Below are 57,161 nucleotides of genomic sequence, written 5' to 3' on the forward strand. Positions count from 1 at the left end.
TGTTGTTTTATGCCCTGCACCTACTCAATCTCAACGATCATCTCTATTTCCACCGGGGTATTAAACGGCAGTTCATTGGAGGAAATGGCCGACCTGGCGTGCTTTCCTTTTTCTCCAAAGACTTTTTCAAGCAGCTCTGACGCCCCGTTTATGACATAAGGCTGCTCCACGAACCCGTCGGCCGAATTCACAAAGGCCAGCAATTTCACAACTTGTTTGATCCGGTCAAGATCTCCGATGTGCTCCTTTAAAACAGCCAGAAGGTTAATCATCGTCTGCCTTGCTGCTTTATATCCTTGTTCCACGGTCAGATCGCTTCCCACTTTGCCTTTATACATCAGTTCCCCATTAATCCTGCAGTCGGCACCGGACGTATAGACCAGGTTTCCAACCGTTTTAGCCGGTACATATACCGCTCCCGGCGGAGGAGCTTTTTGCAGTTCGATTCCAAGTTCCTTGAGTTTCTGTTCAATGTTAGCCATGAGCTGCCTCCTGTTTTGTATGATTTCCGCACAGACACCTTGCTGCTGCGGCTTTAATTGCCATGCCGCCTGTCTGTCTGAGATTTTCTTTGTCTTTAATCGTCAGTATCCCGTTAACAATCACGTGGGAAATCCCTTCAGGTTGCTGGATGGGATTCTGATATGTCGCTGTGTCATTGATCCTGTTCTCATCAAATATCGTTAAATCGGCATGGTAGCCGGGAACGATTAACCCTCTTTTACCGAGGGAAAACCGCTGTGCCGGAAAAGAGGTTACTTTGCGGATCGCCTGTTCCAGCGAAAGCGACTTGTCTTCGCGTACATATTTGGAAAAAAGGCGTGGAAAGGTTCCGAAAGAACGGGGATGCGGTTTCCCTGTTTCACATCCTAGGCTGTCTGAAATAATGAGCGAACGATCCCATTTCACTACCTGCTCTACATCTTCATTGGACATGTGATAGTAGATAATTGAAACCATCCCATTCTCTTCTTCCAGTAAATCCAATGCCGTGTCAGCAGGACTTTTTGCGCTTTCTCTGCTGATCGCTTCGATGCTTTTTCCTTCCCATTTTTTATGGCGGGAAAGGGAAGAAACGACCACGTTATCCCAGCCGGTAGAAACAACGAGATTGTCCCACTCCTCCTGCTCTTCTCCGAGCTCCTGTATCATTTTCCGCCGTGCAGCGGGCTCTCTGATCCGGTCAAGGCAATCGGGAATTCCTCCTTCCAGGCTCCAGGGAGGCAGCAGCGTGGTAAGCGATGTAGATCCGGCATCATACGGATACACATCACAGGTCACATCGAGTCCTCTGGCGCTGGCCTCATCGAGCAAATGCATCGCTTCCATCACATCGCCCCAATTTCGCCTTCCTGCGGCTTTTAAATGGCTTACCTGAAGAGGAACCCCTGCTTTTTCCGCAATCCAGATAACTTCTTTTATAGAGGAAATCAGGTTATTTCCTTCTCCCCGGATATGGGTGGCCAGTATTCCGTTATACTTGGGCAGTACTTTGCATAGTTCTGCCAGTTCTTTCTTGGACGCATACCTTCCAGGGGAATACAGCAGGCCGATCGACAAGCCGATCGCGCCTGCCTTCATCCCTTCTTCAAGCATTTCCTTCATCAAGCTGATCTCCTGCGTGCCAGCAGGACGGCCGGCAAAGCCCATCGCAGCAATCCGGATAGCGCCGTGAGCTACATAGGTTGATACATTTTCAGAAATTCCTGTATTGTCCAATTCCCTGATATACTCCGCTACAGATTGCCATGGCCATTCCCACTGCGTTTCACCGACAACCGGCTGTATGTATTCCTTCAGCAGTGTCCCGTATTTGGGAACAATAGGAGCTGGAGCAAGCCCGCAGTTTCCGACTACTTCGGTTGTCACACCCTGCTGCAGCTTCATATCCATCATCGGGTGATTTAGAACAAGCAGGTCCGAATGAGAGTGCCCGTCAATAAAACCCGGGGAAACGATATTCCGTTTGGCATCAATGGTTTTCCGGCTCTCACTCGTTACTGCACCGACCTCCACGATGATTCCGTCTTTTATGCCAACGCTTCCAAAAAACCAGGGATTACCCGACCCATCCGCAATCCGGCCATTGTTAATGACTAAATCCAGCATGTCACACAACTCCCTTACTGAAGTTTTCCTCTGCCAAGGACTGGCTGCCTTTCAAGGGTTCCATCCTCATTTTGCAAAAAGACATCATTATGAAGATTCACTGTGCTGCATATGTGATTGGGTATGATCTGAAGCACGTCACCGATTTGTACATCCGTTTCTCCATGCACCGTAACCATACCGTGTTCTTCGGTCAGCCGTTCAAGCAGCATTTCCGGGTGTCCTATGATCTCTCCAAATCCCTTCAAATAAATCGGGGGCTGGCCGGGCTGCACATCCGTAGCAAACGTTTTGCTTCCGCCATCGACGATCAGAAGAGAATTTGATGGTTTGCTGACAACGGTGACATGAATGGCAGCTGCACATTCCTCCTGCGAACAGCAATGATACTTTTCCTGCATTCGGTCATAAAAAACATAGGTGCCAGGCCGGATTTCAGTTATTCCTTTTACTTCTGCAGCAGATGCGTAAGTGGAAGTGGATCCTACGCTGACATCGGTGATTGGTATATCTGCTGCCCTCAGCTTTTCAGCCAGGTCTGCCATAAGCTGTCCTTCCTGCCTTCCAGCTTCCTCAATCTCCAATGTCGGTTTTCCGTCGAGAATCGGCCCACGGAACGTATAGATCCCGGTAAGCTTTATTCCAGCAAGCTCCTTTCCTTTCTTGGCTAGTTCAACCGCCTCGTTATAAAGGACTCCTGTTCTTCGCAGGCCGGAATCTATCTCCATCCGAACTTCCAGGATAACTCCTGCTTGATTTGCAGCCTCTGCCAGTCGTCTTGCTCCTTCAAGACTGTCAAATGCCAAAATCAACCGGATCCTTTTGCTCAACTCAATAGCTTTTAGAATTTTGGTTTCTGATACCAGGGGATAAGCGATAAAAATATCACTTATTCCACCCTCTGCCATTACCTCTGCTTCGGATAGCTTAGCCACCGTTATGCCAGATGCCCCGGCGTCCAGCTGAAGCTTGGCAATTTGCGGATTTTTATGGGTTTTCGTATGGGGTCGTAATTCAACGTTTTGATTCCGTGCAATGTCCGCCATTTTTTGAACGTTTGCTTCAAGTCTCTTTCTTTCGATAACAAGTGCCGGTGTATCCATAGTTCCCCTCCTGAAATAATAGTAGTTAAATAGACCTAAACATTTAACTTTCATTTTCGACAAAGCTTATCTTACCCTTTTGTGCTTGTCAATTAATTTACAGTCAATTCAGACAATAGTCATTGCCATATTCAGTGATCCAAGTCGATTTTTTTCTATTACTTAGCCTTTTTAGCTACTTACACGTTACCTTTTGTAGTAATATAGGGTATAGAATAATATGGGATTTTTTGTAACATAAGTAAATGATGAGGAGGATTATATGAAAGAGAAGATAACCATATTTTGTTTGCTCAATTCACTGGATTTGCAGCGTGGCGGATTGACAAAAGCCTCTTTGATGCAGGCAAATACGTTTGCTTCACTTGGGTATAAGACATTTATCCTGACTTTTAATTTTAATCAGCGATACAACACAATCATTGAACAAATGGTCACCATGGGAAAAATAGATTCAAGGATTCAAATTTTAAATATGTATCAATCTCTTGGAGAATTCGACTACTCTTCTATCGTCCCGCAGCCCATGATGGAAATTGAGAAAAGCAAAGCAAATGGAGCCATCCTTGACCCGCACATTGGACAGCCGCATTCCTACCGCGTTTACGAAAATGGTATGTATACCAAGTATTTCAGATTAGACGAAAATAAGAGATTGTTTTTTATGGACCACTTTAATGAACAGCGGTACCGTGTTAAACGTGAGGACTATGATGAATATGGCTATGCAAGAAAAGTGTCTTACATGGATTATGAACGCAATAAGCCGCGGCAAATGGTTTTTTATAATGATACTGGTGAAGCATTTCTTTCTAAATGGGTGAACCCGCAAAACGGACTCGCATTTCGCGTGAATTTATTCAAGGATGGTAAGCTCAAGCGCATATTTTCCAATGATAATGAACTAAAAGGCTATTGGCTCGAGCAGGTTACATCCAGCTATGAAAATCCTGTTATTATTAGCGATGCCCGAATATGCGACAGCCTTGTCATCAATCTCAAGTCGGAACAAGCGGTGAAAATTTGGCGTCTCCACAGCAATCATCTCGACATGAAAGGAGAAATAGCAAGCACCGTTGCTACAGCTTTTGACAATCTACAGGAATTTGATGTAGCGCTGGCATTAACCAACCAGCAGAAAAAGGATATTGAGGACCGGTTCGGCACAAAAGATAATTTAAAAGCCATCCCTCATGCTGCAGATCAATTTACTGAGTATAACTGGTTTGCCCCCGTAAAAAAGGAAAACCTCGCTGTCGTTGTTACCCGCTTTGCTGCAATCAAGCGAATTGACCATATCATTTTGGCGTTTAAACATGTCGTTGACCGTGTGCCGGCTGCCAGACTGGAGCTATGGGGCTATGGAGATGAAGAAAAGAACCTGAAAAGTTTAATCCGTTCAGAAAATCTGACAGCAAACGTAAAAGTAATGGGATTCACCCAAAACCCGGCTGAACCGTATCAGCGGTCCCTCTTTTCGGTAATGGCGAGCAAAACCGAGGGATTTCCTTTAAGTATCTTTGAAAGTATGTCCAATGGCTCTCCAATCGTCACGTATGACTTTAAATATGGACCCGGTGATTTAATCGATAACGGAGAGGATGGCTGGATTGTTCCTAATGAAGATATCCAGGCGTTGGCAGAAAAAATGATCTGGATGTTTGAAAATAAAAAAGAAGCCATCAAAATGGGGAAAAAAGCGGTTAAAAAGGTAAAAGAAAACTTCAATCTGGATTTGTATGCCAAGCAGTGGGATGAAGTAATTGAAGAAGCTGTAAAAAAGAAAATGGCTCACTACATACAACAATAAAGGATAACAAAACAGCAGTGATTCCGAATCAGAATCACTGCTGTTTTATGATGCCCTGTGTTAATCTATGGCAGCATCCAGGATAGTACCGTAGCCTGGAGATAGGTGATGCAGCAAATGATGAAAAGCAGGATAATGCTGTGTTTTAGGGTGAACCGAAACAAATCGGATTCTTTTCCGGCAAGTCCCACCGCAGCACAAGCGACCGCTATGGATTGTGGTGAAATCATTTTCCCTGTTACACCACCGCTGCTGTTTGCAGCGATCGCTAAAATTGGATCCATCCCCACCTGGTTGGCCGTAATCTTTTGCAGGCTCGAAAATAAAAGGTTGGCAGAGGTATCGGAACCGGTCAGAAAAACCCCCAGCCATCCGAGGATCGGAGAAACAAACGGAAACAGTGCACCGGTGGCGGCGAGCGTCATACCAAGTGTTATGCTCATACCGGATGCATTTGCGACATAAGCAAACCCTACAACTGAGGCGATCGTCAACAAAGCGAACTTCAATTCACTCAATGTTTCAATAAAGGTGGAAAACCAACTTTTCCAGTTGATTTTCAGAACAAACTTCGAAATTATGGCCGAGATCAAAATGGCGGTCCCTGCCGCCGCTAACAGCTCTAGCTTAAACAAAGCTTCTATCGGCTGGCCGTTTCCGCCAATGATGAGATTGTTCAACCCCGGAACGCCCGGGTGAAAACTGAGAGAACCTCCAACGGAATTCAATCCCTGCAGCAGACCGTTTGTGCCTTCATACTGGCCAATCAGCGCTTTTTTAACAGTCGGTATTCCCCAAACTGAGATAACGATGGTTAAAATGATGAACGGCGACCAGGCTTTTAGAATTTGCCGGAAGGTGTAGGTTTTTTTACCTTCTGATTTCAATGCAGGAATGGATTCCGCATTGCCTGCCGCCATTTCGGCCTGTCCCATTTCAGACTTGAACCGGAATGACGTTTTCGGCTGCCATACTTTCAGAAACAGTGTTAAGGCAATGATAGATACCAAAGCTGAAATGATATCCGGCAGCTCCGGACCTAAAAAATTGGAAACAAGGAACTGAGTGACCGCAAATGAGACCCCAGATACGAGAATGGCAGGAATCACTTCAAATGCCTTTTTGAAGCCTGCCATCATGACGACAAGGTAAAATGGAACAAAAACAGATAAAAAAGGAAGCTGACGGCCTACCACCTTGGAAACCTCGATAGCCGACATTCCAGTGGGTCCTTCAATGGCGATCACTGGCGATCCAATAGCCCCAAATGCCACAGGAGCGGTGTTGGCAAGTAAACAAAGGCCCGCAGCATAAAGGGGATTAAAACCCAGTCCCACCAACAACGCGGCAGAAATGGCAACCGGTGCGCCAAATCCGGCGGCACCTTCCAAAAAAGCGCCAAATGAAAAGGCAATTAAAAGCGCCTGCAATCGCCGGTCTTCAGTGATGGAGACAATTGAATCTCGAATAATATCAAACTGACCGGTTTTAACTGATAGTTTATACAAAAAAACAGAGGCAACGATAATCCAGCCAATGGGCAAAAGTCCATAGACGGCCCCCTGTAAAATGGACATGGCTGCCATTCCTGCTGGCATGCCATAGACGAAAACAGCCAAAAGCAGGGCCACAACCAATGTTGTTAATCCCGCTATGTACCCTTTCATGCGTTTAATCGCCAGTGCCCACAATAAATATAAAATAGGGATTAATGCAACCAGTGCGGAGAGGCCAATACTGTCGCCAATTGGATCATAGATCTGTTTCCATGACATTAAATAATACCTCCTCTTTTTGTTTGCTATTACAAAACAATGTTTCTCTAAATTCTTAAATAAAAAAACCTGTTTCTCCCTTGTTGCTGTCATCGGCTGAAGTACAACGTTAATTGTAATCGCTTTCATTATATTGAGTCAATAAGTTTTCTGTATATTCTAAATATTAGGTGCATAACAAGAGGAACGGATGCCTCAAAACCCGTTCCTCTACTTTTCCTTATACACTATAAAAATACTAACTTCCTTTTTCTAAGTGAACGAGATCTTCGTTCGTATAACCAAGCCGCGCAGAGATTTGCTTGCCGATCTGCTGCATGCGGGGCTTGAGCTGTTCCAGGCGTTCATCGGTCATACGGAGGGTTGGTCCTGAGATGCTCACCGCTCCTGCCACCGTTCCCAAATGATCATAGATAGGTACGGCAATGCATGTAATACCGGTTTCATTTTCTTCCAGATCAAGCGCGTAGCCTTTCTGTCTCACGTGATTGAGTTCTTCAAGAAATTGATCTTTGTTAGTTATGGTTTTGTCAGTATGTCTCGGCATTCCCTTACGGTCTAGAATGTCAATCACCTCGCTCGCAGGCAGTGAAGCGAGTATGGCTTTACCAACCGACGTACAATGCATGGGGGCCCGTTTCCCTACCTTGGAGTGCATCCGGAGAGTTTCACTGCCGTCCAACTTTTCAATATAGACAACCTCTCCCTGATCGAAGACAACAAGATGTACGACTTCATTGGTTTCATCTTCAAGCTCCTGAAGAAACGGCTTTGCCTCTGATCTCAGATCAATCGATTCCAGCAGCTTCGAGCTTACTTCCAAAAATTTATATCCGAGCTTGTAACGTCCTGTTTCTTTATCCTGCTCAATATAGCCATACAGCACCAATGTGGACAGGATTCGATAGACAGAGCTTTTGTTTATATCGATATGCTTCGCGATTTCAGTAACACCCAATCCGCCTTTTTTTAAACTGACAAGAGTAATGATATCCAGTGCCCGGCTAACGGACTTCACCATATTCTCTCTTTCCAAAACCCCTCACCTCATCTGTAAGTATAAGAAAATTATAGCATACCTGACACTGGCCATCGGCTGATCACTTACGCTTGGATATGTTCTCTCGCTGCAGCAAACGTGTTGCGAAGCTTGCCAATTTCTTTGATCTCGCATTCGATCACATCGCCTGCTCCCACAAATTCTGCACCGACAGGGCTGCCTGTTAAGATGACATCGCCCGGTTTAAGCGTCATCACTCCAGTAAGATAAGAAATCATCTTACGAATCGGAATGATCATTAATTGAGTAGCACTGTTTTGTTTTACCTCATGATTCAGTCTTGCCTCTACCGTCACGTTGAAAGGATCCAGTTCCGTTTCAATAACCGGTCCCAAGGGAGTAAAGGTATCAAACGATTTGCCAATGGTCCAATGACCCGCTTCGTGGAAAAATTGCGGGGCGGTCACATCGTTGCCGACCGTGTATCCGAAAACATAATCAAGTACCTCTTCCTCCGGGACATTCTTCGCTTCTTTTCCAATAATGATCGCAAGCTCTGATTCGAATTTAACCTGCTCAATATTGCCTGGTATGATGATGTCTTCATCCGGCCCGATCACTGAGGAAGTCGGCTTAAAGAAAAACACCGGAATTTCCGGAAGCTCGTTTGGCAGCTCATCTGTCTTGGACACATAGTTTGCCCCAATCCCAATGATTTGGTTCGGTGATAGTGGAGCAAGTAATTTAATGTCCGTACCAGAAAATGTTTGTCCCGTATAATCCCAGTCCCCGAAAATATCCCCCTTGATTTCCCGGATGGTATTTTCCTCCGTTAAAACCCCTTTGGAAACAGAAGACTGAACCATAAATCTAGTAAATTTCATTCTGATACTCCTCTCAGTAATTGGCAGGCTGCGTCATATTGATGTTTCGGGCCACCCCTGTGGATATGGCTGCATCTGCCACCGCTTTGGCCACTGCTTCAACAACTCTCTTATCGAAGGCATGGGGAATGACGTAATCATATGTAAGTTCTTCGGATGTAATTAAATCGGCTATGGCATAAACGGCTGCTATTTTCATTTCTTCATTAATTTCCGAGGCGGAAACTTGCAGGGCACCTTTAAAAATACCGGGAAACGCCAGGACATTATTCACCTGGTTTGGAAGATCGGAACGGCCTGTTCCCACTACCGCCGCACCGGCACTCTTGGCCAGCTCAGGCATAATTTCGGGCACAGGATTAGCCATGGCAAAAATAATCGGGTCTTTCCCCATGGATTCTATCATTTGCGGGGTTACCGCCTCAGCTACTGAAACTCCGATAAAGACATCGGCCTCTTTGATCACGTCCGTTAAGCTTCCTTCCACGTTTTCTTTGTTGGTAAGAACAGAAATCCAATCTTTCATGGCGTTCATTCCATGAGTGCGTCCTTCATATATCGCTCCCTTGGAGTCACAAAGAATGAGGTCTTTAACATTCATATTGATCAGCAGCTTTGTCACGGCAATTCCTGCGGCACCGGCTCCGTTTATTACGATTTTTGTATCTTCTATCCGTTTGTTGACGACCTTCAGCGCGTTAATTAACCCTGCTGCCGTGACAATGGCGGTGCCATGCTGGTCATCATGAAAAACAGGGATATCCATTTCTTTTTTCAGACGTTCTTCAATAATAAAGCAGTTAGGGGCGGAGATATCTTCTAAATTAATACCGCCAAAGGTCGGCTCCAATGCTTTTACAATTTGGATAATCTCCTCGGCATCCTGCGTGTTTAAACAGATAGGAAATGCATCAATTCCTGCAAACGCCTTGAATAATGCCGCTTTACCTTCCATTACCGGCATTGACGCGCCTGCGCCAATATTACCCAGTCCCAATACGGCTGAACCATCAGAAACAACGGCAACCACATTTCCTTTAATCGTATAATCATAAATTTTTTGCGGATCCTGGTAAATGGCTTTACACGGTTCAGCGACACCCGGAGAATAAGCTAAACTCAGGTCATCCGCATTTTCAATTGAAACTTTAACCTCCACACTGAGCTTTCCTTTGGATTGCTTATGAAGTTGCAGCGACTTCTCTTTAAGGTTTTGCATATTCTCTCAACTCCTTACAAGTTATTGAACAGTAATCTCACAGCTTTGGTGAGATTACTGTTTTACCAGGTAATTTATGATCTGAAATCCTTTGGCTACTGTTTGATCACATATTTTGCTTTTGCTTCAATACGGCGGCGGTGCAGGATCGGTTCAGTATACCCGTTTGGCTGCTCAAATCCTTTAAAGACAAGATCGCATGCCGCCTGAAATGCAACGGATTGACCATAGTCATCGGACATTCTGAGATAAGAAGGATCGCCCGCATTTTGTTCATCTACTACTTTGGCCATCCGCTGCATAGTTTCCAGCACTTGTTCTTTAGTGCATATTCCGTGGTGCAGCCAGTTTGCCATGTGCTGGCTGGAGATCCTGAGTGTCGCTCTGTCTTCCATCAAACCAACGTCATAGTAATCCGGCACTTTGGAACAGCCGACCCCTTGTTCCACCCAGCGGACAACATAGCCTAGTATCCCTTGTGCGTTGTTGTCCAGTTCCTGCTGAATGTCATCCGCGCTCCAATCTGCTCGTTTTACGACCGGAATTTCCAAAATGTCATCCCGTAAATCCTTGGATTCTTTTTTCAGCTCATCCTGTACCTTTGAAACATCCACCTGATGGTAATGCAAAGCATGAAGCGTAGCTGCGGTAGGCGACGGAACCCAGGCGGTATTTGCCCCCGCTTTTGGATGGCCGATCTTTTGCTCCAGCATATCAGCCATCAAATCAGGCATCGCCCACATACCTTTGCCGATTTGGGCCTTGCCCTGAAAGCCGGTCTCCAGACCTGTGAATACGTTGGATTTTTCATATCCCTGCAGCCAGGCAGATGATTTCATATCACTTTTGCGGATCATCGGACCTGCCTCCATGGAGGTATGAATTTCGTCACCGGTCCGGTCAAGAAAGCCTGTATTGATAAAGGCAATTCTGTCTCTGACTTCACGGATGCAGGCTTTTAAGTTAAGGGTGGTTCGGCGTTCTTCATCCATTACACCGATTTTAATGGTATTGCGTTCAAGTTTAAGCATATCTTCCACACGATCGAGGAGCTCATTGGCAAATCTGACTTCTTCTGAGCCGTGCATTTTCGGCTTAACAATGTAAACCGATCCTTTGGAAGAGTTTTGATAGGATCCATTGCTTAGAAGCGTATGTTTCGCCAAAAGACTGGTGATCACCCCATCAAGAATACCTTCCTGGATCTCCTCTCCATCAACCAAAATTGCGTTATTCGTCATCAGGTGACCGACATTGCGGACAAACATTAACGATCGTCCTGACAACGAAAACTCTTCTCCCGCAGGAGATGTGTATTGGCGGTCAGGGTTAAGGGTTCGAGTCATAGATTTACTTCCCTTTTGGAAGGTGGCCGCTAAGTCTCCCTTCATAAGCCCGAGCCAGTTTCGGTAGACAAGCACTTTATCCTCCGCATCGACCGCGGTTACTGAATCTTCACAATCCATAATCGTTGTGATGGCGGCTTCCATCAGAATATCTTTTACTCCTGCGTCATCGGTTTTACCGATCGGGTCATTGCTGTCAATTTGGACTTCAAAGTGAAGGTCGTTGTTTTTAAACAAAAGGGCGGCAGGGTTTTCTAATGACCCCTGGACTCCTGCCAATTTTGACGAATCCTTCAGGCCAGTGGTTTCTCCGTTATGCAGCGTAACTGCGAGCTTCCCGTCAACCACACGATAACGCACAGCATCTTCATGAGAAGCATTCTCTAAAGGAATGGATTGGTTAAGAAATTGCCTTCCAAATGCAATAACCTTCTCACCTCTCACCTGATTGTAACTGGTCCCCCGCTCGGCACCATTTTCTTCACTGATGGCATCTGTTCCATAAAGGGAATCATACAGGCTTCCCCAGCGGGCGTTCGCTGCGTTAATGGCATACCTGGCATTATTCACGGGAACAACCAGCTGCGGTCCCGCCTGGATGGCAATTTCATCATCCACTCCCTGCGTGGTGATTTCAAAGTCCTCTGCTTCCGGTTCAAGATACCCAATCTCCTGCAAAAACGACTTATATGACTCAAAATCAAACGTGTCGTTATGCTCCAGATGCCATCCGTTAATCCGATCCTGGATTTCATCACGGCGTGCTAATAATTCTTTGTTTTTTGGAGTGAGTTCCTGAATCAATGTTTCAAACTCCGGCCAAAACGATTCAGGGTCCACCCCGGTTCCAGGCAACGCCTCGGATTGAATAAACTCATATAGCTCCTGTGCCACTTGTAAACTGCCTTTTTGAACATAATCTTCCATCGCTTGTTCCTCCTCATTAAATATTGTTTGTTATTACGAAACACTGTTTCCTATTATGTTGAAAAAATAATAGCATGAAGTCTGAACCGCTTTCAATTGTTTTTTGAAAATTTACTAAGTTTTAAAGTGCGGCTTCCTTCATCTCTTTTTTAACTTCAGCACACCGCCCCGGACTTGGAAATAATTTTCCGGCATTTAACAGGTTTTCTGGATTAAATACTTCCCGGATGGCGGTTTGTGCCTGTATCTCTTCATCTGTAAATACGAAGCGCATTTCTTCTTTTTTCTCAATTCCTACTCCGTGCTCTCCTGTAATCGTTCCTCCCACATCTGCACAGGCTTGCAAACAGGCACTTCCTGCTTCGATTGCCAAATCAGTCTGCCCTGGAATTCTTGCGTCAAAAAGAACGAGCGGGTGAAGGTTTCCGTCACCTGCATGAAAAATATTGGCGATGCGAAGACCGGATTCTTCGCTGATTTGTTTGATTCTGTTTAATACTTCAGGAAGCCGGCTGCGCGGGATGACCCCGTCCTGCACCAAATAATCGGGTGAGATGGCACCCATGGCACCGAATCCTGTCTTCCGGTTTGCCCACCATCTTGCCCGTTCTGCCTCATCCTCCGCAACCTTTACTTCCCGGACATTCCGGTTTTTGCAAACATCAAGAATTTGGCTGATTTGCTCGTCAATTCCGGCAGAGATGCCATCCACTTCAATAAGCAGCAGAGCTTCAATATCCCTTGGGTGCCCCACGGGAAAGGCTGCGGCTTCCACTCCCTCAATGGCTGTTTTATCCATCATTTCGAGGGCCGCTGGAACAATACCGGCAGAGATGATATCCGATACGGCATGGCTGCCGTCTGACACGTCATCAAAATAAGCGAGCACGGTTTGTTTGGCTTCCGGGTTTTTCAAAATCCTGACGGTGATTTTCGTTACAATTCCCAGTGTTCCTTCTGATCCTGTAATCAATCCGAGCAGATCATATCCCGGTACATCAGGCACTCCGTTATTGCCGATTTCAATAATCTCCCCATTTGGCAAAACCACTTCCAGTCCAAGAATGTGATTCGTGGTTACTCCATACTTTAGACAATGCGCACCTCCCGCATTTTCGGCCACATTCCCGCCAATCGTACAGCAATACTGGCTGGATGGATCTGGAGCATAGTAATAGCCTTTTTCTGAGATCGAGTTGGTGAGCTTCAGATTAACAAAGCCGGGTTCTACCACCGCTCTTCTATTCTCGTAATCTACGCTCAGCAGCTTTTTCATTTTAACCAGACTGATCACAACTTCGCCGTTGATCGGAATGGCTCCGCCGCTTAACCCTGTCCCCGCTCCACGCGCAAGAAAAGGCAGGCCATTGTCTGAGCAATACTTGACGAGATGAGAAACCTCCAGCGTATCTTTTGGAAAAACCACGGCTTTTGGCAAATGCTTGTGGATCGTAAATCCGTCACAGTCGTACGCCAGCAAATCTTCTTTATGGTAAAGAATGGAGCGGTCGCCCACAATTTTCGCAAGATTTTTAATGTGCTTATCCTTTGTTTTTAATCCTTTTAGTCCCATTACTCCTGCCCCCTCAAGCCATCTTCTTTCTGGTAGGCCCAGTCGAGAAGCTGAACGGTATGAACGATTTTTTGGTTGCGTCCATATTTTTGGACGCCCATCGCCATCTGAAGCATGCAGCCGGGATTTCCCATTGAAATCATTTCCACGTCATCCGGTACATTTTCCATCTTGCTTTCCAGTACCGCCCCCGCCATTTCCGGATTGGTAATGTTGTAGATTCCGGCACTCCCGCAGCAGCGGTCAGCGTTTGGCATTGAGACCATCTCAACGCCCGGAATATCAAGCAAAATATTCCGGGGCTCCTGCCGTACGCCCTGCCCATGGGCTAAATGGCAGGCATCGTGATAGGTGATGCGGGTGTTTATTTCGGCCTGTGGACGTTCATATCCCGTGTCATGAAGATATTTTGATACATCCTCCACCTTGTCGGAAAACTCCAGCGCCTTATCATGCCATTCGGGCTCTTCACGGAATAATTCTGCATACTCCTTCATCATGCAGCCGCAGCCTGCCGCGTTTACAATGATTTTTTCCGCATCATTAAAGGCTTCAATGTTCTGTTTGGCAAGCTTTCTTCCCATTTCACGATCACCGGCGTGAACATGAAGAGCGCCGCAGCATGTCTGGTTTTTCGGAATCACCACATCACTCCCGTTTCGGGTAAGAACGTTAATGGTGGCATCATTTATGTCGCTGAACATCACATCCATGACACATCCCGTTAAAAAGGCAACTTCATGCCTGGTTTCGCCTTTTGCTTTAATAACATTTTGATTCTTGTATTTTTGCCGCACGGGCTTGGTCAGTACCGGCATGATTTCTTCCATATCTGCCAGATGATCCGGCATGACCTTTAACAGGCCACTTTTGCGGACAACCTTTTGCATCCCGCTCTTTTGATAAAACTTTAATAATCCGCCGACGGTATTTAATCTTCCCTGATGGGGAAACAAATTGTGCAGGAAGAACTGGCTGACCGTTTTTTTAAAGCCGGTGAGCGGCATGGCCTGGCGAATTTGCCCCCGGGCCTCTTCGATCAGTCCCCCTACATCCACATCCGCCGGACAGGCGGTTGTGCACGCACGGCAATCCAGACAGGCAAATACCGGATCCATGAATTGTTCATTCACCTCAATTTTTCCTTCCGCGACGGATTTGATGAGATGAACACGCCCCCGGGGAGAATGCTGTTCCTGGCCAGTGAGTTCATACGTGGGACATGATTCAAGACACATCCCGCAATGTACACAATCCGCCCATTTGTTTTCATCAGGAGGATCGCTCCAATGATAATTACTGAGGCTTGTGGTTGTACACGCCGGGCGTTCCGTTACATCGCTTTCCCTTGTGCTCACGCTTAAATCCCTCCCACAAATCGTTTGTGATTCAGAATTCTTTTTGGATCGACTTTGGCTTTAATTCCTTCCAGCAGATAAAAATAGGATGGCTGGTTTCCCCACACACTGATTTGCTGGCGGAGAGCAAATGGTAAATGCGTCACGATGAGATACCCGTTTAACGATTCTGCGAATTGGCGCAGATAGGTTATGGCCCTCAGGATATCATCGCCCGTTCCCTCCAATATCACCTGGCACAATCCGTGGCCTAATCCGCCATGTCCGTGAATCACAAGATTGTGGCTGTCCTGCAAGAGGTCACTTTCTTTTAGAACTTGTAGCACGTCAAGGTTGGTCACACTTATTTTGACTGTTACTGTAGTTTCAGGTTCAGCGGAAGATTGTATACCATTGGGTTTGAGGATACAAAATCGCTCCCAAAAGGCGTGTGCTTTTTCTTGCTGCAAAATTTCCATGTGAGTTTGCGAAGGGGAGATTCTTTTGACGAATTCCTCCTGGTAATGCACCGCGTTTTCCACATCCTCAAAGCTGATTGCCAGTGTGTATACCTTATTGCCGGTCAGTTTTTCCGACAGAGCGGGGTTTAACAATTCAAGAGCCACGGGTTCCAGCACGGATTCCAACAGGCTATTGGCAAACAGGCGGACCGTCTCCAGGTTTCCATCGGGAAAAGTCAGGAGCACCAGGCTTTCATATTTCGCAAGCGGACGCAGTTTGAGTACCACTTCAGAGACAACGCCCAGCGTACCCATGGACCCGATAAACAGTTTATTCATATCATATCCGGCTACATTTTTTACGACCTTTCCACCGGATCGTATGATGGAGCCATCAGGATAAACCAGGCGCAACCCGATGACCACATCCCGTGAGGAACCATAACCCAGCCGTTTGGGACCGCTTTCATTTGATGCGACGATACCTCCTATTGTGGCATGTTCAGGCCAGGCGGGATCAAGGGAGACGCGCTGCTGGTGCTGTGCCAGATAGGTTTGCAGCTCGTGAAACGTGGTGCCTGCTTTTACGGTGATGGTCATATTGCCCACCGTGTGTTCAACTATTCCTTTGTATTTCGATAACGATAGTAAAATGTCGGCTTTGTCGGTTTGTCCTCCAAAACCTCTTTTTGATCCGCTTCCCTGAATCGCAATCTTTTTGTCGTGCTCACCGGCATACTCTAAAATGCCCTGAATTTCCTCTTCGGTCTGAGGGAAAACGGTGATATAACCGCTATTGCCTAAAGGATGGTCATTCTCTTCTTCAATCATGATTTGCTCTTGGGGCAGGATAGAAGTTAAATCCGACAGGGATACTGTCTCGAGCAAGCCTCTCCACCTCCGATTGTTTCGTAATAAGAAACACCGTTTCAAATAAAACTTAAAAAAATATGCCTCTTCCTTTTCGGTACTAAAATATATAGCTTAATTAAACCATTCCGTATCTTTCTTTTCAACAAATTTATCTAAAAATTTCAAATACTTTAACAAATCATATTTGCTTGGCCAATTGTCCCTAACAAACAAGGAACGGAGAATTCCCTCTCTGTTCCTCGAACCACTTATAAAAGTCCAATATATCCGCTTCATCTGGTTCCTTTCTCAATTACTTAAGCACGTTTAAATGATCCAACCACGCTTCGTTCCATTGGAAAGACAAGCTATCAGTTGATTTTTCGAAAAGGGATGGAGGATAAGGCAAGGCAAGCTCAGGCCTCTCATTCGCTTTGAAGTAGCGCAATTCAAAGGTTTCCGGATCAATTGGATTTAAGCTTCCTCCCCTGACTTCACATTCGAATACAAACACATTATATTCTACTTTATTTCCATCGGGATACTGATACCGGAATTCTTTGCCGCCAAAGAACCCCAATAGTTTTTTTGGTGAGACATGTAATCCGGTTTCTTCCCAAACTTCACGCACCAATGCTTCTGCCGGCGCTTCACCAGGTTCGATCGCTCCTGCAGGAAGGCTCCAATTGTCTCCTGTTCCTTTGTTTTGAAACAGAATCTCTCCTGCTTCATTTCTAACAATGCCTGCCACACTCGGAACAAAAAGCAGTTCGTTACCGACTTGCTCTCTTAGTTTTTGATAATAATCTGACATTCCCATTTTGAAATTCTCCTCATCTCAACTCTTTATGTATGAATGACTTCTATATATAACCCACTTCCTTACTCCTTTCTTGGTTTGGCCCAAATAAGATGAAAGACATCCATCCAATGATGTTCTGCTTTTTGAATGTCCAGAGGCGAACGGCTGATCAGCTCCATTATGTTACGATCTTGATGGCAGCCGACGGTTTTAACAGCGAAGGGATCCATGGCTTTTTGGATTTTCGAGACGATGAAATTGGAGCTGATTCCATGTTCCAGCAGCAATACCTGTCCGTTTGGTTTACACCATGTACTCACGTTCTCCAGAATTTGCAGCGGATTGCGATAACCGCAAAATGAAAGGGTGGAAATCACTGTATCAAACTTGTGCTTTTCAAAAACCAGCTTCTCGATGTCGCTTTCAATAAATCTTACCGGAAGATGATAAAGATGTGCTCCCTTCCTTGCTTTATGGAGCATTTCAGGACTGAAATCGACCGCGGTAATAGAATCGATTTCTTCAAGCCTGTAAAACGGAAAGTTCCCTCCAGCCCCTACGGCGAGCTCCAGTACATGCCCTTTAGCCTCACCAATTAATTTCTTTCTCCATTTTTGTTGGAAATGTTTTTCTCTCATCCGGTCGTATGTTTTCGCCTGGCTGTTAAACTTTTCAATCAGCTTTTTATTCAAACTATCAATTCCTTCCTCTATAAATGATCAACAAGGAATGAATTCTTCGAGGAGATCTGTATCCGGCGGAGTATGGCCCAGCAGTCTGCCTAACTTTACAATCTGTCCTTTATGATGAAACTCGTGAGTAGCTGTATGTGTAAACAGCCATAATGCCGTGATTTTCCACTCACCGCTCCTCATGGTAACTTGAACGATGTTATCCCAGTTTCCTTGAAACTCTCGTAGAAATTCAAGAACCAAATCATCCGTTTTTGCGAAAACCTTACGCATTTCCTGTACATTATGAATAGAATAGGGGTCTATTTCGGGAAGATTCTTTTCAAGTGCCCGGATCCCCAGCCATGTCCGGTAACAATCCGCTACATGAGCATGCAAGTTTCGAATGGAATCACCGCCAAATGCTTCTAATTCCTTTACGTAATCTTCATGCGGTAACGTTTCGCAATAACGAAATAAAGTTTCCCGGGTCCGTTTGATCCAATCATACTGGCTTACGAATACATCCATTTTTCGGTCTCCTTCTTAAACCAAATTTAATAGGTTTACCCCAACCTACTATTTCCCTGTGAAACGCTGAAAACCTCTTTGAAATTCAATAGGCAGAAGTCCCCCGTGCTTTTTATCCAGAAACGTCGTTATCCATACAACTAATCTACCATAATCATCCAGACTGACAATGTATAATTATGTAAAATGATTCATTTTTTCTATTTTATGTAAATGTTAATTGACCCCACTTATTACGGGTGCTACCCTTTCTTTGAAAACGATTACATTTTTATACACACAGGAGGGAACGTGTAATGAAGAAGATGAGTGCTTTTATTGGTTCTGTGCTTATTGGCTCCACTCTCTTATTACCTCTCAGTGCAAGCGCCGGTCAATCAAACGGAAGTCCTGAACCAGCGAAGTCGCCTAAAGACAAGGTTATCGAGCAAATTATGGCTAAAATGTCCGATAAGGAAAAGATTGGACAGCTTGTGATGCCTTCCACGCATGATAATAACAGTAAAATGCCGAATGAGGACACCCGGAAACTTATCCAAAACTACAAAGCAGGTTCAGTTATCGTCTATGGGGCACGTGATGCCCGTACCACAGCCCAATATAATAATCAGCTGCAGCATTGGGCCGCCGACTCCTCACCTAAACTTCCTTTATTGATTTCAGCAGATCTTGAATTTGGGACAAAACAACACGTGACCGATGCCACGCCTTTTCCACGGCAAATGGGAATCGGTGCCACACAACAAGAAAAAGCGGCTGAGGATGTGGCCAAGGTAACGGCGATTGAAGCAAAAGCAACAGGATTTAACTGGAACTACTCCCCGGTTGCTGATGTGAATACGAACCCTGCCAATCCTGTCATCGGGGTACGGTCCTTCGGCGAAAAAACAAGCCTTGTCTCCAGCATGACTGCCGCACAAATCAAAGGCTATCAGGAAAATGGAGTCGTCGCAACCGCCAAGCACTTCCCTGGCCACGGAGATACGAGCGTGGATTCTCACCTTGGATTAGCTGCTGTTACATATGACCGTGAAACACTCGAAACCGTGCATCTTCCTCCTTTTAAGGCGGCCATTGACGCGGGAGTCGACTCTATTATGACAGCCCATGTGATCATTAACGCGATTGACAAGGAACTTCCTGCGACACTTTCCAAAAAGGTTCTCACCGGATTACTGAGAAACGAGATGGGCTTTAAAGGACTGATTGTAACGGATGCCATGAGCATGCACGCGATTGCCAAGGAATGGGGTGCTGGCCAAGCGGCTGTAATGGCGGTAAACGCCGGAGCGGATATTGTGATGGCTACCGGAAATCTGGATGAACAACTCGAAACCTTTGATGCTTTAAGTGACGCGCTGAAATCCGGCCAATTATCCGAGAAGAGAGTCAACGAATCGGTAAAAAGAGTTTTGGCGCTAAAGATCAAGTATAAGCTTTTTGGCGACCGGTATGTTAATCCTGAAAAAGCTGTCAATGTCGTCAACCAGCCGGCACATAAAGAAACGGCTGCTGAAGTAGCCAGGAAGTCTATCACGCTTGTGAAAAATGAGAATGTCCTTCCTTTTAACCCGGCTGCGAAAAAATTGACACTTGTAGCAGGGCCGGAAATTTACGGTTCCACCAACTTTCTTAACAATATCGCCAGCATGGTCGATGAAAAATCGGCGGGAAATGTAAAAAGCTTTATCACTTCAGAGGATGCGACAATTGCAGAAATTCAACAGGCGGTGAAGCTGGCCGAGCAAGCGGACCAAATCATCGTTCCTACATTTTCTCCAAGTGAGCTCCCTGCCGGACAGGCAAAACTGGTGAAGGAACTGCAGAACACCGGAAAACCTGTGGTAGCGGTTTCCCTTGGCCTTCCTTATGACATTAAGCAATATCCGGATGTCGGCGCGTACATTGCGACCTATTCGGTTGAACGATGGGGCTCCCCTGTTCCTACTTCGTGGAAAGCGGCGGTTGATGTGATTTTTGGAACACAGCCAGGAGGAAAGCTTCCTGTTTCAATTGAAGGACTCTATCCCTATGGCACGGGCTTGAATTATTAATAGTAGTGCAAAACCCTGTTATTTTGCCTCTTGGACAAACGGCAGGGTTTTGTCATACCTCTTTTTTAACGAGATAACCTAAAAGAAAGTAGACGCCGCATACACACAGAATCAGGAATTCAATTGCTTTTCCTAAAGCACCTAGGGAACTAAAAAAGACGATCAGAAGAAAGAGTCCCACGCTCCAGCAGAATACAATAAATCCATTTCTCCATCCTTTTCTTTTTAACCCGAGGGAACCTGATCCTGTTATGAAACCTATTAATGATATACACAATAAAATTACAGCCATGAGCGATAGATCTACTGAAGGACCTGTCTGCGAGCCAAGCGCTTTTCCCAAAGAGGCACCAAGCATATACAGCCCTCCAAATCCCAAGGCTGACAGGATGATGATAATGCCAGCAAAAAGACCAATAGTTCTGGAAACGGTGTATTTCTCCATTGCTCCCCTTCTGCCTTTTGACGTTAAAACCTTTACGGATACTATTCCACAAATCCTGTCCTGTCCCTTCTATTGAAAAAAGCCATGACCCCGTTGGATCAATGGCAATAATTTGTGAAACGATTAATGGGTATTATTTTTTTGCCGCATACCACAATGCACCGGATTCTCCAACGAGTGCCCCTAATAAAAATGCGGAGGAAGACCAAGACCGCTTGTCCCCCGGTTCTGTCATCTCAACAATTTCATATTTAAATGTGCGGGTTCCGTGTTCATTATGCAGATTCCTGGCCACCTGTTTGATTTCGGATAAATGCTTTACAAATTCGTGGTTGTTGCAATGGGTGCAAACAGTAAAAGGCACATTATGAATGTAAAGACTCATTCCCTTATGATATACAGAGACAATATCCAGCATAGGCAAAGCTAATCCATTTTCACAGGTTTTACAGCTTTTCAGCATATTCAGTCTTCCTTTCAATAATAAGTAGGAATACTAGGAGTATATTCATCCCAACAATTAATAGAACTAAACAATAGAGCTTGAAGTAGTAATAGGAAAAAGCGTGCCTCCTACTGCGAACGAGACTCTCCCTGTTTCTTCAGAAACTACCAGGACAAGCGCATCGCACGCTTCTGTTAATCCGATAGCGGCTCTGTGACGGGTACCCAGTTTTTTGTTTCCTGCTTCTATGCCGGATACCGGCAGCACGTTGGAGGCAGAAACAATCGTCTCTCCCCTTACCAATACGGCTCCATCATGAAGGGGATTGCCGGGGTAAAAAATAGATTCGAGCAGGGGAAATGTGAGATCTGCTCCAATCCTGTTTCCCGCACTGATCAATGTTTCAAGGGGTTCTTCCCGTTCAATTACAATCAGAGCTCCGTGCCTTTGACTGGAAAGATGCTGAATACAGGTTGAGATCTCCAGATATTTTTCTGTGTACGGCGAAAGATAGCAGTTTAAATAAAAGGAAGCAGCAACGGTTTGGGTTTGTTCAATTTTTGCTTTTAGTTCTTCAAGGTTTCCCAATAAGCAATAACTCTCTGTTTCCAACGAGCTTAAAAAATGCTGAATCCCCTGGTTGACTTGTTGAAGGTGATCAACAATCTGCTCTTTCATCGAGGAGGTATCGCAATCTTCTCTCATCTCTGCACCCATTTCCGTCCACTCTCTCTCCGAGTGTCTTAATTAGTTCCTTTTTCTATTCTTTACGCCTCTTCTGCCTTTTATAAGAAAATTTGTCATAAAAAAAAGCATGGAATGATTATCCATGCTTTAAATATCGATAGTTTTGGCTTTTCGCTTTTTTTCGTTTGATTAACGCAAATGATATAAGAAAGCTTAAGGCTGCGGCCAGCAGCATGCCGCCGTGGATAGCATGCACCCCAGAAGCGAGGATGCCGTGCATCTCTGACAGCTTGTCCGCCTGAACATGTCCTTCACTGAACGAAGCATTGAAGTTCAGGTCTCTCTCACCTTTTTTCGCTGCTTCAGAAAGCAAAGTCAGGTTAAAAATGGTTCCAAAAATGGCAGAACCCAATGTCTGGCTGAAAGTGTTTGTAAAGGTGTTCAGCGCCACTGCCACCCCTCGTTCTTTTTGTTGAACGGAAGCTTGAATCGTAAGCATGAATATCGGGGTAATGAGCCCCATGCCGAGCCCTACCATTCCCGTTGCCATGTAAATAAAGGCGGAAGGTGAATCGGCAGTTAGCGAGAACATGAACAATGAAGAAGCCGTTACTATCCCAGTTCCCAGCGTAATGATCCAGTTGGGCTTCATCCGTTCCACGAGCTGGCCGGAAAGAATGGCTCCCAGGGTCCAGCAGACCGGCATCGGCATCAAGACAAAGCCTGCTTCTGTCGCGCTTTTTCCCATGACTCCCTGGCTCCAGATAGGAAGATAAACGGTTATGCTGATGACAACTCCGCCCACGAGCAAGGTTAAAAGGTTGATAAGTGAAATGTTGCGGTTGGAAAATAGATGAAGCGGAATCAAAGGCTCAGGCGATCTCCGTTCGACGCCATAAAAACCGATATAGGCCAAAAGTGTAAAGATAAGCAAGCCGATAATAACCGGGCTGCTCCAATCTTGTGACTGGCTTCCTTCCAAAAGAGCATACAAAAAAGCAATCGTCCCAACAGAAAAAATCGCCGCTCCTTTGTAGTCGATGTACGGCTTTACTTTTTCGATATCTTCCTTGTAGTTTGCTGCAAGCATAATAAAGGCAACCAGCCCAAACGGAATGTTCAAGAAAAAGATGTAGCGCCAGGACAGAGTATCCACCAAAAAACCGCCCATAAGCGGCCCGAGTACTCCGGCCACACCCCATACTGCGCTAATCCAGCCCTGCGCTTTTGCCCGGTCTTTGGTTTCTGTATACAAATCACCGATAATCGTCATGGTGACTGGCATAACTGCCCCGGCTCCGAGACCCTGTATGGCACGAAAAAGAATGAGCTGACCCATCGACTGGGCGAGCCCGCACAGAGCGGATCCTGCCAGAAATACAATAATCCCCATCAGCATCACTTTCTTGCGTCCGAACAAATCTGCGAGCTTTCCATAAATCGGTGCGGAAACTGCTGTTGCCAGCATATAGATGGCATACACCCAGCTCACCAGTTCAATGCCTGACAAATCACTGGTGATCCTTGGCACGGCCGTACTGACAATCGTTCCTTCCATCGCGGCAAGAACCGTCACCAGCAGCAATGCTCCCATTATTTTTTTTCTCATGTCTCTCCCCCTGATTCACCAGGCTTTTGTACATTGTCCTGATGATGAAATCTGTCATACCCCCAATGGGATAGAAACGTTCAACATTTTAGGTAAACCCAACAAGCTATTTTATCACTTCAGATTTCAATAAGCCATATTTTTGAAAACACTTTTTTTAAAACAAGGACTCGTCTTGTAAAGGGATTAGCGTTTCAAATCTCCATTTTTCTGACGATACCCTGTAAAAGATAGTATTTCATGGATACGTGAAGTGTTCTCTTCTTTAACCCTCTGTTGCGTTAAAAGGAGGTCTCCTTTTTCTCTAATTCGTTGAAGGACTACAGCTGGAGTAAAATCACCAGGGTGAAAACCTGTACTTATTTCTTCCCAGGTGACCGGGGTTGAAACCGAACACTTCTCTGTTGCCCGAAGACTATAGGGAGCAACGATTTTTCTTCCCTTCCATAACTGCAGGTAATCAAAATAAAGTTTGTTTCCCCTTCTTTCTTTTACCCTCTCCAAGGTGACTTTTCGACCGTGCTTTTCATAAATATACTGTGCAATAAAGTGATTGACTTTTCTGGCCTCGTCATAGGAAAATAACGGCTCTATTGGTACATAAACATGCATTCCGGTTTTTCCCGAGGTTTCACATGACTGGTTAAGCCAAGCCCGTCCAGTACCTCTTTCAGCACCAAGGATATTTCAAGGACGAGTCCAAAGTCTTCACTTGAATGATCCAAATCAAACACCAGATCGGTCGGGAAATCCGGTTTACTGTATTGATCAAACAGGACGTGAAACTCCAGCGCTCCCCAATTGGCAAGCCCGAGCAAAGTCGCTTTATCATGAAGAAAAATCCGTTCTTTTTCTTTGAAAAAGGTACCCGCCAGCCATTCCGGCGCGTTTTCAGGTCTTGAACGCATGCGGATACAGCCAATACATCAACATCCTGTCTTTCGTATAAGGAAGCAGGAATTCGGAGACTTCTAATAAATAGCGGATATAATCAGCCTTCGTAAAATTGAACTCATCCCAGAGTATCTTTTCCGGATGTGAAATCGAAATGACTTTACCATCTACTTGTACTTCCATGAAGATTCCTCCGCACTATACATTACTGATGCAGCTAGTGTAAACGATTGTCGTCAATCTATACCCGAGGTGAACATAATGGATCCCCTTTTTCCCATGGAACCTAAAAGCGCGGCAACCATTCCTGTTTCTTCAAAGTGGATAGCCCAAATTAAATGGGACGGCGTACACATACTTACCTATTTCGATGGCGAAAACACGCGCCTTTATAATAGGAAGAAAAAAGAGCGTACACAAAATTATCCGGAATTAACATCCATTCAAACCTATTGTTCTGCCGAACCTGTTATCTTGGATGGTGAAGTTATAGCGCTTGGGGATAACGGAAGGCCAAGCTTTCATAAAGTAATGAGAAGAGATGGTGTAAGGAACCTTGATCGAGTACAGCTTCTTCAGCATCAAGTCCCCATTACCTACATGATTTTCGATGTTCTCTTTTCCAATGGCGAATGGATGACAAACCGGCCGCTATCGGAACGAATATCATTGCTTTCTGAAATCATTACGCCGAATGACCATATACAGCTGGTTCGCTCCCATGAGAATGGCGAAGCATTATTTAAAGGAATAAAAAGCTCCGAAATGGAAGGCATTGTCATGAAACAGCTGGAAAGCTCCTATTATATTGGAGAGAAAAATGAGGTTTGGCTGAAGATAAAAAATACCCTGGATGTCAATGCTGTGATTGGCGGATATACCTTGAGCGGCGGTGTGGTGAATGCGGTTCTTCTTGGCTTATTTGATGGCCAGGGCCAATTTGTTTATATCGGCCATACAGGTACAGGAAAGTTTAGCGTTCAAGATTGGCACTATTTAACTGCACGGCTTCGTTTAATTGAAGTCCCTGATCGGCCTTTTGCGAATCCGGTTGAACGGCATCGGGACGCAAACTGGGTAAAACCGGAGGTCACTGCCAAGATCCATTTTGCAGAATGGACAGAAGCGGGAAAACTGAGACAGCCCAGCATACAAGCGATGCTTGATGTACCTCCTGAAGAATGCAACTTTCGAAACACATAGAAAGGAAAAAATGATTCATACTAAACGTGAGGTGAAAAACAATGACAGAACGAACTGGGCATAATGATATGGAAGAATATAAGCCGGACGTCAACCGGCCAGCAGAAACACCGGCTGAAGCACACCGTATGGTAACGGTGAACAAAGCAGAAGAAGTGTTAAAGAACAAAAAAGGCCAGCTGCCTAGACTGACCTAGTCATATGAGACAGTAATAAAACACCTTCTTAGGCTGCCATGTCACCAAACTCTATTGGTGTGTGGTAGCCTAATTTTTCTTGGATACGCTCTTCGTTATAATACCTCATAAATTGATCTACACGTTCTATTACTTCTTCTAAAGACAAAGAATGGAATTTAACATACTGAAATTCCTCTGATTTTAGGTTCGAATGAAAAGACTCAATGACTGCGTTGTCCCAACAGTTTCCCCTCCGATTTCTTTTTCAGCTCCTTTTGGATCTCCAAATACTTTTTTAAGATGTCATTCTCCTGCTTTAATTGACTCATTTGGCGTTCTTTTTTCTCTTCATCCGTTGAACTCTCGGGTCCATGTCCATAGGAATATTGTTTTCCTATTGGCTGGTCGAACCGATAGACCTGATTTTCACGATACCATTTCATCCACGTTTTGATTTGAGACACATTTTTAATCCCATACTTCTCCATGATTTCTTGATTCGTAAACTGACCACTCATCTTATCTTTAACTACAGCCCATTTAATCTCATTTAAATATACGTTTTTGCCCATGCAAAAACACCTCCGAATTAGTACTTGTTTTAAGTGTACCATTTCGAAGGTGTTTTATAGTGTCTCAATAATTTAGGTTAGTCTAGCCTGAAAAATAAGGTAGCCGGCTTTTTTGCTTACATAGGAAAAGGTTTATGGAAAGATCAATAGTACATTATCATGAAGAAAGAGATCATGATGACTAAAATGGCGTTTAAAAGATCTTTAATGCAAAAACAAGTATCTTTATAAAAATCTTACTTTTATCCTCCTACTGTACTGTTACATGGACCAATAAATGTTTGAGGACTTACTCGTGAAGTAAACGTTGTAGAAAAAGTTTGCCCCATATTGTTGTCAGCAAGAATGGACCATGTGGCTTGGTTTGCCGTTAAGCTGATGCCGATAATAATGTCAAAAACTCCCCTAAACGTATTCCCCGCTGCTTCTGCAGTTCCTTCAATGATGGCTGATGTTCTATCAATGCAAGTGATACGAATTCGTCGCCCTTGAACAAAATTAATGGTAGTCCCGCCAGAACCAAAGGTAATGTTAAAATTATCAACATTCGGATTGCAATTCGGACCTCCAGTAAAACATTCTACTGCTGTTACATTAATAGTACCCACCAATGTTGCCGCTGCTCCCTGATTTGTAATATCAACTGCAGCGGTAGCACCATTACCAGCCACTCCCAACCTGAGTTTACAAGGGCAATTGGTTATTACTCCAGGACAACTTACTTGTGTTCCTTGGGAAACCGTATAAAGTGTTGGAGGAACACCCGCCACCGCAGAAGCGATCACATCCACTGAAGTTAACTCTGTTCCAGGGGGAATGGTAATGGTTGTGGTAAAATTCCCATTTGCATCAGTTGTTGCGGATGGGATTGCAGCACCTACGTCAGGAAAGGTTTCAAATGTGACTGTTACTCCAGCCTGCGGTGTACCATCACAGCTTAAGTTGCCTGAAATCGTACCTTCACAAATTACAGGAGGAACCGTTAAAACGATGGAGCAAGGATCTGGGCAATCTACTGTAATCGTAGACGTTGTGGAAAGTACCTGTCCGTTCACGATCGTTGTAGCAGTAATAGTAACAATTGTACCGGCCGGAGTTCCGGGTGCCACCCTTACCCCTGCTGTGAAATCTCCTGCTGAGTCGGTTGTTGTAGTGTTTTGATTAAAACTTACCCGAGGATCACTGCTAGTTAGTGTTACTACTGCCCCCTCAATTGTTTGACTCCCGCAAATCACTCTTCCCATTAAAAAGCCTTCACAGACTATGGTACTTTCGGACATAAACATGTCAATCCTGCATGGTCCTGGCGGGCACTCAGCGACAGTAGTTGCTGTTGTGAAGACGGTACCTATACCCGTTGTAGCGGTTGCATGAATGGCTACAGCTGTTTCAGGAAGGTTCGCTGGAACAGTGACGGCAACCGAAAAATTTCCCGATGCGTCAGTTAAAACCGGATTTGGTGTGAAAGTTAAAAGGGGTGGATCCGCAGTTATTGTGACAGGGATTCCAGCAACTGGTGTTCCATCACATCTAACCTGACCAGTTATAATATCATCACAAACGATTTCGGCTTGCACAAAGATATTGATTGTGCAAGGGTCGGGAGGTAAAACCTCTATTACTTCTACATTTTTACAGTCTACCAAAACCATTGCCCCGTTTAACGTAGAGCCCCGAACACAATCCACTTCTGTTCTTAAAAATTGAAAAGATACTGGCTGCCCACCGGATGTTAAAATAATATTATCTCCTGCCATAAGGTTTCGCAGTATTTTGCAAATACAACTCATGTTCGTACATTTCCACATACAGTTGCACATACTATCCATATCTATTTCCTTTCTGCAGATATAAATAGTACAGTTTATTCAGTCAAATTTCCGTTGTATAGGTGCAAGCCTTTTACATCCATCATTTCCACGGAATTTCCTTTAACATGATGTTGGCTTTTATTTCAGTGACCTTCATTGGTAAGCCTTTTGCCTGTCTACTTATTTGGTTTTTTTAAAATATTTTTGTTATCATAAATCCGTTGTACATGAGAATAAATTTGAAGAGGATTCACGGAATAATATGCTATGCTGTGTATTCCTTCTTGAAAGTAGGCACTTTGATGAATGTTATAGTAAATAAGTACAAAGGATTAACTAGTAAATCAATTTTATTGTATACCGTTATCGTCATATGTTTTGTTTCTTCCATATTGTTTGTTAACCATAATAGTACTTTTTACAAACAAACGGTTGCCAAAGTAACCAATATTCATTTGCAAGAGAAGAAGCAAGTAAAAGATATGCATAATAATGAAGATCAAATATTTACACAGAGTATTACAGCTGAGATCAAGAACGGAAAATACAAAGGTAAACTCGTTCGTTTAACGAATGATTATTCTTCTTCGGGAGCTTATGATCAACAATACAAAATCGGGAATGAATTATTTATTTCGATAGATAAGAATTCCAAGAAACAGAAATTAACCGGATCCATAAATGATGCAAAACGTGACAAGTATCTTGTACTTGTCGGATGGATTTTTATCTTAACTTTACTTCTTGTCGGAAAAAAGCGGGGACTTTTCTCATTAATCAGCTTGTTGGTTAATGCTTTGTTACTATCCTTTGCCTTGGATTTCTATGTTAATCATTCTTATAAAAGCCTGGTATGGATCTGCAGTATACTGGTTATTTTGTTTACGGTTATTTCCCTGTTACTCCTTAACGGTTTAAATGAAATGACATATGCGGCGATCGTAGCCACACTGCTGGGAATCTTTCTGACTTTGCTTGTTACATATGTCTCTATTAAGTTTACGGCTGGCAATGGTCTGAGATATGAAGAAATGCAATTTCTTACACGTCCTTATGAATTGGTTTTCATGGCAGGTCTTTTGGTCGGCTCGTTGGGAGCTGTCATGGATGTTGCTATTACAATTTCTTCTTCTGTCTTTGGGCTCTATGAAAAGAATGGTGACATAAGCTTAAAAGCACTTAAACAATCCGGAATGGAAATTGGAAAGGATGTAATGGGAGCTTTAACAAATATTTTGTTTTTTGTTTATGCTGCCGGATCCATTCCCTCAATGATCTTGTATTTAAAAAATGCTTCTTCATTAGGCTTTACCCTTTCTATGAACCTTTCTTTGGAAATTGCTCGTTCCCTGGCTGGAGGAATTGGAATTATGCTGACCATTCCAATAGCAGTCTATACGTCTGTCTATTTCGTGAATCAAAAGAGGAAAAGAATATGAATGCATTGGTGGTCTTATCCGTTATTTTATTTATATTAATGTTGCTTATTGGTGGAAAAAGAGGAGTACGGTCTTTTATTTCTTTGTTTTTTAATTTTGGTATGCTAATGCTAACCATATTCCTAATGCTCGATCCTCACATGAACCCAATGATTGTTACCCTGATTTCATCAGCCGTTATTAGTTGCATTAATCTCTTTTTTATTAATGATGTAAATAGAAAAACAGCAACAGCGTTTCTTTCTACTCTTATCACGATTGTTATTTTACTTTTATTTATTAACATCGTTTCAACCGTGTCAATGACTCAAGGATTTGGGAAAGAACAATCAGAGGAACTTGCAACATTTTCTCTTTTGGTTGGTGTGGATTTTGCCAAAATCGGAGCCTCAGTGGTTATTATCAGCACAATCGGCGCTATTACGGAGGTTGCCATATCCATTACTTCATCAATGGGGGAAACATTGAATCATCACCCTAACATTAGCAGGAAAGATTTATTTTTATCTGGAATGAGGATTGGGAAGGATATTCTTGGTACAGATACCAATACGTTATTTTTTGCCTTTTTTGGCGGCTATCTGGCCTTGCTGATCTGGTTTAAGGATTTACACTATTCTCTGGGAGACATCGTGAACTCAAGAATCTTTTCTGCAGAAATGATCACGATTTTTTGCGCGGGAATTGGAGTAGCTCTGATTATTCCAATTACTTCTTGGATAAATGCCTATTTTTCGGTGAAAGCCAGAGAAAAGCAAGAAGATGTGAAAACAAGGGAAAAGTAATGGAAAAGTATAAATTAAAAATAACCACCAAAAACGCGGCAGTTTCTCTGCACTGTTTTGGTGGTTATTTTGTGTTTTCAAGTAAATACCGCATTCCTCTGGAATGGTTTTCCGCTTTGATCAAATTCGGTAATCGATAAATTACATAAAAGCAACCAGATGAAATTAATAAAAAACATTGTCTTATTAATTATTTCATTACATTCGATTTTAATAGTATCCCAAGCATCTACTAGCCTGTATGTATTTGTTATCCACTATTATACAAAACCATCGTTTCTTGAAAAGATACTAGGATAACTCGTTAGTTGAACCAGTTTTAAGACTTTAATAGGACCCATTCGGGGAAATTGTTCTTAATGTGTCCCTTCATTGCTTACCTTGCTTTTACAGAACGCTTCCAGTTCTTGTTCTTCTTCTTCTTCCAGTTCAAAATCAAGAACATTATTCGTATAGTTTTCCAAAAGTGAATATTGTACAATTCGTGAATTTTCAGGCGTAACTACATAAATCAATTTGACATAAATTCCGTCTTTCATATAAAGTTCATCATCCTCATCTACATCAATGTGAATGATAAATTCATATCGTTCCCCTTCCAAAATTCCTGTAGGGTCTTGCAGTTTGTCCATGGAGTGCCTTGTAATTTCCATTTCATTCATTCCTTTCGACTATGTTCTCTTTATTATACCCTTAAGTACCGCTAAACAACGAACTGGAGCAGCACATGTCAGTCTGCTCCTTTAAATGTTAGGTTTATGGACGGATTTGCCCGTTGCCCCGGATTACATATTTGCTTGATGTTAAAGCAGGCAATCCCATTGGCCCCCGGGCATGCAGTTTTTGGGTACTTATGCCTATTTCCGCCCCAAAACCAAATTCAAAACCGTCGGTAAACCGGGTTGAAGCATTATGATAGAGTGCGGCGCTATCTACGAGCTGGAAAAAGAGATTCACGTTTTCTTCATTTTTTGTGATGATAGCTTCTGAGTGTTTTGAACCGTAATGATTAATATGTTCAATTGCTTCTTTTGTACTGGATACTCTCTTTAGCGCCAACACGTAATCCAGGTACTCGGTATGCCAATCTTCTTCTGTTGCCACGGTAACTGAAGGAAATGATTTTCCCAGAGCAGCATCCACTCGTATTTCCACGCCATGTTGCTGAAGGGTCTCTACTAATTCCTTTACATTTTCTTTTGGCCAACTTTCATGTACAATCACCTTTTCAATGGCGTTACAAACGGATGGCCGTTGGGTTTTGGCATTAACAACGATATCAATGGCCATCTTCTGATCCGCTGTTTCATCAATATAGATATGGCAGTTGCCTGCGCCTGTTTCGAGAACGGGGACGGAGGCATTCTCAATTACCGTCTGTATCAATGCTTTTCCTCCCCTGGGAATTAAAACATCGAGGTATTGGTTAAGCTTGAACAGCTGGGAAGCGGTCTCACGGCTCGTATCTTCTATCAACTGTACAGCATCGGCAGGAAGATCACTTTGTTCTAGCGCCTGGTGAATCACATGCACCAGTGCTTTATTGGAATGGATAGCAGACGAGCTTCCCCTCAGAAGCACAACGTTTCCCGTTTTCAAACAAAGACTGGAAGCATCGACCGTTACATTGGGCCGAGCTTCATAAATCATTCCAATTACTCCTAGCGGAACAGCGACTTTTTCTATCGAAAGACCATTTGGGCGTTCAATTCGTTCAAGAACTTCACCGGCCGGGTCCGGCAATTGGGTGAGCTGCTGTAGTGCTCCAGCCATGTCTTGAATTCTAGTCTCGTTAAGCATGAGGCGGTCGATCAGCGATTCGTGAACCCCCTTATCCCGTGCTGTTTCAATGTCCTTTAAATTCTCCTGGAGAATAAAAGGCGTTTCCTGAATTAACTGATTGGCAATAAACCGGAGTGCTTCATCTTTTTGCTCGGTCGATTTCGTCAGCATGTCACTTACGGCTTCTTTTGCCTTTTTCGCTTTCATCAGCAATTCACTCATATTGTTTTCTCCTTTGCCATGGATAGCCACTTGTTTCGATGAATGACTTCCGAATGTGGATTGTTGGTGTGCATTTTCGCATCCTGGCTTGCCATTCCTTTAATCTGGTTCAGCTCTTCAGAGGAATATTGAACCTGCCCTTTTCCGATTACTTCCTGATTTGAATTGATGATTTCGACCACATCACCTGCTGCAAACAGTCCGCTGATGTTTTTGACACCGGCCGGGAGCAGGCTTTTTCCTTCATGTAAAATCGCCCGGGCTGCTCCGTCATCAACTTCAACTGCACCACTAAGCGGAGAGTGAAAAGCGATCCATTGTTTTTGCGTTTTTAACGCAGGAGCAAGCTGACTGCCAATATAGGTACCGTCTCCTTTGCCTTCCAATATGTCCAATAGCTTAACATTCCCGCTGCCAGTCCCCACGAACACCTGAACCCCAAGGGATAAAGCAGTTTTGGCTGCTAATAGCTTGGATTTCATTCCACCTGTGCCGAATTTTGAGGACGAAGGATTATTGGTCATTCCAAGGTGTTCATCCGTAACTTCCTCAAGAAAGTCATAACGCCGGGCCGTTGGAATCGTCCGCGGATTCTGGTCATACAAACCGTTGATATCGGTCAATATGATGAGATGATCCGCGTGAACGAGCCCGCTGACAAGAGCGGAAAGCATATCGTTGTCTCCAAAGGTTAATTCGTCGATGGATACTGAATCATTTTCATTAATGATTGGCAAGACTGACCGCTTTAAAAGTTCGGTTAATGTTGCATATGCGTTCGTGTACTGTTCATTTTTAAAAAAGTCATTTCGTGTTAAGAGCAGCTGTGCGGCTATAATGCCATGCTGTTTAAAAACCTCTGTGTATGCCTGTATCAGCAGTCCTTGTCCAACTGCTGCTGCCGCTTGTTTGCCTGCTGTTGTCACCGGTCGGGACGGATACCCTAAATCCGCAAACCCGGCTGAGACAGCTCCCGATGAAATCAAGACGACTTCATGTCCCTGCTTGCGAAGTTCCGCGATGGCGCCGGCATGCTCCTTGATTTTTTCCTGGCTCAACCCGCCGTTTTTGTTCGTAAGTGAGCTGCTTCCGATTTTGACGACAATACGTTTTTTTCCCATAAACCCAACCCCTTTCATTAAATCAAAAAAGACCCTTCCCATCCTGTAATAAGGACGGAAAGAGTCTGTTATCCGCGGTACCACCTTCATTAGCATCATCTGTTGATGAGGCTCTCTTTAACCCCGTAACGTGGGCAGACGGTCAGGTTATTAACCAGACGGCTCGAGGAGTAGGTTCAATTGGGGCATGACGATGGAATCTTTCAGCCGGTGGATTCCAATCTCTTACGTATGCCTTTCAATTTACTGGTTCCTGTTAACGCGCTTTGCAATTTTAAAATATATTATGCTACACGTTGTCTATAATTGTCAAGAAAATTCTTATAATTCATTTTGTTGATTGATTTGGCTGATCTCTTCTTCCAATGCTTTTCTTTTCCGCATGTGACGGTAGTGCGGCTCGCAATAGCCCTTGCAAAAATGGCGGCGGGGACAGCCTTCGACCTGACAGTTCTTTTTAACTAAAGTGACTTCCGGGTCCCCATGTCTTGCCCACCGTTTATAATGCATGTGGCAAAGCCCTCTTCCTGCCACGGGTTTTTCGCATCCTTCAATTTTACATGTTTTCATTTTCTTGCACCCGCCTGTTGTATAGTACTGCCATTATACCATTTTCGTTCTTTATAAAGAAATAATCGTGCTTCAAAAAGAATAAAGAAAAACGCCCTTTCTATGAGAAAAGGCGCTTTTTAATCTGGCACAAGTATTAATCTTCTTTGTAATGAAAGTAATTGCTCTCATATTTAATGAACTCTTGTTCCTGAAAGGCGGCGACCATACCATGATAGCTGATATCCAGTCCCACTTCTTCTTCCTCTTCTGTAGAACGGACAGGTATCCACAGCTGAATCAATTTCAAACCCAGCCACGTCAGGACAAATCCCCATGTGCATAGCACCAAAAGGCCGAGCAGCTGAACGCCGAGCAAATGCCAGCTTCCTGTCGTAAACAAGCCATTATCGGTTGCAAACAGGCCAACGGCAATCGTTCCCCAAATACCGGATGCGGCATGAACAGGAAATGCTCCGACCGGATCATCAATCTGCTTGATTTCCAGCCAGTGTGTCGCCAACAGCATAACGAGTCCCGAAACAACGCCAATCAATATTGCGGATGAATCACTGACAAACGCACATCCGGCAGTAATTCCAACCAATCCTGCCAGAGACCCGTTAATGACGGAAGGTGCGTCAGACCGTTTGTAGCGGAAAAGGGTAAAGAGCATGGCTGTAGCTCCGCCTGATGCTGCGGACAGCATGGTCACGACGGCAATGTGGCCAATCCTGACATCCGTTGCGCTTAATGTACTTCCTGCATTGAATCCAAACCAGCCGAACCAAAGTAAAAAGGCTCCGACTGAAGCTAATGGAAGGTTACTAGGCAATGAGACGGTACTTATACCCTTAGACGTGAATTTCCCTTTCCGCGGCCCGATAAACATGGACGCAGCCAGTGCTGAGAAACCTCCCAGGGCATGAATGACGCCCGATCCCGCAAAATCCTGCATTCCTAGTTTGCCGAGCCAGCCTCCGCCCCAGACCCAATGACCGGCGACTGGATAAATGAAAATAGTCATGAGCACCGCATAAAGAATATAAGCGCGAAAATTGATTCGTTCCGCCACAGCTCCGGATACGATGGAAATGACCGCAATGACAAAAGCAGCCTGGAAGAGCCAAAATGTATCTGTGGAAATTAAAAAGTCCAAATGGGACAAATCCCCTTTAATCATAAATCCATTGGTACCGAATAATCCTAACGCGTCTTTTCCGTACATCAGCCCAAAACCTAGCAAATAAAAACATAACGTGCCGATAGTAATATCAGCAAAAACCTTCATAATGATATTCACATTGTTTTTATGGCGAACAAATCCTGCTTCAAGCAGTGCGAAACCACCCTCCATTAATATAATCATAGCCGCGGTCAAAACCACCCAAATGGTATCAATGCCAGTGTTTAACGTATGTATCGTCATGATGGGAAATTCTCCATTCTATAAGTGCTCCTTACCTCTCTGAATATGGTAGTTGATAGTGTAATTTCTTCCTTGTGATCTTCCTGCAGATAGCGAATTGAATGATTCAGCTCAAAAAGTCCTTGCTTCAGGCGCTCTATCTGCTTTAATGGTTCTTTTACATGGGCGATATATTCAACCGCCTGGTGATGGCTTGGCGAACGGCCGGCAAATAATTTTCTCATGGGAGACAGTGATTGATAGAAAGCTTCCTCGGCATTTTTCTTTTTCACATACTTATTAATCTTGTTTTTGATCTTATCTATCTCTTGTTCCTTCTTCGATCGAATGGCGTACATCACCTCTACTAATTCGGTTTCCGTCATATGCATATTCACATTTTGATTAAGATCATCTTGTACTATCATGTAAATACCCCTTACAATTCAATGTTATATTTTCTAACATTATATCGAAAGAGTTTCTGTTTCGTCAATAACGGAATGTTGAGAATATTGCTGTTTTTTGCAATGACATATAAAAAAACCCCCCTTTTATCCAGGAGGGTTAAATAAATAATAATTATTTTGTTGGAACTGCCGATTCATTCAGCAGCTGCTCCATGAAGTTTTTGATTTGTGCTTTCTTTTCCTCGTTTAAAGGTCTGGCAGGCGCCAATACATCCGTCGAAATCTCAAGGCCTCGCAAAGCGATCGCCTCTTTGGCCACATTTACAAATGGCGAATCCAGTTTGTATAAGGAAAGGGTCGGCGCCAGTTTTCTGTGCAATTCAATGGCTCTTTTGTAATCTCCGTTTTTAAATGCCTGATAGATACCAACAGAAATTTCAGGTACGAATGACGCGGTAAGAGGAATGGAACCGTCTCCTCCCAGTGATAAGGTATTTACAAAATGATCATCATAACCAGAGAACACCGCAAAATCCTCCTTATAGGCTTTAACGGTATAAATCATTTCCCTCGTATGTCCTACCGAATCTACTGTTTCTTTAATACCCACAATATTTGGATACGCTTTCACCATGCTCAGCACAAACTCAGGCGAAAGATCTTGTCCGGTAAGACCCGGAAAGTTATACAGCAAGATTGGCAAATCAATGGCTTCTGCAATGTCTGCATAATGCTGGAAGAGATTTTCCTCTGTAAGCGTCCAATAATATGGATTGATCACAACAATGCCATCTGCCCCTGCATCCTTGGCATGGCAGCTTAATTCAAGAGTGTCCAGTGTGCTTGGGGTCCCTGTTCCGATTAAGACCGGAACACGTCCATTGACATAACGGATTGCAAAGGCGGCGACTTCTTTTCTAAGATCGATTGGCATCTGGCTGAATTCTCCGCCAGACCCAAGAAAAAACAACCCATCCACCTTTGATTCAATCAAAAAGTCGATAAGTGCCCCCATTCCCTTTTCATCTAATTTTCCTTCTTTATGAAGGATGGTTGGAATTGGCGGAATTACTCCATGAAATTTTACAGGCATTTTCATCTCTCCTCTTTCGTGTGCTAGGATCTACTTAGTTAAACTATTAACTGAGCTTAATATGTAATGGTTATATATTGTTCTATAATATAAAACTCAGTTTTTGATATTCTTAATTTAGTGTACCATTTTTTCTGAAATATTTGAATTCCGAGAAACAAAATGATGAAATATTCTTTATTGATTTATTATTTTTAATAATAAAAATACGGTACGTGAAATTATTTAATTATTAATCAACACCCAAAACATCTGTATTAGGCGGCTCAATGCCCTGTGGCCTCATCATTGCCATGACTTGTCCTTTATGATGAAACTCATGAGTCACCGTATGAAACAGCAATTGCCTGGGCGTAATGGAGAGAGATTCTCCTGTATCTCGCCACGGGATGATTCTATTAACCGGCTCCCCCATCCTTCCTTCATACTCATTAAAGACTTTATTCGCGTAACGATCTGCTTGCAAAAATCTTTCCCTTATGTCGTCCTGGCCCATCTCTTCCACCCTGTTTTTTGGAGTAATTGGCGTTTTGGTCTGCAATAAGAGAAAAGAGCCCAGCCAGGCATGGTAGCAATCGGCTGTATGAACCAGCAAATTGCGAATCGACGGATAACCGAATCCCTCCACGTTCGCAGTCAGCATTTCGGTTGTCAGAGTGCCGCAAGCGTCCAGCATGATCTTCCTTGTCTGTTTCACCCATTCATATTCAGTCCTGTCCATGTTTTCCTCTCCTTTACACAAAAAAAGAGCTGATTATTCAGCTCTTTACTGTTTCTTTGTTTCACTGCCGTTCACCTTCTCCGCCTGCCAGTAAAAATCTCCAAAAACATCGGCAAACGCGTCAGTGGTTCGATACAATTCACGGAAGTCGTTATCAATGCCTCCTACCTCAATCAGCATGGCATTGTTGGAAAGGTCCTGATTATAGATGCCGTTTCCTTCATACTTGTTTTTAATGATGACACCCCTGCTTAGATGCGGGTATTTTTGATTGACCTGTCGGTTGAGCTCTTCAGCCAGCTGCAAATTCTTTTCAAACGACGGGTGCTCCCGGCCAACGATAAAACAAATTCTCGCGTAATCCTGGTTTTTGATCGAAATTGTCGTCAGCTTTCTTGGCTGTGAGTCGCGGTGAATATCAATGAAATAGGATAGCTTCCGGTTTTGGGCAACAGCCTGCTGGACGGTTTCACGGGAAAGTGCATAAGCCTTGCCTGTTCCCCATTTCCTGGCATTCAGCTTTTCCCCGACATTAGACACATCATGGGATGCTCCGATTCCCCGTGTCTCTAAATCCTGCTTCAGCCGGTCCCCGACCGATATGATGTTGGTCTTCGGATCGGTGCTCGTGAATTTTCCGCCTTTCAGCACAGGGCGGAACGATTCGTAGCTATGGGAGTGATAGATATAAACAACTTGTCCTGCTGTGTTCTGCTTTGGCGGTGGAAGGTTCTTTTCAGGCTGTTCCACGTCAACGTTCTTATCATTCGGCTCGTTGGGCTGCAATACTTCCTGCAAAGGCAGGGTTGGTTCAATCGGCAGTGTGGAATAATTGGTTCCTTTGCCTGCAATGTAAATTTCTGAATCAAAAATGGCAAAGCCCGGCAGCTCTGAGCCGAGCAGGCTGCGGGGGTCACCCGGACGCAGGCTCGTCATGAGCTGCAGCATCACGGAAGAAAGAGCAGGCGGCTTGCTTTCTTTTGGAAGTACCTGCGTATAGTACGGATTTTCTGAACCGATTGCGTACACCATCGCTTCAGCAGTGAAGTTGTTGAACCATTTCTTTACAATAGAAGATGAAACATCAAACTTGAATTCAGCAGATGAGACAAACCCGGCAATAAAAAAAAGAAGAATGCTCAAAAGAGATATCTTTAACCCTGTTGAGAAAACCCGGTTATTGCTGTTTCTCATCCCATTCCTCCTCCTTGATCTCAACGGCCATATACACCAGACTGGCCATGATAAGCCCGGTTATTAAAAAGCTGACAGTAAACAAGGGCGAGAGGTACAAATAACTGTAAACGGTGGTGACAATCATTAGCAGCAGCCAGAAGTAAACTTCCTGAAGTTTCATGTCATTTCCCTTCTTCCATTTCGTTTCTAGTAAACTATATTCAAATTGAGAGAGTTTATTCTGCATTTGGAAAAAGTTTTTTTAAAATGAAGCAGGAGTTGCTAGTTTCACTGCCTGGTCCTTCAGTGTTTAATTTTCACAGAAAAAGGTGACATAATTAAGGAGAGAAAAAATGTGAGGATTTGATGTTCATGGCTAAAAAAGTGATCGGAACATGTGAATTGTGCGGAAGGGAGAACACAGAAACAACCATACACCATCTGACCCCAAAGGAAATGGGCGGCACCTTTAAACCAACTGCCTCCCTTTGCCTGCCGTGTCATAAGCAAATTCATGCCCTTTACACCAACGAGGAGCTGGCAGCAAGGCTGAATACGATTCAAAGCTTGAGGGCAGACGAAAAAATAAGCAAATTCATTAAATGGATCAGAAAGCAGCCGGCTACAAGGCTGATCAGGACACGGAAATCAAGAGAGCGGAAAAAGAGAACATAAAAAAAGACCCTGATCGTCAAGGTCTTTCATCACTTTATTCTCCCAAGTCTACATTATGGTATACCTGGCGGACATCTTCCAAATCTTCAAGCGTATCAACCAGCTTTTCAAACTGTGTCAGTGAATCTTCCGGCAGGCTTACGTCGTTTTGTGCGAGCATGGTTAATTCAGCCGTTGTAAATTCTGTAACCCCTGCCTGCTTGAACGCTTCCTGAACCGCATGGAATTGATCCGGTTCCGCATAGACAATCACAGCGTCATCCTCTTGAACAATGTCGCGCGCATCAACATCGGCTTCGAGAAGAATTTCCATCACTTCTTCTTCCGTTTTGTCTTCAACTCCCAAAACAGCCGTCGCATCAAACATATAAGCAACAGAGCCGGACACACCCATGTTTCCGCCGTTTTTCGTAAAGGCTGCACGAACCTCCGCAGCGGTGCGGTTCACGTTATTGGTCAGCGCATCAACGATTACCATCGATCCGTTAGGTCCGAATCCCTCATAGCGCAGTTCATCATATGTCTCGTCGGAACCGCCCTTTGCTTTTTCTATCGCACGGTCAATGATGGCTTTGGGTACACTGTATGTTTTTGCCCGCTCCAGCACGACTTTTAATGCCTGGTTGGACTCGGGATCCGGTTCGCCCTGCTTGGCTGCCACATAAATCTCACGGCCAAACTTAGCATAGACCCGGCTTGTATTCGCGTCCTTTGACGCTTTTTTTTCTTTAATATTATTCCATTTACGTCCCATTAAGTTCCACTCTCTTTCAACTTCGTTTTCATTCTGTCAATGTGTTCAACAACTCTTATTATACATAAAATGGACTTTTTTCTCCATGAAAGGATTCGGGTATAATAAAAGAGGAATTTTCTAAACAAAGGATGCTGATTCATGCAAAACGTTATTATCATCGGCGGCGGAATTCTTGGTACTTCTGCTGCTTATCTGTTAAGCAAACAAAATGTAAAGGTTGTCCTCATTGACCGGAAAGACAGTGGACAGGCAACCGATGCGGCTGCAGGCATCATTTGTCCGTGGATTTCCCAGCGCCGAAACAAAGCATGGTATGCGCTAGCGAAAAACGGAGCGGCGTTTTATCCCGGACTTATCACCCAGCTTGAAGAAGATGGTGAAGCTGACACCGGCTACGCCCGGGTAGGAGCTGTCAGTTTGCATCAGGATGAAGAAAAACTGCGCAAAATGAAAGAACGCGCTTTGAAACGTAAAGAAGACGCACCGGAAATGGGAGAGATTACCCTATTGTCACCGGAAGAAACACAGAAAAGGTTTCCGCTCCTGCCTGGTGATACGGGTTCAGTTTATGTAAGCGGCGCCGCCCGTGTCGATGGCCGGGCGCTTCGGGATGCGCTTGTTCGCGGAGCGGTCAGGCACGGGTCAGTGCATGTTCAGGACAGCGCTTCTCTTCTTTTTACTGAAAAAAAGATAACCGGCGTCAGGGCCGGTGAGAAAACGTATGAAGCAGAAACGGTGATCATTTGTGCGGGAGCCTGGGCCAATTCGCTGCTTGAGCCACTGGGCTTACATATGAAAATCACCTTCCAAAAGGCGCAAATCGCCCACTTGAAGATTACACACGAAACAGAGTCCTGGCCGGTTGTTATGCCACCAAGTGATCAGTATGTTCTTGCGTTTGACCGTGGGAAAATTGTGATCGGTGCTACTCACGAAAACGATCCGGCGGGTCATGATACCAGAATTACAGCCGGCGGGATGCACGAAGTTTTTGCCAAAGGGATCACCACCGCTCCCGGCCTGGCCGATGCAGAATTTACTGAGGCCCGTACCGGCTTTCGCCCGTTTACCCCTGGTTTCCTGCCAGTCGTTGGCCCGGTTCCCGGCTGGGATGGTTTGCTGTTTGCCAATGGGCTTGGCGCGTCTGGTCTTACCATGGGACCATTCATCGGAAAACAGCTGGCACTGCTGGCTCTTGGACATGAGCCTGATCTCGACCTTTCTCCTTATGATGTTCAAGGAGCAATGGAACTATAAAAAGACAGCGGTTCATGGCCACTGTCTTTTCTTTTTGTTGCAAAAAGGATAAAAATTACTTGGAAGCGTATGCTTCCTCTTCCTGCAGCTTTCTCCAGAGAATTTTTCCGCTGGCTGTAGTTGGAAGCGTTTCTCTGAACTCAAGTATTCGCGGGTATTTATAGGCAGCCATTTGCTCTTTGGACCAGTCAATGATGTCCTGTTCGGTTATCTTGTTCTTATGCTCTTCATTTAAAATGATAAACGCTTTTACGGTTTCGCCCCGTTTCGGATCCGGAATACCGACCACACAGGCTTGATGTACTGCAGGGTGGTTATAAAGGAGGGATTCCACCTCGGTCGGCCACACCTTGAATCCCGAGGCGTTGATCATCCGTTTTACCCGGTCCACCATAAAATAATAGCCTTCCTCATCATAGCGTCCGATATCACCTGTTCTGAAAAAGCGTTTTCCGTCTTTTTCAAAAAATGCCTGCTTCGATTCTTCCGGCCGGTTGTAATATTCCAAAAACACTTGCGGGCCAGCCACAACGATCTCCCCGATTTCCCCGGCTTTAAGCTCTCTTAATGTCGCAGGGTCCACAATCCGAGCATCCACATCAAAGGACGGAATGCCGAGACACTGAAGCTTTGGCCGGTCCGGCGGATTAAAATGCGTATGGGAGATGGTTTCTGACAGACCATAACCTTCCACAAAGTTCACTCCGAGAAGCTTATAAAGCTTTTCTCCTACTGCTTTTGGAAGCGCGGCTCCACCTCCTGCCACGCTGGCCAGGGAGGAAAAATCATAATCCTTAATGTCCGGGTTGGAAAGAAAATCAATCACCATAGTGCTGATATTAATCCAATGGGTTACCTTCTGCGATTGAATCGTTTCAGCGGCAGCATTCCGGTCCCACCGGGTGAGCACCGCAATTTGGGAACCCGCAAAAATCGGGGCATGCATGCTGTGCAGCATCCCCGTTACATGAAAAAGAGGAAGAGTGGCTAGGTGAACGCTGTCCGACATGGTGTTCATCCAGTTGACCGCACCGATGACATTGGCCTGTATCGTCCGGTTTGTATGTACACAGCCTTTCGGCAATCCAGTCGTTCCCGATGTGTAAGGAAGGCAAACAATGTCATCCGCACGGCCTTTATAAACAGAAGGAGCAATCTCGCGCTCAAGCGCTTCCTGCCAGCCATGATGATCATCGCGGTTTACAGGCTTCCGGCTTTCCCTGACAGAAGCCGGAACATAGTGAGCGGTTCTTTCGCTGCTAAGATACTCAGAGTACGCCCCGATCAAAATATGCTGCAAGGAAGTCCCTTCTAACAGCGGTGAAATCTGAGGATACAGCTCCTGGCTCACAATTCCGGCGCTGATCTCACAGTCTTTGATGTAAAACTCGAGTTCATGTGCGGTATTCATCGGATTTAACGGCACCACGGTACCACCTGCCCTCATGATGGCATAACAAGCAATGATATACTGAGGAGAATTTTGCATAAACAGCATCACCCGGTCACCCTGCCGAACGTTCATTTCCTCCTGCAGCCAGCCGGCAATCCAATCCACCTGCTGCAACAGTTCTTCATAGGACAAGCGTGCACCATAAAAAGACAAAGCGGTTTTCTTTGGATACCGGCGGGCGGAAACCTGCAGGTTATCATACAGTGTCGTCTCGGGGACAGTCAGTGTTTTGCTGACCCGTTTTGGCCAATAGGGATAGTGGCTTGTGTTCATCATTAGCCTCCTGTCATTTGTTCATCCTGCCCTTATCTACTTGCCCGTAAAAACAGGCTGCCTTTTTTCTTTAAATGCCGAAATACCCTCCTGATGGTCTTCTGTAGTGATCATCAGCGTCTGGTTCAGCCGCTCCTGCTCCAGCATTTCCTCAAGGGTAGACTGATAGGAAGCGTCAATCAGCTTTTTCATTTTTCCATATGCTCCCACCGGTCCGTTGGCAAGCTTTGCTGCCAGTTGGCCTACTTCTTCCTCCATTTTCTCAAGCGGCGACAAATAGTTGATCACACCAAGCTGATACAGCCGTTCTGCAGGAATAGGCTCTGCGCTGAAAAAGAATTGTTTGGCAAGGTGAGGGCCAATCAATTTTGGCAAAAAGTAAGATCCTCCTCCGTCCGAAATCAGGCCCACCTGGGAGAAGCTGAGTGCGAACTTGCTGTCTTCGGCGGCAACAATCAAGTCGCATGCCATAGCCAGATTGAATCCGGCTCCTGCCGCAAAGCCATGTACAACCGCAATAATAGGAATCTCTGTTTCTTTCATTGTCAGGATACACCGGTTCAGCTTGCCGATATGTTCATAAACATCCTTTGGTGTTGCCTGTCCCATTGTTTTCACATCTCCGCCGGCAGAGAATGAACGGCCTGCTCCTTTCAGGATAATCACCTTAACTTCACCAGAATTTTGAGCAGTCTTCAGAGCTTCAGTCAAATCGCTGATCATTTCCTCACTGAATGAGTTCAATCGCTCCGGCCGGTTTAGCGTCAGTGTTAAAATCGGTCCCTCTGCTTCAATTAAAAGATGGTCTTGTTCCATGCTAATTCCTCCTTTTTAAGTTTGGATTCAGTTTGCAAGCACTATTTAATAAGCCAGCCGCCATCAGCGAGAACGTCGGATCCGGTCATATAGGAAGCTTCAGTGCTTGCAAGGAAAGAGATAATGCTTGCAATCTCTTCAGGCTTGCCGATCCTCTTCAGCGCCGTGTTTTTTTCGATCGCTTTAACGAACTGTTCGTTCTCCAGCCCTTCTTCGGTCAGCGGCGTCTCGATAAATCCAGGTGAAACCGAATTTACGCGGATACTATAGGGAGAGAGCTCCAATGCGAGCGCTCTTGTAAAATTGATGACTCCTGCTTTGGCTGCACTGTAATGAGGAATATGGGCACCGGCCTGATGTCCTGACAGACTCGCAACATTCACAATGGCACGGTTGGCGTTTGGCCCACTTTCCTTTTTTATTCCCTCAATCATCACATTGCCGAGAATGCGTGAAACAAGGAAGACGCTTTTTAAATTGGCGCTTTGTACATAATCCCATTCACTGACTGGTGTTTTCAGAATGGACGTCTGGCTGCTGCCGCCTGCATTGTTCACGAGAATGTGCAGATCACCGAAACGAGTTTGCACATGATCTGCCAGTTTTTGCACGTCTTTTTCATTGGTAACGTCCGCAGAAAAAATTTCAGGCTTTTGCAGGACTTCCTTTTTGCTGATTTCCGAAGCAGCATCTTCCAGTTTGGAAACCGTTCTGCCAACGAGGAGAACCTGAGCTCCGCCTTCTGCCAGTTTCATCGCCACCGCTTTTCCGATACCGCTTCCTGCTCCAGTCACAAGTGCAATTGAACCTTTAAATTTCATCGTTTATCTCCTTTAGCTGATATAGCGATTGGCTTCATATAATTTTTCGGCAATCAGGCGGTTCCGTTTTATTTCCTGGCCAAAAGGGTGACAGCAGCTGCATGATTGAATAATAAGTTTTTGCAGCTGGTCCGCTCGTTCTCCCTCCGCCAGCTCCAGAACCAATTTTCTTGAAAGCCGCTCTGCCTCCCATAAGCTTTCTTCCAGCAGAGTCTGTGACAGAGCTATTTTTAAAGCCGCTTGTTCTTCTCCTTTCTGCTCTTTTTCTTTTAGTGTGCGAAGTACAGCTGATTCTGCACCATAGAGGAGAATGGCAAGATCGGCGAGCATCATCAAGGTTTCCTGCTCGTGCATAAGCTCTTTGCCAAAACGCTTGAAAGCCTGTCCGGCTGAAAGAAGAAACAAATGCCGCAGCGTTTCCACGCTGTGAAGCATATCGTCTTTCTCACCTGAGTTCTCCTCTCCCATGCACTTGGCAGCATCCCTGGCAGCTGATTCTAAATCCAGTTCCCCTTTCATTGCTTTTCTAAAAAAATGGGTGGGGATAAGCAGGCGGTTAATCTCATTGGTTCCTTCAAAAATACGGTTGATCCTGGAGTCCCTGTACATCTGTTCCATCCCATATTCCTGAATGAAACCAGCTCCCCCGTGCAGCTGCAACGCTTCGTCCACCGTCACATGAAGTGTTTCTGAGCCGTATACTTTGCAGATGGCGCACTCTGTGGCATACTCGCTCATGGCATTTCCCACTGTTTTTAAATCGGCACGCCCGTCAAGCGTCCTGAGCGCCTCTTCGAGCAGATGGGCGGTGCGGTATTGCAGTGATTCTGCAGCATAAAGGCGGACTGCGAGTCTTGCAATCTTTTCTTTGGTTGCGGCAAAATCGGCGATTCGCTGTTTAAACTGTTTGCGTTCCTGAATAAATTGGATCGCTTTTTTCAGTCCGTGTTTGGAAGCACCCATGCACGCGGACCCGAGATTAAACCGGCCCAGATTTAATACGTTCAGCGCGATGACATGACCTTTTCCCACTTCACCAAGAAGGTTTTCCGCAGGAACCAAACAATCTTCAAATATGACAGAACGGGTCGATGAACCTTTGATCCCCATTTTGTTTTCTTCAGGACCGAGCGACAATCCCGGAAAATCCTTTTCCACAATAAAAGCGGTAAACTTCTCTCCGTCCACCTTCGCGTAAACAATAAACGTATCGGAAAAGACTGCGTTGGTTATATATATTTTTGTTCCGTTCAGGATGTATTGAGTGCCTTCCTCATTGAGAACAGCCGTCGTCTGGGCGGCCAGCGCATCAGATCCGGCGTTCGGTTCGGTAAGGCAATAGGCTCCTATGTATTCACCCGATGCCATTTTCGGTAGATATTTCTCCTTTTGTTCTTCCGTTCCAAAATACGTAATCGGCAGTGTCGCAATGCAGGTGTGATTGGAATGGGCGACACCATATCCACTGGAGTGCCCGATCGCTTCTCCAACTATTCCTTTACTGATCTTATCCAGTCCAAGACCGCCATAGCTTTCGGGAATACTGTGAGCCAAAAGGCCAAGCTCTCCAGCCTTTTTCAGAAGAGTAGTGATTTTTTCAAAATCCTGCTTTTCAATATCTTCCCGGAAGGGCTCCGCTTCTTTTTCAATAAATTGCCGGGCAGTCTTCTCAATCATCCGGTGCTCATCGGTAAAGTCCTCAGGAGTAAATATGTGCTCCGGCTCCGCCCCCTTTAACAAAAATTGCGAACCTTTAATTCTAGTACGGGTATCTTCCATCATCTATCCCTCACTTTTTTGATTTCGGATGGAGAAGCCTGCCCTGCCTCCAGTATCGCAGCCCCGTTTTTCATCACAGCCAATACGGGCGCTGTATTCGCAGTGGCAGCAAGCGTCAAATCCTGAAGAAGTCCATGATTTTCAAAAAGCTGCCCCACATGAGAGGAAGACAGCAGTTCACTAGCATTGTGCCGGTTTCCCAAAAACAAATAATACGCCATTTTGGCGGCATCGCTCATTGAGAAGTTTTGTTCTGACATGGTCAATAAGGATTGGATAAGGTGGCCGGCACCATACACATCTTCGAGGCTGACTTCCCCTGCATTGCCTGAACAAATAATGACAATTGTGCTTTCACGGTGACATTTCAAAAGCTGACGGGCCGTTCTTTCATTGTTGAGAAGAGAGGAAATATAAACATGTTCCGCTGCTTCTGCTTTTTTGAGCGCAATCGTTCCGTTGGTGGTCGAGAGAATGAGAGATTTGCCCTCAACAAGCGGAGAAAGCAGGGTTGGGCTTGGATAGTGAAAGTGTTCAATCGGCCGGGCGTCCCGCTCTCCTGCCAGTATGAAGTCACCTTTTTTCAAAGATTGGGAGAGTTTAAAAGCTTCATTCGCATCCATAACCGGGATCACTTCTTTTGCTCCTTCATTCAAAGCCGAAATGATGGTTGTCGTTGCCAGAAGCACATCAAGAACAACGGCCACCTTTCCCTTCTCTCTTAATCTTTCCTCATTGATTTCTTCCTTGGTTAACAGCACATGTACCTTCATCCTTTTCACCTCTTGTATCTCACGCTTTTTTGCCTACTCCCGAAATGCTGTATTCGATGCGTGCAATATTAAGCTTTTTACAAAATGGTGAAAACCAGAGAAGCGGTGATCATGGGTCTGTCCTTTACGATATCGGTAATAAATCTGCTGGCAGATAACGGCCAGCTTGAAATAGGCGAATGTGAGGTAGAACGGTATCAAGCTGACATCTCTGCCGCTGAGATTCGCATATTCCTCAATAAACTGGTTCCTGGAATAAAAGCCCTTCATGACAGTAACAGATGGTTTTCCGAGACCTGTTTTCAAAAGTTCCGGATCGGATGCTTCCATCCAGTAGCTCATCGCCACGCCAAGATCGGCAAGAGGATCTCCCACCGTGCTCATCTCCCAGTCAAATAAGCCTGTCATTTCTTTGAGTTCCAAATCAAACATGCTGTTGTTGAGTTTATAATCATAGTGAATCATACAGGCTTCCGAACGGCTCGGAATGTGGGAAACAAGCCACCGTGTAAGGTGCTCCACCTCTGGGATGTCCTCCGTTTTTGAGCGTTCATACCGGGAAATCCACCCATGTACCTGCCGTTCCATAAAACCATCCGGCTTGCTGATGCTTGTCAGTTCTGTTTTTGTATAATCAATGCTGTGCAGCTGCACGAGCTGCCTCACCATTTCTTGGGAAATATGTGTACATAAGCTTTCTTCCGCCCGCACACCTTCAGGAAAAGCCGTATCCAACACGAGGCCACGCTTTCTTTCCATTAGAAAGAATGGTACTCCGATCACTTCCTCTCCTTTTGAAAAAAGAAGGGGCTTTGGTGCAGGAGAAAAAAGTTCATGAATTTCAGACAAAATTTTGTGTTCCCGTTCCATGTCATGCGCTTTTGGCGCAACAGGCCCAAGCGGTGGACGCCGCAGAACCGCTTCCCAGCTTCCCATTTTCAGCTGATAAGTTAAATTGGAATGGCCTCCGGAAAATTGCAGAACACCTAATGGTTCGTCCGGCAGATGTGGCAGCGACCGGCGAAGGAAAAGTTCAAGTGCTGCTTTATCAAGCTCTTCCCCGCTTCTCACCGAGATGGTATCCTGGTTCATTGGCATCTCCTCCTTAATTAAGATTCTGATTCCACCGGCTTCCTTTCACCATGCTGGGCCAGCACAGTGCGCACATCATCGGGAATGGATTCTGTGGTTTGCTTTTTAAAGTCAAAATACACAAGAGTGGCACTCCCCTTGGCGATCAGTTCACCGGTCTCTGTTCTTTTGATTTCATGCGTAAGGACAAAGCTTTTGTTCCCGACAGTGGAAACACTTGTATGAACACTGAGCCTGTCGTTGAAATAGCCTTGTGCCTTAAAATCGCATGTGGTGGAGGCAAGAATAAAATTCCAGTCTTCCGTGCTGATCCCCAAACCCAGGGATTCAAAGAATTTTACTCTGCCTTCTTCAAGATAAATAAAATAGCTTGTGTTATTAATGTGGCCTAAAGCGTCCGTTTCACAAAAGCGGACGGTCAGAGCAATGGTATGCATCCGGTACTCTCCTTTTTTGTCTGCTTATTAACGATGCGAAAATGCCGGTTTTCGCTTCTCCAAAAAGGCCTGTACTCCCTCTTTGATGTCTTCTGTCTGAAACACCTCCTGAAAAAGAGAAGCTTCCAGCTCAATGCCTTCTGTCAGCGGCTTTTCCAGTCCTTCATCAACGGACCTTTTGATTCTCGACAAGGCCTGCAGCGAATGGCGTGTCATCTTGGCAGCAAGCTTTTTCGATTCTTTGAGCCCTTCACCGGACGGTACGACATGGTTGACAAGACCGATCTTCAAGGCCGTTTCCGCTGAAATCGGTTCACCTGTAAACATCATTTCCTTAGCTTTCGCTTCTCCTACGAGACGCGGAAGGCGCTGTGTTCCTCCTCCCCCGGGAAACAACCCTAGGGTTACTTCCGGCAGACCGATCTGTGCATGATCTTCAGCGATCCTCATATCGCAAACTAGGGCCAGTTCACATCCACCGCCAAACGTCAGTCCGTTTAATGCAGCAATCGTTGGCTTTGGAAAGAAATCTATCCGGTTTAAGATCATATGAACATCCATCACATAGTCTTTCATATCCGGGTTGCCCATCATCTGTGGAAATTCTTTAATGTCCGCACCGGCGACAAATGCCTTTTGTCCTTCTCCCGTCAGTATAACGGCAACCGTTTTCTGATCCTGCTCAAGTTCCATGAACACATCATCCAGTTCCTGAAAAACCGCTTTGCTTAAAACATTCAGCGGCGGATTTACAATGGTAACAACGGCTACCGCATCTTCTTTCACAACATTTAGGAATTTCCCCATTATAATTTCACTCCTTCTTGTTTGTAGGTGTACCAGCCTTGTCCTGTTTTTCTGCCCAGATGCCCTTGTTTTACCTTTTCTTCGATGCAGGCTGCCGGCTTGTCCTCCGGGTTGCCCGTTTCCTGGTACTGCTGCTCGGAGACGTAATATCCGACATCAATTCCCGACAGGTCCATTAATTCAAATGGCCCGATCGGATGGTTTAGCGCTTTTCGGCAGATGATGTCAATGTCCTTAAAATCGGCGATTCCCTGTTCATACAAGTTCACGGCTTCTTTTTGCAAGGCACCCAAAATCCTGTTGGCAACGAACCCCGATATCTCTTTTTTAAGCAAAACGGCTGTACGGTTGATTTGTTTGCAGATACTCATTGCGAGCTCTGCTGTTTCTTCGGAGGTGTTCTCGCTCATCACCACTTCCACGCAATCCATGACAAGCGGCGGAAAGAAAAAGTGCATGTTTACTACCTTATCGGAACGGCGGGTTTCCGACGCGACCAGACTGTTAACGATGGTTGAGCTGTTGGTGGCAAAGACGGCATGGGGCGGAGCCAGTTTTTCCAGCCGGGCAAACACATCCCGTTTGACCTCCAATTTTTCCACCACGGCTTCGATGACAAAATCGGTATTGCTTACGGCATCTTCAAAACTGCTCGTAAACCGCAATCTTTTAAATGCGTTCTCTTTTTCTTCAGATGTCAATCGTCCTTTGGATATCCAGCGGTCCATAATGTCATGCAGTTTGCTTTTTGCAGATTGCAGGGCGGGTTCATCGATATCCTGCATAACGGTTTCAAATCCGCCAAGCGCACAAAGCATGGCAATTTGATGCCCCATCTGGCCTGCTCCAAGCACGGTAATTTGCTGTAAATCTTCCACTTTCATTATTTTCTCCTCCTCAGGTCTCTGTTTTATTGATTGGCAATGCCATTGAGCATCATTTCAACAAAAATACGGGCGACTTCCTGTTCAGACAATTCCCCGTCCGGGTTATACCATTGATAGCTCCAATTAGCGGCTCCGAGCACCCCAAACGTGACAATGGATGGATTAAGGTCCCCTCGGAATTCCCCCCTGCCGATTCCTTCTTTTATAAGCTTTTCAATGTTAAATCGAAATTGGTCTCTCTTGGGAATGATTTGGGCAAGACGTTCTTCGTTCAGGTTTTTGATTTCACGGAAAAATACCTTGGCACTTGCGCCTGCCTGCCTGATGCTTCCAATCAAGGTGTAGACGATTTCAAACAGCTTTTGTTTGCTGGTCATTAAATCGTTTTCCATGATTTTTTTCTGCTGAATCAGCAGTTCATCAATATACCGATTGTGAATATTCATCAGCAATTCCTCTTTGCTGGAAAAATAATAGTAAAACGTTCCTTTCGTAACCCCGAGCGAATCAACGATATCCTGAATGGATGTTTCACTGAATCCGTTTTTCTCAAATAAAGAGATGCTGCATTCGGTAATTTTTTCTTTCATGCTTGTATCCTCACAATCTTTTTTGTTTACAGAAAAAATTGGGGCATCCTCCTTATTTTCTTATTTTCATTTTCAATGGTTATCGACTGGCTTGAATTCTTGCTTCATCCCGAAGTGCTCTTCTTAAGATTTTTCCGACATTCGTTTTCGGAAGCTGATCTCTGAACTCAATAAGATGAGGCACTTTATAAGCTGACAAGTTTTGTTTGCAATAATGAAAAACCTCTTCTTCTGTCAGACGCTTACCTTCTCTAAGCACAAGAATTGCCTTCACCTCTTCCCCGCGGTACGGATCCGGAACGCCGATTACCACAGCTTCCCTTACCGCAGGATGCTCATACAGAACTTCTTCCACCTCCCGCGGATACACATTGTAACCGCTTGCAATAATCATGTCTTTTTTACGGTCCATGATATAAACAAAGCCGTCTTCATCGAGTTTGGCGATGTCTCCTGTATACAGCCAGCCGTCCCTTAATGCTTGTGCGGTTTCATCCGGCATGTTCCAGTACCCTTTCATGACTTGAGGGCCTTTAATGATCAGCTCTCCGAGTTCTCCCGTTTCTACATCAGCGGTGCCTGTACCCAAATCTACCACCCGATAGTCTGTTGAGGGTAAGCCGATTCCCACACTCCCCGGTTTCCTGTCGGCAAACATGGGATTACAGTGAGTTGTTGGTGATGCTTCAGATAACCCATACCCTTCCAAAATGGCGGAACCTGTTTTTCTTTCAAACTCCTGTAGCAGTTCCACCGGCATCGGGGCACTTCCGCTGTTGCAAACTTTAATAGAATCGATACAATAGTTTTCCGCCTGCGGATGATTGGTGATGGCCACATACATCGTCGGCACGCCGGGAAAGATCGTAGGCTGTTCTTTTTTGATCGTATTCAGAACTTCTTCCAGATCAAACCTTGGAAGCAGGATGCTTTCCGAAGCGGTGAATACAGCCATGTTCATACAGGAAGTCATGCCGAATACATGAAAAAGGGGAATCACTGTCAGATACTTTTCTTTGCCTATCTCCATATTTAATTTAAAAAACTCATACGATTGCAGCACATTGGCCACAAGGTTGCGGTGGGTCAACATGGCCCCTTTGGATCTGCCTGTGGTCCCTCCTGTATACTGTAATACAGCTGTTTCTTCCGGAGAGACGGGAACCCTTTGAAACGGGAGATCTCCTTTTTGTAAAAATTCATAGAATGTGGGTACTTCTCTCAGCTTCGGTTCCTGATCAAAGCTGACAGAGATGACTGTATTGAGCGAAAATAACTGCTCTGCCTTTTTCACCTGGTGATACAGCGGTTCATAAACGACGATGATTTCAGCCCCACTGTCTTCAAGAATATGAAGCAATTCCCGTTCAACGAGCATCGGATTCACCTGTGTAACAATGCCTCCTGCCGCAAGGATTCCGTAATAGGCAATGGTGTATTGCGGACAGTTTGGCAGCATGACGGCCACCCTGTCCCCTTTCTTCATCCCATCTTTTTGCATGGCAGAAGCAAAACGGTGCACAAGATCCTGCAGTTCTTTATAAGTGGACTTATGGCCAAAAAAAGACAATGCGGTATGGTCCGGGTACTTTTCTGCCGTATGTTCAAGAAGCTGCGGAATCGTGTACTCGGGAATCTCAATCTCTGGTTGAATGGTATTGGGATAATGGCTTTTCCAGGTATTTACCTCACTCATTCTTCTCCCTCCAGATGATAAATTGGAATTCAAAGTGCACCTTTACATGGCATGAGCTCCGCCATCTACAACCAGCACATCTCCTGTTATGTAATCAGAAGCACTGGAAGCAAGAAAAAGCGCTGCGCCTTTCAGGTCATCTGCATTTCCGAAGCGATTAAGCGGAGTACCACCCAATATGGCTTCCTTTCCCCGTTCCATCAGGATCTTTGACATTTTGGTAGGGAAAAAGCCAGGAGCGATGGCATTTACATTGATATTATACTGTCCCCATTTCACGGCAAGGTCTTTGGTAAAGGTAATGACCGCCCCTTTGCTTGTGTTGTAGCCAATGGTATCCATAAACCGCGGATCAGTGCCTCCGAGACCCGCCACCGATGCGATATTGATGATCTTCCCGGATTTTTGTTCAATCATCCTTTTTCCTGCTTCCTGGCTCATAAGAAAAGTTCCTGTGACATTCACATCGATGACTTTTTTCCAGGCTTCGTATGGCATGTCCACAACAGGGGCTCCCCAGGTTGCTCCGCTGTTGTTCACTAAAATATCAATGGTTCCAAAGGTGCTGACGGTTTCACTTACCACGTTTTTCACATCATCCGGATTAGTGATATCACACGACAGGGCAAGCGTACGTACTTTGAGGTCTGCGAGCTGCCCGGCGATTTCCTGGCACGCTTCCACTTTTCTTGAACACAGCACCACGTTTGCCCCTGCTTCAGCCAGGGCTTCTGCAAACTGTTGCCCCAGGCCGCGGCCGCCGCCTGTAACGATGGCTGTCTTGCCTGTCAGGTCAAAAAGCTTAATGACATTCATGAATATGCCTCCTAATAAACCAATTGTCCTTCATATTTCTTCAATTCAAGTTTTGCAAGCTGAGCACGGTGTACTTCATCCGGACCATCGGCCAGACGGAGGGTGCGGGCGTTGGCCCATTGTGCGGCAAGCGTCACATCATTTGAAACTCCTGCACCTCCAAACGCCTGAATGGCACGGTCGATGACACGGAGAGCCATGGAAGGAGCCACCACTTTAATCATCGCTATCTCTGCCTTCGCTGCTTTATTGCCTACCGTGTCCATCATATACGCGGCTTTTAGCGTTAAGAGCCGGGCTTGTTCGATTTCAATCCGTGAATTTGCGATCCATTCGCGGACTACTCCCTGATCCGCTATCGGCTTGCCGAACGCTTTGCGGCTTTGTACACGCTTACATAAATCCTCAAGCGCACGCTCGGCAGCACCGATCAGGCGTATGCAATGATGTATTCTTCCCGGCCCAAGACGTCCCTGTGCAATCGCAAACCCCTTTCCTTCTCCCCAGATGATGTTTTGGGCGGGAACTCTGACGTTTTCATATGAGATTTCGGCGTGTCCGTGCGGGGCATGATCATACCCGAAAACCGGCAGGAGACGTTCGACTTTTACGCCCGGGGTATCGAGCGGAACTAGAATCATCGATTGCTGTTCATGCCGGTTTGCGGTCGGATCTGTCTTTCCCATAAGAATAGCGATCTTACAGCGAGGATCTCCTGCCCCAGAAGACCACCATTTGCGGCCGTTGATCACATACTCATCTCCGTCTTTTTCAATGCGGGCTTCTATATTGGTTGCATCCGATGAAGCTACTTCCGGCTCCGTCATTGAAAAACAGGACCGGATTTTCCCTTCCAGAAGCGGTTTAAGCCATTGTTCTTTTTGCTCTTCTGTTCCATAGCGCACCAGCACTTCCATGTTTCCTGTATCCGGCGCATTGCAGTTGAACACTTCGGGACCAATCAGTGAACGGCCCATGATTTCACATAGTGGTGCGTATTCCTGATTGTTCAATCCGGCGCCATAGTCACTTTCCGGAAGAAAAAGATTCCAGAGCCCTTCCTTTCGTGCTTTTTCCTTCATTTCTTCCATAATGGGAGGAATATTACTCCACCGGGTTTCCTGCTGATTAAGCTGTTCCTCATAAAGATGCTCATTCGGATACACATGCTGCTCCATAAAATCTGCGATCCTTTTGCGCAGGTCGTTGACCCGATCAGAATACGAAAAATCCATGTGCTTCATCTCCTTTTCACTTACTAACCGGTCGGTATGTAAGATTAGTTACAGTATACTCTTTTCCTTTCAAAATTCAATAAAATTGAAAGATAATTCAAAAAATTGATCATAAAGTCCTTTTTAAATTGTGCGCATTGGTTGGAATTCGGGTATAGGACATACTAATACCGGAGGTGAAATGATGAGCAAAACAAAAACTCTTCTTACCTGGGCCTCAGCTCTCTTTTTCTTCTACGCTGCTTGGTCAGGTTTCATAGATCAGGAGTTCGCCTTTTCAAAAGTGGAAGGCCGCGTCCTGCAAAAGGATTATACTGAAATCGCTGTTGACCGGGGAATGAACGTTCAGACCCAGCCCCGATATATCCTCCGCCTTTCTTCAGGCGAAAATCTTTTTGTGTCATCCCCGGATTTTCATTCGGTGGATCAGGGCGATCATGTTTTATTTATTAGTCAGCATGGAAATGTGAATCTGTACGAGAAAAAAAGCCACTCCTGAATCAGGAATGGCTTTTTGGAATTTCATTTTTTTAATCTGTATTATATGTTCACACTTTTCATGCCTGCCTCTGGATAGCGTTCCCCGGCAGCGGCTCCTTTTGGGGCTACTTCATTGATACGGCTGGTATCCTCGGTAGTGAGCTCAACTTCCAGTGCGCCAATATTTTCTTCCAGGTATTTTGTTCTCTTTGTTCCGGGAATCGGCACAATATCTTCTCCCTGTGCCAGCAGCCAGGCAAGAGCAAGCTGTGAAGCGGTGCACTCTTTTTCTTTTGCAATCTCCTTGATTCTTTCAACAAGGTCCAGGTTTTTTTGGAAATTCTCTCCCTGAAAACGCGGAGAATAGCGGCGGTAATCATCTTCTGCCAGATCATCAAAGGTTTGGATCTGACCTGTCAAAAATCCTCGGCCAAGCGGGCTGTATGGGACAAAGCCAATTCCCAGCTCGCGTACGGCAGGAAGGTTTTGGTCTTCCACGTCTCTGCTCCATAACGAATATTCAGTTTGAAGCGCCGTTATGGGATGAACGTCGTGAGCACGCCTGATCGTTTCCGGCCCCGCTTCTGAAAGGCCAAGATACCGCACCTTCCCCTCCTGAACCAGGATAGACATCGCTCCAACCGTTTCCTCAATCGGCACACCTGGATCCACCCGGTGCTGATAATAAAGATCAATATAATCCGTTCCGAGACGCCTTAAGCTTTTATCGCATGCTTCCTTAACGTATTTGGGATGGCCGTTAATTCCTAAAAAAGAACCATCCTCTCCTCTGACATTACCGAATTTTGTGGCAAGGATCACATCCTGCCGGCGGTCTCTGATTGCATTGCCAACAAGCTCTTCATTTTTCCCCACTCCATACATGTCTGCCGTATCGAGAAAATTCACGCCAAGTTCAAGGGCACGGTGGATCGTACGGACCGATTCCTGGTCGTCCTGACCACTATAAAAATCAGACATTCCCATGCAACCCAAACCAAGTGCCGATACTTCAAGACCCTGACTGCCAAGCTTTCTTTTATTCACTCATTGTCATCCTCTCATGCAAACTGGTTTTGGACATACAGATACCTTTACCCCAATTCTGCTTAAAAAAACGAAGAGAGCGCAAGTCAGCCTCTTCGCTTATAAAACTAATTGATCCATTGAGTGACTTCTTTAAAATTCTGTTTTTTCACATCTGCCGGGCTCATCTCCGGGTACCCCAGGTAAATGAAGCCCGCCATCTCGCCGCTGTCTGACAGCCGAAAGAATTCTTTCATTTTTTCATGATAACAAATGGCACCCGTTCGCCAAACAGCACCTAGACCAAGCGCATGGGCCGCCAAAAGCATGTTTTGAATAGCGGCACTGGATGCAGCTACTTCTTCCTCCCGGATGATTTTAGGACCCTTATCCGGATCAACACCAACCGCAATAATGACAGGAGCACGAAGCGGTTTTTTCTTCGTCTTTTCTAGTTTTTGAATATCTTCGTCACAAAGGGGTTCT

56 protein-coding genes and 2 pseudogenes (1 of these 58 running past the window's edge) are annotated in these 57,161 nt (G+C 45.0%); 9 read left to right on the forward strand and 49 right to left on the reverse strand.

Annotated features, from left to right (window positions below):
- Positions 1–20 precede the first annotated feature (20 nt).
- Genes QYB97_RS01050 through QYB97_RS01060 form a run of 3 tightly spaced genes read right to left on the reverse strand, consistent with a single transcriptional unit; the run spans position 21 to position 3,212 of the window.
- The gene (locus QYB97_RS01050) at positions 21–482 is read right to left on the reverse strand and encodes a RidA family protein (protein WP_301164105.1); all 462 of its coding nucleotides are present in this window, start codon (positions 480–482) and stop codon (positions 21–23) included.
- A complete protein-coding gene (locus QYB97_RS01055) occupies positions 475–2,109 on the reverse strand; it encodes an N-acyl-D-amino-acid deacylase family protein (RefSeq protein WP_301164106.1) in 1,635 nt (544 codons plus the stop codon). The genes QYB97_RS01050 and QYB97_RS01055 overlap by 8 nt, the downstream gene beginning before the upstream one ends.
- 14 nt (positions 2,110–2,123) lie before the next feature.
- Positions 2,124–3,212: an alanine racemase gene (locus QYB97_RS01060; RefSeq protein ID WP_301164107.1), complete on the reverse strand. Its 1,089-nt coding sequence runs from the start codon at positions 3,210–3,212 to the stop codon at positions 2,124–2,126.
- 262 nt (positions 3,213–3,474) lie between these two features.
- Between QYB97_RS01060 and QYB97_RS01065 the strand changes: the two genes are divergently transcribed.
- Positions 3,475–5,022, forward strand: coding sequence for a glycosyltransferase (locus QYB97_RS01065; RefSeq protein WP_301164108.1), 1,548 nt, complete (start codon positions 3,475–3,477; stop codon positions 5,020–5,022).
- 65 nt (positions 5,023–5,087) lie between these two features.
- Here the strand turns inward: QYB97_RS01065 and QYB97_RS01070 are convergent, their stop codons facing one another.
- The 11 genes from QYB97_RS01070 to QYB97_RS01120 form a co-directional block, all read right to left on the reverse strand.
- Complete coding sequence (locus QYB97_RS01070; protein WP_301164109.1) at positions 5,088–6,797, reverse strand: L-lactate permease; 1,710 nt, start codon at positions 6,795–6,797, stop codon at positions 5,088–5,090.
- 238 nt (positions 6,798–7,035) lie between these two features.
- Positions 7,036–7,833 carry an IclR family transcriptional regulator gene (locus QYB97_RS01075; protein ID WP_301164110.1) on the reverse strand — a complete coding sequence of 266 codons (798 nt, stop codon included), beginning with the start codon at positions 7,831–7,833 and terminating at the stop codon, positions 7,036–7,038.
- A 68-nt stretch (positions 7,834–7,901) separates the two neighbouring features.
- Positions 7,902–8,681, reverse strand: a complete 780-nt coding sequence (locus QYB97_RS01080) for a fumarylacetoacetate hydrolase family protein (RefSeq protein ID WP_301164111.1) — start codon at positions 8,679–8,681, stop codon at positions 7,902–7,904.
- Between the two features lie 13 nt (positions 8,682–8,694).
- The gene (locus tag QYB97_RS01085; RefSeq protein WP_301164112.1) at positions 8,695–9,900 is read right to left on the reverse strand and encodes an NAD(P)-dependent malic enzyme; all 1,206 of its coding nucleotides are present in this window, start codon (positions 9,898–9,900) and stop codon (positions 8,695–8,697) included.
- 95 nt (positions 9,901–9,995) lie between these two features.
- Complete coding sequence (locus QYB97_RS01090) at positions 9,996–12,173, reverse strand: malate synthase G (protein ID WP_301164113.1); 2,178 nt, start codon at positions 12,171–12,173, stop codon at positions 9,996–9,998.
- 121 nt (positions 12,174–12,294) lie between these two features.
- Complete coding sequence (locus tag QYB97_RS01095; protein ID WP_301164114.1) at positions 12,295–13,746, reverse strand: FAD-binding oxidoreductase; 1,452 nt, start codon at positions 13,744–13,746, stop codon at positions 12,295–12,297.
- Positions 13,746–15,104, reverse strand: coding sequence for a (Fe-S)-binding protein (locus QYB97_RS01100; protein ID WP_301164115.1), 1,359 nt, complete (start codon positions 15,102–15,104; stop codon positions 13,746–13,748). Before QYB97_RS01100 ends, QYB97_RS01095 begins: the two co-directional genes overlap by 1 nt.
- Positions 15,105–15,106: 2 nt before the next feature.
- On the reverse strand, positions 15,107–16,432 hold the full coding sequence (locus QYB97_RS01105; RefSeq protein ID WP_425589747.1) for an FAD-binding oxidoreductase: 1,326 nt from the start codon (positions 16,430–16,432) through the stop codon (positions 15,107–15,109).
- A gap of 277 nt (positions 16,433–16,709) precedes the next feature.
- The gene (locus QYB97_RS01110) at positions 16,710–17,216 is read right to left on the reverse strand and encodes an NUDIX hydrolase (protein ID WP_301164116.1); all 507 of its coding nucleotides are present in this window, start codon (positions 17,214–17,216) and stop codon (positions 16,710–16,712) included.
- Between the two features lie 62 nt (positions 17,217–17,278).
- Positions 17,279–17,890 (reverse strand): class I SAM-dependent methyltransferase, encoded by a 612-nt coding sequence (locus tag QYB97_RS01115; RefSeq protein WP_301164117.1) that lies wholly within the window; start codon positions 17,888–17,890, stop codon positions 17,279–17,281.
- 27 nt (positions 17,891–17,917) lie between these two features.
- Complete coding sequence (locus QYB97_RS01120) at positions 17,918–18,400, reverse strand: DinB family protein (RefSeq protein ID WP_301164118.1); 483 nt, start codon at positions 18,398–18,400, stop codon at positions 17,918–17,920.
- Between the two features lie 296 nt (positions 18,401–18,696).
- Between QYB97_RS01120 and QYB97_RS01125 the strand changes: the two genes are divergently transcribed.
- Positions 18,697–20,454 (forward strand): glycoside hydrolase family 3 protein, encoded by a 1,758-nt coding sequence (locus QYB97_RS01125; protein WP_301164119.1) that lies wholly within the window; start codon positions 18,697–18,699, stop codon positions 20,452–20,454.
- Positions 20,455–20,506: 52 nt separating this feature from the next.
- On the opposite strand, the gene QYB97_RS01130 is transcribed toward QYB97_RS01125, so the two are convergent.
- The 6 genes and pseudogenes from QYB97_RS01130 to QYB97_RS01160 all read right to left on the reverse strand — a co-directional run bounded on the left by QYB97_RS01130 (position 20,507) and on the right by QYB97_RS01160 (position 24,717).
- Positions 20,507–20,899: a hypothetical protein gene (locus tag QYB97_RS01130; RefSeq protein ID WP_301164120.1), complete on the reverse strand. Its 393-nt coding sequence runs from the start codon at positions 20,897–20,899 to the stop codon at positions 20,507–20,509.
- Positions 20,900–21,032: 133 nt separating this feature from the next.
- The gene (locus QYB97_RS01135; protein WP_301164121.1) at positions 21,033–21,362 is read right to left on the reverse strand and encodes a YgiT-type zinc finger protein; all 330 of its coding nucleotides are present in this window, start codon (positions 21,360–21,362) and stop codon (positions 21,033–21,035) included.
- Positions 21,363–21,428: 66 nt separating this feature from the next.
- The gene (gene cdaS, locus QYB97_RS01140) at positions 21,429–22,061 is read right to left on the reverse strand and encodes a sporulation-specific diadenylate cyclase CdaS (protein ID WP_301164122.1); all 633 of its coding nucleotides are present in this window, start codon (positions 22,059–22,061) and stop codon (positions 21,429–21,431) included.
- A 106-nt stretch (positions 22,062–22,167) separates the two neighbouring features.
- Positions 22,168–23,640 (reverse strand): MDR family MFS transporter, encoded by a 1,473-nt coding sequence (locus QYB97_RS01145; protein WP_301164123.1) that lies wholly within the window; start codon positions 23,638–23,640, stop codon positions 22,168–22,170.
- 186 nt (positions 23,641–23,826) lie between these two features.
- Positions 23,827–24,548, reverse strand: a pseudogene (ligD, locus tag QYB97_RS25155) (non-homologous end-joining DNA ligase LigD).
- Entirely contained in the window at positions 24,532–24,717 is a 186-nt protein-coding gene (locus QYB97_RS01160; protein WP_301164126.1) for a hypothetical protein, read from the reverse strand. Before QYB97_RS01160 ends, ligD begins: the two are co-directional and overlap by 17 nt.
- A 78-nt stretch (positions 24,718–24,795) precedes the next feature.
- Here QYB97_RS01160 and QYB97_RS01165 point away from each other — a divergent pair, with 78 nt between their 5' ends.
- Both QYB97_RS01165 and QYB97_RS01170 read left to right on the forward strand, forming a co-directional pair.
- Positions 24,796–25,737, forward strand: a complete 942-nt coding sequence (locus QYB97_RS01165; protein ID WP_301164127.1) for an ATP-dependent DNA ligase — start codon at positions 24,796–24,798, stop codon at positions 25,735–25,737.
- 41 nt (positions 25,738–25,778) lie between these two features.
- On the forward strand, positions 25,779–25,934 hold the full coding sequence (locus tag QYB97_RS01170; RefSeq protein WP_301164128.1) for a hypothetical protein: 156 nt from the start codon (positions 25,779–25,781) through the stop codon (positions 25,932–25,934).
- A gap of 28 nt (positions 25,935–25,962) precedes the next feature.
- Here QYB97_RS01170 and QYB97_RS25160 read toward each other — a convergent pair whose 3' ends face one another.
- The 3 genes and pseudogenes from QYB97_RS25160 to QYB97_RS01180 form a co-directional block, all read right to left on the reverse strand.
- Positions 25,963–26,142 carry an IS3 family transposase gene (locus QYB97_RS25160; protein WP_356948163.1) on the reverse strand — a complete coding sequence of 60 codons (180 nt, stop codon included), beginning with the start codon at positions 26,140–26,142 and terminating at the stop codon, positions 25,963–25,965.
- A 117-nt stretch (positions 26,143–26,259) separates the two neighbouring features.
- Positions 26,260–26,398 (reverse strand): annotated as a pseudogene (locus QYB97_RS25260) (IS3-like element ISBt2 family transposase); the annotation flags it as partial.
- Between the two features lie 332 nt (positions 26,399–26,730).
- Entirely contained in the window at positions 26,731–28,278 is a 1,548-nt protein-coding gene (locus tag QYB97_RS01180; RefSeq protein ID WP_301164129.1) for a hypothetical protein, read from the reverse strand.
- Positions 28,279–28,601: 323 nt separating this feature from the next.
- Between QYB97_RS01180 and QYB97_RS01185 the strand changes: the two genes are divergently transcribed.
- Together QYB97_RS01185 and QYB97_RS01190 are read left to right on the forward strand one after the other, a co-directional pair.
- Positions 28,602–29,738 (forward strand): YibE/F family protein, encoded by a 1,137-nt coding sequence (locus QYB97_RS01185; RefSeq protein WP_301164130.1) that lies wholly within the window; start codon positions 28,602–28,604, stop codon positions 29,736–29,738.
- On the forward strand, positions 29,735–30,523 hold the full coding sequence (locus tag QYB97_RS01190) for a YibE/F family protein (RefSeq protein ID WP_301164131.1): 789 nt from the start codon (positions 29,735–29,737) through the stop codon (positions 30,521–30,523). Before QYB97_RS01185 ends, QYB97_RS01190 begins: the two co-directional genes overlap by 4 nt.
- A 356-nt stretch (positions 30,524–30,879) precedes the next feature.
- On the opposite strand, the gene QYB97_RS01195 is transcribed toward QYB97_RS01190, so the two are convergent.
- The 10 genes from QYB97_RS01195 to QYB97_RS01240 form a co-directional block, all read right to left on the reverse strand.
- Positions 30,880–31,176, reverse strand: coding sequence for a DUF6509 family protein (locus QYB97_RS01195; RefSeq protein ID WP_301164132.1), 297 nt, complete (start codon positions 31,174–31,176; stop codon positions 30,880–30,882).
- 103 nt (positions 31,177–31,279) lie between these two features.
- Positions 31,280–32,527: a glutamate-5-semialdehyde dehydrogenase gene (locus QYB97_RS01200; RefSeq protein ID WP_301164133.1), complete on the reverse strand. Its 1,248-nt coding sequence runs from the start codon at positions 32,525–32,527 to the stop codon at positions 31,280–31,282.
- Positions 32,524–33,648, reverse strand: a complete 1,125-nt coding sequence (proB, locus tag QYB97_RS01205) for a glutamate 5-kinase (protein ID WP_301164134.1) — start codon at positions 33,646–33,648, stop codon at positions 32,524–32,526. The genes QYB97_RS01200 and proB overlap by 4 nt, the downstream gene beginning before the upstream one ends.
- Positions 33,649–33,969: 321 nt before the next feature.
- Positions 33,970–34,218: a hypothetical protein gene (locus QYB97_RS01210; protein ID WP_301164135.1), complete on the reverse strand. Its 249-nt coding sequence runs from the start codon at positions 34,216–34,218 to the stop codon at positions 33,970–33,972.
- 136 nt (positions 34,219–34,354) lie between these two features.
- On the reverse strand, positions 34,355–35,626 hold the full coding sequence (locus QYB97_RS01215; protein ID WP_301164136.1) for an ammonium transporter: 1,272 nt from the start codon (positions 35,624–35,626) through the stop codon (positions 34,355–34,357).
- Positions 35,623–36,033, reverse strand: a complete 411-nt coding sequence (locus tag QYB97_RS01220; protein WP_301164137.1) for a hypothetical protein — start codon at positions 36,031–36,033, stop codon at positions 35,623–35,625. Before QYB97_RS01220 ends, QYB97_RS01215 begins: the two co-directional genes overlap by 4 nt.
- Positions 36,034–36,187: 154 nt before the next feature.
- Positions 36,188–37,108 carry a dihydrodipicolinate synthase family protein gene (locus QYB97_RS01225; RefSeq protein WP_301164138.1) on the reverse strand — a complete coding sequence of 307 codons (921 nt, stop codon included), beginning with the start codon at positions 37,106–37,108 and terminating at the stop codon, positions 36,188–36,190.
- Between the two features lie 232 nt (positions 37,109–37,340).
- Entirely contained in the window at positions 37,341–37,829 is a 489-nt protein-coding gene (locus QYB97_RS01230) for a DinB family protein (protein ID WP_301164139.1), read from the reverse strand.
- 45 nt (positions 37,830–37,874) lie between these two features.
- Complete coding sequence (gene spoIIP, locus QYB97_RS01235; RefSeq protein ID WP_301164140.1) at positions 37,875–39,023, reverse strand: stage II sporulation protein P; 1,149 nt, start codon at positions 39,021–39,023, stop codon at positions 37,875–37,877.
- On the reverse strand, positions 39,007–39,186 hold the full coding sequence (locus QYB97_RS01240) for a hypothetical protein (protein WP_301164141.1): 180 nt from the start codon (positions 39,184–39,186) through the stop codon (positions 39,007–39,009). The genes spoIIP and QYB97_RS01240 overlap by 17 nt, the downstream gene beginning before the upstream one ends.
- A 191-nt stretch (positions 39,187–39,377) precedes the next feature.
- On the opposite strand from QYB97_RS01240, the gene QYB97_RS01245 reads away from it, so the two are divergent.
- Positions 39,378–39,680 carry an HNH endonuclease gene (locus QYB97_RS01245; RefSeq protein WP_301164142.1) on the forward strand — a complete coding sequence of 101 codons (303 nt, stop codon included), beginning with the start codon at positions 39,378–39,380 and terminating at the stop codon, positions 39,678–39,680.
- Positions 39,681–39,714: 34 nt separating this feature from the next.
- Here QYB97_RS01245 and QYB97_RS01250 read toward each other — a convergent pair whose 3' ends face one another.
- Entirely contained in the window at positions 39,715–40,434 is a 720-nt protein-coding gene (locus QYB97_RS01250) for a YebC/PmpR family DNA-binding transcriptional regulator (protein ID WP_301164143.1), read from the reverse strand.
- A gap of 141 nt (positions 40,435–40,575) precedes the next feature.
- Between QYB97_RS01250 and QYB97_RS01255 the strand changes: the two genes are divergently transcribed.
- Positions 40,576–41,694 carry an NAD(P)/FAD-dependent oxidoreductase gene (locus QYB97_RS01255; protein ID WP_301164144.1) on the forward strand — a complete coding sequence of 373 codons (1,119 nt, stop codon included), beginning with the start codon at positions 40,576–40,578 and terminating at the stop codon, positions 41,692–41,694.
- 55 nt (positions 41,695–41,749) lie between these two features.
- Here QYB97_RS01255 and QYB97_RS01260 read toward each other — a convergent pair whose 3' ends face one another.
- From QYB97_RS01260 to QYB97_RS01320, 13 genes are all read right to left on the reverse strand, one after another.
- Positions 41,750–43,420: a long-chain fatty acid--CoA ligase gene (locus tag QYB97_RS01260; protein WP_301164891.1), complete on the reverse strand. Its 1,671-nt coding sequence runs from the start codon at positions 43,418–43,420 to the stop codon at positions 41,750–41,752.
- Positions 43,421–43,456: 36 nt separating this feature from the next.
- A complete protein-coding gene (locus QYB97_RS01265) occupies positions 43,457–44,236 on the reverse strand; it encodes an enoyl-CoA hydratase/isomerase family protein (RefSeq protein WP_301164145.1) in 780 nt (259 codons plus the stop codon).
- A gap of 41 nt (positions 44,237–44,277) precedes the next feature.
- Positions 44,278–45,057 carry an SDR family NAD(P)-dependent oxidoreductase gene (locus QYB97_RS01270; protein ID WP_301164146.1) on the reverse strand — a complete coding sequence of 260 codons (780 nt, stop codon included), beginning with the start codon at positions 45,055–45,057 and terminating at the stop codon, positions 44,278–44,280.
- A gap of 12 nt (positions 45,058–45,069) precedes the next feature.
- Positions 45,070–46,836: an acyl-CoA dehydrogenase family protein gene (locus QYB97_RS01275; RefSeq protein ID WP_301164892.1), complete on the reverse strand. Its 1,767-nt coding sequence runs from the start codon at positions 46,834–46,836 to the stop codon at positions 45,070–45,072.
- A complete protein-coding gene (locus QYB97_RS01280) occupies positions 46,836–47,609 on the reverse strand; it encodes a 2-phosphosulfolactate phosphatase (protein ID WP_301164147.1) in 774 nt (257 codons plus the stop codon). Before QYB97_RS01280 ends, QYB97_RS01275 begins: the two co-directional genes overlap by 1 nt.
- A 33-nt stretch (positions 47,610–47,642) precedes the next feature.
- Entirely contained in the window at positions 47,643–48,701 is a 1,059-nt protein-coding gene (locus QYB97_RS01285; protein ID WP_301164148.1) for a phosphotransferase family protein, read from the reverse strand.
- 17 nt (positions 48,702–48,718) lie between these two features.
- Positions 48,719–49,138 carry an acyl-CoA thioesterase gene (locus tag QYB97_RS01290; protein WP_301164149.1) on the reverse strand — a complete coding sequence of 140 codons (420 nt, stop codon included), beginning with the start codon at positions 49,136–49,138 and terminating at the stop codon, positions 48,719–48,721.
- A 27-nt stretch (positions 49,139–49,165) separates the two neighbouring features.
- Positions 49,166–49,945, reverse strand: a complete 780-nt coding sequence (locus QYB97_RS01295) for an enoyl-CoA hydratase (protein ID WP_301164150.1) — start codon at positions 49,943–49,945, stop codon at positions 49,166–49,168.
- Positions 49,945–50,829 (reverse strand): 3-hydroxyacyl-CoA dehydrogenase family protein, encoded by an 885-nt coding sequence (locus QYB97_RS01300; RefSeq protein WP_301164151.1) that lies wholly within the window; start codon positions 50,827–50,829, stop codon positions 49,945–49,947. The genes QYB97_RS01295 and QYB97_RS01300 overlap by 1 nt, the downstream gene beginning before the upstream one ends.
- 26 nt (positions 50,830–50,855) lie before the next feature.
- Positions 50,856–51,422 carry a TetR/AcrR family transcriptional regulator gene (locus QYB97_RS01305; protein ID WP_301164152.1) on the reverse strand — a complete coding sequence of 189 codons (567 nt, stop codon included), beginning with the start codon at positions 51,420–51,422 and terminating at the stop codon, positions 50,856–50,858.
- A gap of 79 nt (positions 51,423–51,501) precedes the next feature.
- A complete protein-coding gene (locus QYB97_RS01310) occupies positions 51,502–53,118 on the reverse strand; it encodes a long-chain-fatty-acid--CoA ligase (protein WP_301164153.1) in 1,617 nt (538 codons plus the stop codon).
- A gap of 42 nt (positions 53,119–53,160) precedes the next feature.
- Positions 53,161–53,934, reverse strand: coding sequence for an SDR family oxidoreductase (locus QYB97_RS01315; RefSeq protein WP_301164154.1), 774 nt, complete (start codon positions 53,932–53,934; stop codon positions 53,161–53,163).
- Positions 53,935–53,945: 11 nt separating this feature from the next.
- Positions 53,946–55,169, reverse strand: a complete 1,224-nt coding sequence (locus QYB97_RS01320; RefSeq protein ID WP_301164155.1) for an acyl-CoA dehydrogenase family protein — start codon at positions 55,167–55,169, stop codon at positions 53,946–53,948.
- A 184-nt stretch (positions 55,170–55,353) separates the two neighbouring features.
- Between QYB97_RS01320 and QYB97_RS01325 the strand changes: the two genes are divergently transcribed.
- Positions 55,354–55,668: a hypothetical protein gene (locus tag QYB97_RS01325; RefSeq protein ID WP_301164156.1), complete on the forward strand. Its 315-nt coding sequence runs from the start codon at positions 55,354–55,356 to the stop codon at positions 55,666–55,668.
- Between the two features lie 41 nt (positions 55,669–55,709).
- On the opposite strand, the gene QYB97_RS01330 is transcribed toward QYB97_RS01325, so the two are convergent.
- Together QYB97_RS01330 and QYB97_RS01335 are read right to left on the reverse strand one after the other, a co-directional pair.
- Complete coding sequence (locus QYB97_RS01330) at positions 55,710–56,696, reverse strand: aldo/keto reductase (protein WP_301164157.1); 987 nt, start codon at positions 56,694–56,696, stop codon at positions 55,710–55,712.
- Positions 56,697–56,803: 107 nt separating this feature from the next.
- Positions 56,804–57,161 carry the 3' portion of a nitroreductase family protein gene (locus QYB97_RS01335; protein ID WP_301164158.1) on the reverse strand. It continues 212 nt past the right edge of the window, so the window shows 358 of its 570 coding nt (coding positions 213–570); its start codon lies beyond the right edge, outside the window; it ends in the stop codon at positions 56,804–56,806.

It is taken from the genome of Fictibacillus fluitans (genome assembly GCF_030418125.1).
Taxonomy (GTDB): Bacteria; Bacillota; Bacilli; order Bacillales; family Fictibacillaceae; genus Fictibacillus_C; species Fictibacillus_C fluitans.

Excerpts from the sequence above, each read along its gene's own strand:
- QYB97_RS01275 (WP_301164892.1), bottom strand. The coding sequence starts at position 46,836 with ATGGAAGATACCCGTACTAGAATTAAAGGTTCGCAATTTTTGTTAAAG.
- QYB97_RS01180 (WP_301164129.1), bottom strand. The coding sequence starts at position 28,278 with ATGAGTTGTATTTGCAAAATACTGCGAAACCTTATGGCAGGAGATAAT.
- QYB97_RS01290 (WP_301164149.1), bottom strand. The coding sequence starts at position 49,138 with ATGCATACCATTGCTCTGACCGTCCGCTTTTGTGAAACGGACGCTTTA.
- QYB97_RS01300 (WP_301164151.1), bottom strand. The coding sequence starts at position 50,829 with ATGAAAGTGGAAGATTTACAGCAAATTACCGTGCTTGGAGCAGGCCAG.
- QYB97_RS01310 (WP_301164153.1), bottom strand. The coding sequence starts at position 53,118 with ATGAGTGAGGTAAATACCTGGAAAAGCCATTATCCCAATACCATTCAA.
- QYB97_RS01135 (WP_301164121.1), bottom strand. The coding sequence starts at position 21,362 with ATGCTGAAAAGCTGTAAAACCTGTGAAAATGGATTAGCTTTGCCTATG.
- QYB97_RS01295 (WP_301164150.1), bottom strand. The coding sequence starts at position 49,945 with ATGGGGAAATTCCTAAATGTTGTGAAAGAAGATGCGGTAGCCGTTGTT.
- QYB97_RS01120 (WP_301164118.1), bottom strand. The coding sequence starts at position 18,400 with ATGGATGTATTCGTAAGCCAGTATGATTGGATCAAACGGACCCGGGAA.
- proB (WP_301164134.1), bottom strand. The coding sequence starts at position 33,648 with ATGGGAAAAAAACGTATTGTCGTCAAAATCGGAAGCAGCTCACTTACG.
- QYB97_RS01240 (WP_301164141.1), bottom strand. The coding sequence starts at position 39,186 with ATGAAACTTCAGGAAGTTTACTTCTGGCTGCTGCTAATGATTGTCACC.
- QYB97_RS01085 (WP_301164112.1), bottom strand. The coding sequence starts at position 9,900 with ATGCAAAACCTTAAAGAGAAGTCGCTGCAACTTCATAAGCAATCCAAA.
- QYB97_RS01130 (WP_301164120.1), bottom strand. The coding sequence starts at position 20,899 with ATGGAGAAATACACCGTTTCCAGAACTATTGGTCTTTTTGCTGGCATT.
- QYB97_RS01320 (WP_301164155.1), bottom strand. The coding sequence starts at position 55,169 with ATGGATTTTTCGTATTCTGATCGGGTCAACGACCTGCGCAAAAGGATC.
- QYB97_RS01055 (WP_301164106.1), bottom strand. The coding sequence starts at position 2,109 with ATGCTGGATTTAGTCATTAACAATGGCCGGATTGCGGATGGGTCGGGT.
- QYB97_RS01260 (WP_301164891.1), bottom strand. The coding sequence starts at position 43,420 with ATGAACACAAGCCACTATCCCTATTGGCCAAAACGGGTCAGCAAAACA.
- QYB97_RS01165 (WP_301164127.1), top strand. The coding sequence starts at position 24,796 with ATGGATCCCCTTTTTCCCATGGAACCTAAAAGCGCGGCAACCATTCCT.
- QYB97_RS01220 (WP_301164137.1), bottom strand. The coding sequence starts at position 36,033 with ATGATAGTACAAGATGATCTTAATCAAAATGTGAATATGCATATGACG.
- QYB97_RS01090 (WP_301164113.1), bottom strand. The coding sequence starts at position 12,173 with ATGGAAGATTATGTTCAAAAAGGCAGTTTACAAGTGGCACAGGAGCTA.
- QYB97_RS01060 (WP_301164107.1), bottom strand. The coding sequence starts at position 3,212 with ATGGATACACCGGCACTTGTTATCGAAAGAAAGAGACTTGAAGCAAAC.
- QYB97_RS01080 (WP_301164111.1), bottom strand. The coding sequence starts at position 8,681 with ATGAAATTTACTAGATTTATGGTTCAGTCTTCTGTTTCCAAAGGGGTT.
- QYB97_RS01070 (WP_301164109.1), bottom strand. The coding sequence starts at position 6,797 with ATGTCATGGAAACAGATCTATGATCCAATTGGCGACAGTATTGGCCTC.
- QYB97_RS01050 (WP_301164105.1), bottom strand. The coding sequence starts at position 482 with ATGGCTAACATTGAACAGAAACTCAAGGAACTTGGAATCGAACTGCAA.
- QYB97_RS01225 (WP_301164138.1), bottom strand. The coding sequence starts at position 37,108 with ATGCCTGTAAAATTTCATGGAGTAATTCCGCCAATTCCAACCATCCTT.
- QYB97_RS01315 (WP_301164154.1), bottom strand. The coding sequence starts at position 53,934 with ATGAATGTCATTAAGCTTTTTGACCTGACAGGCAAGACAGCCATCGTT.
- QYB97_RS01145 (WP_301164123.1), bottom strand. The coding sequence starts at position 23,640 with ATGAGAAAAAAAATAATGGGAGCATTGCTGCTGGTGACGGTTCTTGCC.
- spoIIP (WP_301164140.1), bottom strand. The coding sequence starts at position 39,023 with ATGAGAAACAGCAATAACCGGGTTTTCTCAACAGGGTTAAAGATATCT.
- QYB97_RS01245 (WP_301164142.1), top strand. The coding sequence starts at position 39,378 with ATGGCTAAAAAAGTGATCGGAACATGTGAATTGTGCGGAAGGGAGAAC.
- QYB97_RS01095 (WP_301164114.1), bottom strand. The coding sequence starts at position 13,746 with ATGGGACTAAAAGGATTAAAAACAAAGGATAAGCACATTAAAAATCTT.
- cdaS (WP_301164122.1), bottom strand. The coding sequence starts at position 22,061 with ATGGGTGCAGAGATGAGAGAAGATTGCGATACCTCCTCGATGAAAGAG.
- QYB97_RS01255 (WP_301164144.1), top strand. The coding sequence starts at position 40,576 with ATGCAAAACGTTATTATCATCGGCGGCGGAATTCTTGGTACTTCTGCT.
- QYB97_RS01325 (WP_301164156.1), top strand. The coding sequence starts at position 55,354 with ATGAGCAAAACAAAAACTCTTCTTACCTGGGCCTCAGCTCTCTTTTTC.
- QYB97_RS01200 (WP_301164133.1), bottom strand. The coding sequence starts at position 32,527 with ATGAGTGAATTGCTGATGAAAGCGAAAAAGGCAAAAGAAGCCGTAAGT.
- QYB97_RS01125 (WP_301164119.1), top strand. The coding sequence starts at position 18,697 with ATGAAGAAGATGAGTGCTTTTATTGGTTCTGTGCTTATTGGCTCCACT.
- QYB97_RS01185 (WP_301164130.1), top strand. The coding sequence starts at position 28,602 with ATGAATGTTATAGTAAATAAGTACAAAGGATTAACTAGTAAATCAATT.
- QYB97_RS01265 (WP_301164145.1), bottom strand. The coding sequence starts at position 44,236 with ATGGAACAAGACCATCTTTTAATTGAAGCAGAGGGACCGATTTTAACA.
- QYB97_RS01065 (WP_301164108.1), top strand. The coding sequence starts at position 3,475 with ATGAAAGAGAAGATAACCATATTTTGTTTGCTCAATTCACTGGATTTG.
- QYB97_RS01250 (WP_301164143.1), bottom strand. The coding sequence starts at position 40,434 with ATGGGACGTAAATGGAATAATATTAAAGAAAAAAAAGCGTCAAAGGAC.
- QYB97_RS01230 (WP_301164139.1), bottom strand. The coding sequence starts at position 37,829 with ATGGACAGGACTGAATATGAATGGGTGAAACAGACAAGGAAGATCATG.
- QYB97_RS01195 (WP_301164132.1), bottom strand. The coding sequence starts at position 31,176 with ATGGAAATTACAAGGCACTCCATGGACAAACTGCAAGACCCTACAGGA.
- QYB97_RS01215 (WP_301164136.1), bottom strand. The coding sequence starts at position 35,626 with ATGACGATACATACGTTAAACACTGGCATTGATACCATTTGGGTGGTT.
- QYB97_RS01190 (WP_301164131.1), top strand. The coding sequence starts at position 29,735 with ATGAATGCATTGGTGGTCTTATCCGTTATTTTATTTATATTAATGTTG.
- QYB97_RS01280 (WP_301164147.1), bottom strand. The coding sequence starts at position 47,609 with ATGAAGGTACATGTGCTGTTAACCAAGGAAGAAATCAATGAGGAAAGA.
- QYB97_RS01270 (WP_301164146.1), bottom strand. The coding sequence starts at position 45,057 with ATGAAATTTAAAGGTTCAATTGCACTTGTGACTGGAGCAGGAAGCGGT.
- QYB97_RS01160 (WP_301164126.1), bottom strand. The coding sequence starts at position 24,717 with ATGGAAGTACAAGTAGATGGTAAAGTCATTTCGATTTCACATCCGGAA.
- QYB97_RS01110 (WP_301164116.1), bottom strand. The coding sequence starts at position 17,216 with ATGGGAATGTCAGATTATTATCAAAAACTAAGAGAGCAAGTCGGTAAC.
- QYB97_RS01285 (WP_301164148.1), bottom strand. The coding sequence starts at position 48,701 with ATGAACCAGGATACCATCTCGGTGAGAAGCGGGGAAGAGCTTGATAAA.
- QYB97_RS01210 (WP_301164135.1), bottom strand. The coding sequence starts at position 34,218 with ATGAAAACATGTAAAATTGAAGGATGCGAAAAACCCGTGGCAGGAAGA.
- QYB97_RS01305 (WP_301164152.1), bottom strand. The coding sequence starts at position 51,422 with ATGAAAGAAAAAATTACCGAATGCAGCATCTCTTTATTTGAGAAAAAC.
- QYB97_RS01170 (WP_301164128.1), top strand. The coding sequence starts at position 25,779 with ATGACAGAACGAACTGGGCATAATGATATGGAAGAATATAAGCCGGAC.